This window comes from Streptomyces sp. NPDC021080 (genome assembly GCF_044333225.1).
GTDB lineage: Bacteria > Actinomycetota > Actinomycetes > Streptomycetales > Streptomycetaceae > Streptomyces.
The window spans coordinates 425,041-482,582 of the sequence record NZ_JBIRQM010000004.1; the positions used below are offsets into that span (position 1 = coordinate 425,041).

At 72.3% G+C, this 57,542-nt stretch carries 45 protein-coding genes and 2 pseudogenes (1 of these 47 running past the window's edge); 17 read left to right on the top strand and 30 right to left on the bottom strand.

The window, feature by feature from the left end; genetic code table 11:
* Positions 1-214 precede the first annotated feature (214 nt).
* Both ACH4S8_RS12580 and ACH4S8_RS12585 read right to left on the bottom strand, forming a co-directional pair.
* Entirely contained in the window at positions 215-973 is a 759-nt protein-coding gene (locus ACH4S8_RS12580; protein WP_398392854.1) for a YcnI family protein, read from the bottom strand.
* 31 nt (positions 974-1,004) lie between these two features.
* A complete protein-coding gene (locus ACH4S8_RS12585) occupies positions 1,005-1,592 on the bottom strand; it encodes a hypothetical protein (RefSeq protein WP_398392856.1) in 588 nt (195 codons plus the stop codon).
* Between the two features lie 407 nt (positions 1,593-1,999).
* Here ACH4S8_RS12585 and ACH4S8_RS12590 point away from each other — a divergent pair, with 407 nt between their 5' ends.
* Positions 2,000-2,329 (top strand): chaplin, encoded by a 330-nt coding sequence (locus ACH4S8_RS12590; protein WP_398392858.1) that lies wholly within the window; start codon positions 2,000-2,002, stop codon positions 2,327-2,329.
* Between the two features lie 68 nt (positions 2,330-2,397).
* On the opposite strand, the gene ACH4S8_RS12595 is transcribed toward ACH4S8_RS12590, so the two are convergent.
* From ACH4S8_RS12595 to chpG, 8 genes are all read right to left on the bottom strand, one after another.
* Positions 2,398-3,264: a tyrosinase family protein gene (locus tag ACH4S8_RS12595; protein ID WP_398392860.1), complete on the bottom strand. Its 867-nt coding sequence runs from the start codon at positions 3,262-3,264 to the stop codon at positions 2,398-2,400.
* Positions 3,248-3,784 (bottom strand): tyrosinase family oxidase copper chaperone, encoded by a 537-nt coding sequence (locus tag ACH4S8_RS12600; RefSeq protein ID WP_398393174.1) that lies wholly within the window; start codon positions 3,782-3,784, stop codon positions 3,248-3,250. The genes ACH4S8_RS12595 and ACH4S8_RS12600 overlap by 17 nt, the downstream gene beginning before the upstream one ends.
* 409 nt (positions 3,785-4,193) lie before the next feature.
* Positions 4,194-4,412 carry a hypothetical protein gene (locus tag ACH4S8_RS12605; protein ID WP_398392862.1) on the bottom strand — a complete coding sequence of 73 codons (219 nt, stop codon included), beginning with the start codon at positions 4,410-4,412 and terminating at the stop codon, positions 4,194-4,196.
* Between the two features lie 118 nt (positions 4,413-4,530).
* Positions 4,531-5,172 carry a vitamin K epoxide reductase family protein gene (locus tag ACH4S8_RS12610; protein ID WP_398392864.1) on the bottom strand — a complete coding sequence of 214 codons (642 nt, stop codon included), beginning with the start codon at positions 5,170-5,172 and terminating at the stop codon, positions 4,531-4,533.
* Positions 5,172-5,669 carry a DUF5949 family protein gene (locus ACH4S8_RS12615; protein ID WP_398392866.1) on the bottom strand — a complete coding sequence of 166 codons (498 nt, stop codon included), beginning with the start codon at positions 5,667-5,669 and terminating at the stop codon, positions 5,172-5,174. The genes ACH4S8_RS12610 and ACH4S8_RS12615 overlap by 1 nt, the downstream gene beginning before the upstream one ends.
* 165 nt (positions 5,670-5,834) lie before the next feature.
* Positions 5,835-6,074: a chaplin gene (locus ACH4S8_RS12620; RefSeq protein WP_398392868.1), complete on the bottom strand. Its 240-nt coding sequence runs from the start codon at positions 6,072-6,074 to the stop codon at positions 5,835-5,837.
* Between the two features lie 85 nt (positions 6,075-6,159).
* Complete coding sequence (locus ACH4S8_RS12625; RefSeq protein ID WP_398392870.1) at positions 6,160-6,462, bottom strand: hypothetical protein; 303 nt, start codon at positions 6,460-6,462, stop codon at positions 6,160-6,162.
* Positions 6,463-6,659: 197 nt separating this feature from the next.
* Positions 6,660-6,899 carry a chaplin ChpG gene (gene chpG, locus ACH4S8_RS12630; RefSeq protein ID WP_398392872.1) on the bottom strand — a complete coding sequence of 80 codons (240 nt, stop codon included), beginning with the start codon at positions 6,897-6,899 and terminating at the stop codon, positions 6,660-6,662.
* A gap of 324 nt (positions 6,900-7,223) precedes the next feature.
* On the opposite strand from chpG, the gene ACH4S8_RS12635 reads away from it, so the two are divergent.
* The 9 genes and pseudogenes from ACH4S8_RS12635 to ACH4S8_RS12675 form a co-directional block, all read left to right on the top strand.
* Entirely contained in the window at positions 7,224-8,390 is a 1,167-nt protein-coding gene (locus tag ACH4S8_RS12635) for a DUF3344 domain-containing protein (RefSeq protein WP_398392874.1), read from the top strand.
* 40 nt (positions 8,391-8,430) lie between these two features.
* Positions 8,431-9,630, top strand: coding sequence for a glycosyltransferase family 4 protein (locus ACH4S8_RS12640; protein ID WP_398392876.1), 1,200 nt, complete (start codon positions 8,431-8,433; stop codon positions 9,628-9,630).
* Positions 9,627-11,063 carry an exopolysaccharide biosynthesis polyprenyl glycosylphosphotransferase gene (locus ACH4S8_RS12645; RefSeq protein WP_398392878.1) on the top strand — a complete coding sequence of 479 codons (1,437 nt, stop codon included), beginning with the start codon at positions 9,627-9,629 and terminating at the stop codon, positions 11,061-11,063. Before ACH4S8_RS12640 ends, ACH4S8_RS12645 begins: the two co-directional genes overlap by 4 nt.
* A gap of 4 nt (positions 11,064-11,067) precedes the next feature.
* The gene (locus tag ACH4S8_RS12650) at positions 11,068-12,516 is read left to right on the top strand and encodes an O-antigen ligase family protein (protein WP_398392881.1); all 1,449 of its coding nucleotides are present in this window, start codon (positions 11,068-11,070) and stop codon (positions 12,514-12,516) included.
* Positions 12,513-14,249: a murein biosynthesis integral membrane protein MurJ gene (gene murJ / locus ACH4S8_RS12655; protein WP_398392883.1), complete on the top strand. Its 1,737-nt coding sequence runs from the start codon at positions 12,513-12,515 to the stop codon at positions 14,247-14,249. Before ACH4S8_RS12650 ends, murJ begins: the two co-directional genes overlap by 4 nt.
* Entirely contained in the window at positions 14,233-14,997 is a 765-nt protein-coding gene (locus ACH4S8_RS12660) for a polysaccharide deacetylase family protein (RefSeq protein ID WP_398392885.1), read from the top strand. Before murJ ends, ACH4S8_RS12660 begins: the two co-directional genes overlap by 17 nt.
* On the top strand, positions 14,994-16,106 hold the full coding sequence (locus tag ACH4S8_RS12665) for a glycosyltransferase (protein ID WP_398392887.1): 1,113 nt from the start codon (positions 14,994-14,996) through the stop codon (positions 16,104-16,106). The genes ACH4S8_RS12660 and ACH4S8_RS12665 overlap by 4 nt, the downstream gene beginning before the upstream one ends.
* A 16-nt stretch (positions 16,107-16,122) precedes the next feature.
* On the top strand, positions 16,123-16,779 hold the full coding sequence (locus ACH4S8_RS12670) for a lipopolysaccharide biosynthesis protein (protein ID WP_398392889.1): 657 nt from the start codon (positions 16,123-16,125) through the stop codon (positions 16,777-16,779).
* Positions 16,776-17,900, top strand: a pseudogene (locus ACH4S8_RS12675) (GNAT family N-acetyltransferase); the annotation flags it as partial. The gene ACH4S8_RS12670 and the pseudogene ACH4S8_RS12675, both read left to right, overlap by 4 nt.
* Before the next feature lie 780 nt (positions 17,901-18,680).
* On the opposite strand, the pseudogene ACH4S8_RS12680 reads toward ACH4S8_RS12675, so the two are convergent.
* The 7 genes and pseudogenes from ACH4S8_RS12680 to ACH4S8_RS12710 all read right to left on the bottom strand — a co-directional run.
* Positions 18,681-20,099 (bottom strand): annotated as a pseudogene (locus tag ACH4S8_RS12680) (glycosyl hydrolase); the annotation flags it as partial.
* 1,421 nt (positions 20,100-21,520) lie between these two features.
* Positions 21,521-22,381 carry a chaplin gene (locus tag ACH4S8_RS12685; RefSeq protein WP_398392891.1) on the bottom strand — a complete coding sequence of 287 codons (861 nt, stop codon included), beginning with the start codon at positions 22,379-22,381 and terminating at the stop codon, positions 21,521-21,523.
* A 228-nt stretch (positions 22,382-22,609) separates the two neighbouring features.
* Entirely contained in the window at positions 22,610-22,867 is a 258-nt protein-coding gene (locus ACH4S8_RS12690) for a chaplin (RefSeq protein ID WP_398392893.1), read from the bottom strand.
* A gap of 400 nt (positions 22,868-23,267) precedes the next feature.
* Positions 23,268-25,187, bottom strand: coding sequence for an AMP-dependent synthetase/ligase (locus tag ACH4S8_RS12695; protein ID WP_398392895.1), 1,920 nt, complete (start codon positions 25,185-25,187; stop codon positions 23,268-23,270).
* A 60-nt stretch (positions 25,188-25,247) separates the two neighbouring features.
* Positions 25,248-26,855 carry a von Willebrand factor type A domain-containing protein gene (locus ACH4S8_RS12700; RefSeq protein ID WP_398393176.1) on the bottom strand — a complete coding sequence of 536 codons (1,608 nt, stop codon included), beginning with the start codon at positions 26,853-26,855 and terminating at the stop codon, positions 25,248-25,250.
* Between the two features lie 240 nt (positions 26,856-27,095).
* Positions 27,096-27,959, bottom strand: coding sequence for an ABC transporter permease (locus tag ACH4S8_RS12705; RefSeq protein ID WP_398392897.1), 864 nt, complete (start codon positions 27,957-27,959; stop codon positions 27,096-27,098).
* Positions 27,956-30,643 carry an alpha/beta fold hydrolase gene (locus tag ACH4S8_RS12710; protein WP_398392899.1) on the bottom strand — a complete coding sequence of 896 codons (2,688 nt, stop codon included), beginning with the start codon at positions 30,641-30,643 and terminating at the stop codon, positions 27,956-27,958. The genes ACH4S8_RS12705 and ACH4S8_RS12710 overlap by 4 nt, the downstream gene beginning before the upstream one ends.
* 116 nt (positions 30,644-30,759) lie before the next feature.
* Between ACH4S8_RS12710 and ACH4S8_RS12715 the strand changes: the two genes are divergently transcribed.
* Positions 30,760-31,170, top strand: a complete 411-nt coding sequence (locus ACH4S8_RS12715) for a GNAT family N-acetyltransferase (protein ID WP_398392901.1) — start codon at positions 30,760-30,762, stop codon at positions 31,168-31,170.
* 56 nt (positions 31,171-31,226) lie between these two features.
* Here ACH4S8_RS12715 and ACH4S8_RS12720 read toward each other — a convergent pair whose 3' ends face one another.
* The 6 genes from ACH4S8_RS12720 to iolC all read right to left on the bottom strand — a co-directional run bounded on the left by ACH4S8_RS12720 (position 31,227) and on the right by iolC (position 39,252).
* Positions 31,227-32,636, bottom strand: coding sequence for an APC family permease (locus ACH4S8_RS12720; protein WP_398392903.1), 1,410 nt, complete (start codon positions 32,634-32,636; stop codon positions 31,227-31,229).
* A 387-nt stretch (positions 32,637-33,023) separates the two neighbouring features.
* The gene (mmsA, locus tag ACH4S8_RS12725; RefSeq protein WP_398392905.1) at positions 33,024-34,526 is read right to left on the bottom strand and encodes a CoA-acylating methylmalonate-semialdehyde dehydrogenase; all 1,503 of its coding nucleotides are present in this window, start codon (positions 34,524-34,526) and stop codon (positions 33,024-33,026) included.
* Positions 34,527-34,540: 14 nt separating this feature from the next.
* A complete protein-coding gene (iolD, locus tag ACH4S8_RS12730; RefSeq protein WP_398392907.1) occupies positions 34,541-36,457 on the bottom strand; it encodes a 3D-(3,5/4)-trihydroxycyclohexane-1,2-dione acylhydrolase (decyclizing) in 1,917 nt (638 codons plus the stop codon).
* On the bottom strand, positions 36,454-37,296 hold the full coding sequence (gene iolB / locus ACH4S8_RS12735) for a 5-deoxy-glucuronate isomerase (RefSeq protein ID WP_398392909.1): 843 nt from the start codon (positions 37,294-37,296) through the stop codon (positions 36,454-36,456). The genes iolD and iolB overlap by 4 nt, the downstream gene beginning before the upstream one ends.
* A 7-nt stretch (positions 37,297-37,303) precedes the next feature.
* Complete coding sequence (locus ACH4S8_RS12740; protein WP_398393178.1) at positions 37,304-38,188, bottom strand: deoxyribose-phosphate aldolase; 885 nt, start codon at positions 38,186-38,188, stop codon at positions 37,304-37,306.
* Positions 38,189-38,241: 53 nt separating this feature from the next.
* Positions 38,242-39,252: a 5-dehydro-2-deoxygluconokinase gene (iolC, locus tag ACH4S8_RS12745; protein WP_398392911.1), complete on the bottom strand. Its 1,011-nt coding sequence runs from the start codon at positions 39,250-39,252 to the stop codon at positions 38,242-38,244.
* 129 nt (positions 39,253-39,381) lie between these two features.
* Here iolC and ACH4S8_RS12750 point away from each other — a divergent pair, with 129 nt between their 5' ends.
* Both ACH4S8_RS12750 and ACH4S8_RS12755 read left to right on the top strand, forming a co-directional pair.
* Positions 39,382-40,383 carry a sugar phosphate isomerase/epimerase family protein gene (locus ACH4S8_RS12750; protein WP_398392913.1) on the top strand — a complete coding sequence of 334 codons (1,002 nt, stop codon included), beginning with the start codon at positions 39,382-39,384 and terminating at the stop codon, positions 40,381-40,383.
* Positions 40,384-40,612: 229 nt separating this feature from the next.
* Complete coding sequence (locus tag ACH4S8_RS12755; protein ID WP_398392915.1) at positions 40,613-40,813, top strand: helix-turn-helix transcriptional regulator; 201 nt, start codon at positions 40,613-40,615, stop codon at positions 40,811-40,813.
* 76 nt (positions 40,814-40,889) lie between these two features.
* Here ACH4S8_RS12755 and ACH4S8_RS12760 read toward each other — a convergent pair whose 3' ends face one another.
* Entirely contained in the window at positions 40,890-41,933 is a 1,044-nt protein-coding gene (locus ACH4S8_RS12760) for a zinc-dependent alcohol dehydrogenase family protein (RefSeq protein WP_398392917.1), read from the bottom strand.
* Positions 41,934-42,211: 278 nt separating this feature from the next.
* On the bottom strand, positions 42,212-44,557 hold the full coding sequence (locus ACH4S8_RS12765; RefSeq protein ID WP_398392919.1) for an MMPL family transporter: 2,346 nt from the start codon (positions 44,555-44,557) through the stop codon (positions 42,212-42,214).
* A gap of 164 nt (positions 44,558-44,721) precedes the next feature.
* On the opposite strand from ACH4S8_RS12765, the gene ACH4S8_RS12770 reads away from it, so the two are divergent.
* The 3 genes from ACH4S8_RS12770 to ACH4S8_RS12780 all read left to right on the top strand — a co-directional run bounded on the left by ACH4S8_RS12770 (position 44,722) and on the right by ACH4S8_RS12780 (position 48,824).
* Positions 44,722-45,396 carry a TetR family transcriptional regulator gene (locus tag ACH4S8_RS12770; protein WP_398392921.1) on the top strand — a complete coding sequence of 225 codons (675 nt, stop codon included), beginning with the start codon at positions 44,722-44,724 and terminating at the stop codon, positions 45,394-45,396.
* 852 nt (positions 45,397-46,248) lie between these two features.
* Positions 46,249-46,488 (top strand): heavy-metal-associated domain-containing protein, encoded by a 240-nt coding sequence (locus ACH4S8_RS12775; protein ID WP_398392923.1) that lies wholly within the window; start codon positions 46,249-46,251, stop codon positions 46,486-46,488.
* Positions 46,489-46,580: 92 nt separating this feature from the next.
* Entirely contained in the window at positions 46,581-48,824 is a 2,244-nt protein-coding gene (locus ACH4S8_RS12780) for a heavy metal translocating P-type ATPase (RefSeq protein ID WP_398392925.1), read from the top strand.
* A gap of 581 nt (positions 48,825-49,405) precedes the next feature.
* Here the strand turns inward: ACH4S8_RS12780 and ACH4S8_RS12785 are convergent.
* The 5 genes from ACH4S8_RS12785 to ACH4S8_RS12805 form a co-directional block, all read right to left on the bottom strand.
* Entirely contained in the window at positions 49,406-50,695 is a 1,290-nt protein-coding gene (locus ACH4S8_RS12785; RefSeq protein ID WP_398392927.1) for a citrate synthase, read from the bottom strand.
* 286 nt (positions 50,696-50,981) lie between these two features.
* A complete protein-coding gene (locus ACH4S8_RS12790) occupies positions 50,982-53,237 on the bottom strand; it encodes an ATP-dependent RecD-like DNA helicase (protein ID WP_398392929.1) in 2,256 nt (751 codons plus the stop codon).
* Between the two features lie 302 nt (positions 53,238-53,539).
* Positions 53,540-54,370, bottom strand: a complete 831-nt coding sequence (locus ACH4S8_RS12795; RefSeq protein ID WP_398392931.1) for a sugar phosphate isomerase/epimerase family protein — start codon at positions 54,368-54,370, stop codon at positions 53,540-53,542.
* The gene (locus tag ACH4S8_RS12800; protein ID WP_398392933.1) at positions 54,367-55,524 is read right to left on the bottom strand and encodes a dihydrodipicolinate synthase family protein; all 1,158 of its coding nucleotides are present in this window, start codon (positions 55,522-55,524) and stop codon (positions 54,367-54,369) included. The genes ACH4S8_RS12795 and ACH4S8_RS12800 overlap by 4 nt, the downstream gene beginning before the upstream one ends.
* Entirely contained in the window at positions 55,521-56,672 is a 1,152-nt protein-coding gene (locus tag ACH4S8_RS12805) for a Gfo/Idh/MocA family protein (protein ID WP_398392935.1), read from the bottom strand. The genes ACH4S8_RS12800 and ACH4S8_RS12805 overlap by 4 nt, the downstream gene beginning before the upstream one ends.
* A gap of 298 nt (positions 56,673-56,970) precedes the next feature.
* On the opposite strand from ACH4S8_RS12805, the gene ACH4S8_RS12810 reads away from it, so the two are divergent.
* Positions 56,971-57,542: the 5' portion of a LacI family DNA-binding transcriptional regulator gene (locus ACH4S8_RS12810; protein WP_398392937.1), read on the top strand. The gene runs 478 nt beyond the window's last position; the window shows 572 of its 1,050 coding nt (coding positions 1-572); it begins with the start codon at positions 56,971-56,973; its stop codon lies beyond the right edge, outside the window.

The following is a 57,542-nucleotide window of genomic DNA, read 5'->3' on the forward strand; positions in this document are numbered from 1 at the left end:
ACACCGGGTCACCGGGTCACCGGGTCACCGGGTCACCGGGTCACCGGGTCACCGGGTCACCGGGTCACCGGGTCACCGGGTCACCGGGTCACCGGGTCACCGGGGAGGGTCCGGCCGCGGCATCTCGTGTGGTGATCCGCGGAGTGCCGGGGAAAATCGTGGGGGCCGGCCGCCCCGCCGACGGGAGTTGACGGGGCGGCGGCCGTGACGGGGGCTAGGAGCGGGCGCTCCGGACGCGGACGACGGCGAAGGCGGCCGCGAGCAGGCCGAGAGCGCCGACGATCAGGCCCGCGGTGCCCAGGGCGCGTGCGGTGGAGTCGCTGCTCTTGGCGCTCGCGGTCGATTTCTCGGCGGACGAGTCCGAGGACGACGAGGACGCGTCGGAGCCGGCCGCCCCGGTGGCGGTCGAGGCGGGCTCCTCTCCCGAGCCCTTGGCCGTGAGAGCGAGCACCGGGGCCGGGCTCTCCGGCTCCTCCTCGCCCTTCTGCGACTGCTCGATCCAGCGGACCACCTTGCCGTCCGAGTAGGTCTGGAGCGTCTTGAAGGTCAACTGGTCGACGTCGTCCGGGAGCTGGCCGAAGGCGACCTGGAAGTCCTGGAACTCGCCGTGGCGGATCCGGCCCCCGGTCCAGGTGATCTCGGAGACGGTGTCGGTGATCGTGCCGTCGTCCGTCTTGACGGGCTTCTTCAGCTTGACGGTCGTCGCCTTCGCGGTCCAGCCCGCCTGCGGAGTGACCAGGACACCCAGGAGGGGGTGATCGGTGGGAAGGAAGACCTGCACCTTGGTGGTGCTGGCGGTGTCCTCCTCATTGGGGACACGGAAGCTCAGGAGACCGTCCGTGGCTCCCTTGGCGTAGCTCTCGGGGTGGACCGTCACATGCGCGGAGGCGGCGCCCGCGGCGGCCAGGACGCCCGCGGTGGCGAGGGCGACGACGGTGCCGGTGCGGCGCAGGGTGGTGCTGATCGGGGACATCTGGGGAACTCCGTACTGAGGTGAAAGATGGTCAGGGCGTGTGAGCGAGCCCTGCCGGAGGTCCCCGGCGCGAGACGGCGTGACGCAGCAGCGCCCGGCGAAGCGGCCACGGCTCGGCGGGTGCCCGGCCCTCGGCATCCCCGTACTGCCGTGCGGGGAGCAGTCCCGTCCGTGTCCTCCACCACGCGGCGAGCCCCGGTACGAACGTCACGGCCCGGCGCAGCAGGGACCACAGGGCGGCCTCGCCGCGCCGCAGCCACCAGGTCGCCAGCAGAGCGGCGGCGGCGTGCGCGACCGTGGCGTGGGGGGTCAGGGCGTGTGCGGAGGGGTGCGCCATGTGCATGCCGTGCATGGTCATCGCCATGCGCGGCCGGGCGGCCTCGAAGCCGAGGTGGAGTCCGGCCTGGGCGACCAGCATGGCCCCGCCGATCCCGGGCAGGGACCGTTCACGGCCGCCCAGCGCACAGGACGCGGCGAAGACGACGAGGAGTCCGGCGCCTTCCGCCCGGAGCGGCGGCGCCTGTCCGGTGGCGAGCAGATGCCCCCCGACGGCCAGCAGCACGCACAGTACGGCGAACACCGCCGCGCGCAGACTCCGTACCGCCGGCGACGCATTCATAGTGCCCAGATACTGCCATGGGCGGCGCGTGACCGTCGCGGCTTCCCCCCGCGGTCCGCGTCACGCCCGCCCGGCCCGGCCCGCGGCCGCTCGGGCAGGGGGTCCGGATGAGCCTGGAGAGGGACCCTGCATGCGCCTGCACGGCACGGCACTGCGCTGTGCCGTGCCGTGCCGTGCCGGACGACGAGCGGCGCCCTGCGGGCGGGCGGCCCCTGGCAGAGCCGTGTCGGCTGACCCCGCCCGGTCACCGGGCCGTCCGGTCATCGGCCGAACAGTCGCTCGCCCGGCCCCTGTTCGAACAGTGATCCCCTGGCGGAACGCCCGTGACCAGGTGTGGACGGAGACGTTGAAGGGGAAGTGCGGTCGCGTCCGAGCCATCGCACTTTCCGAGTCTTAAGGAGAACGTGATGTCTCGCATCGCGAAGGCCGCCGCAGTCGTCGTGGGCACGGGTGCCGTGGCCCTCAGCGGGGCCGGCATGGCCATGGCTGACGCCGGCGCCCAGGGCGGGGCCGTCGGCTCGCCCGGTGTCCTGTCGGGCAACGTCATCCAGGCCCCGATCAACGTGCCGGTCAATGTGTGCGGCAACACGATCGACGTCGTCGGTCTGCTGAACCCGACCTTCGGCAACACCTGCGTGAACGGCGACGGGCACCACAAGAAGCACCACGGCGACAAGAAGCACCACGACACCAAGAAGCACCACAGCACCAAGGAGCGCCGCGGCTACGGCAACTGAGCCCGGCACGCGCACGGCCCCCGGCGGGAAGTCACCGCCGGGGGCCTCGCCGTTCCCGGTACGCGCGGCTACGCGTACCGGTAGATGTGACTGTGGTCCTCCATCGATTCCGGGGTCATGCCCCACGGGGGCATCTTCTCCCGCCGGGCGACGATGCGCCGGTACTGGGAATCGTGTGGCCCGGGGGGCCGTTCGGGCTGATAGCGGGCGCCCGGGTGCCGCTTCTGCCAGCGGGACCACTGGAGGTCGACGAAGGCATGGTGCAGCCAGAAGACGGGATCGTTGACGGAGGCACCGCCCAGCATGTGGCCGCCGACCCAGCGGTGGACGCGGTTGTGGTTCTCCCAGGTGGCGTTCCCCGTCCCGTGCCCCCAGCCCTCCAGGCGGTTCCGGAAACCCCGGGTGACCGTCGAGTCGTAGGGGGCCGTGTCGTAGACGGGATCGTCCAGGGCCGCGTTCAGCGCGGCCCGCGTGGGCAGTTGGATCGGCTTGCGCGGGCGGCCGAACTCGCGCATGAGGAAGGCGCCGTCGGTCACCCCCTCCTTGATCGTCCACTTGCCCTGCGCGTAGGCGAAGGGCCCGGTCATGACCTGCCGGTCCGAACTGCGCCCGTTGCCGCCGAGCAGGTCCTTGGTCCACGGCGCGGAGGTCGGCGTGCGGTCCCGCGTCCAGTCCCAGTACGGCACGCTCACCCCGGAGTCCACGCGCTGCAGCGCCTGTTCCAGGTCCAGCAGGAAGCACCGGTGCCAGGGGAGGAACGAGGGCGCCATGTGGGCCGCGCGCAGTCCGCCGTCGCCGTCGGCGACGTAGTAGTCGATGTGCCTGCGGACGAACTCGTCGTATTCTCCGCGGCGTTTGACCTCCAGCATCGCGGTGACGAAGCGACGCCGCTCCGCGCTCGTGAGGGTGCTGACGTCCTTACGCGTGTACACCATGGTGGTGGCCGCTCCCCTTCGTGCCGCTCCTGCGTGTGCCGCTCCGCTGCCCGCCGCCCGCACCGGCGGTGCCGCCTCCCATGCCTCTGAGATGCTCGGCGGGGCCCAGTTGGTCGACGGCCGCGCGTACCGCCGCCAGCGGGGTCGGATACGACTCGTAGTGGTCCACCATGCTGAGATAGCTGCCGTCCGCGCGGCGCATCAGATGCAGGGGCCGGCCGTCCACGGTGACCTGCCACTCGCTTCCGGCGAACGCGGCCCGGCCGTCCGAGCCGCCCTCCGTACCGAGGATGTGCCGGCCGCGGTACACCTCGTCGAAGGAGAGGTCCCGGGGGCGGCGCGGCGGCCGTGAGGCCGCGACGACGGGGGCCAGCGCCGCGCCGACGGCCGACACGAGCAGCCCCCGCATCGCACCGCGCCGGGTCAGCGCCAGCCCACCCACCACGCGTTGCGCCCCCCGGCCGCGAGCGGGGGCGGCCGGCGTCCGGCCCCGCCCGCGTCTCGGCCCTCTGCCCGACATCCAGCTGGCGAACATACTTCTCTCCTCGACGAATTCAGGCTGTCCCGGTCTGCTTCGGGAAGATCGACGGCGACGGGCCCCATCCGGGCTCCCGGGCCCGCGCCTTTGGACGGGACCGTCCAGGAACCGGCGCCCGTCTCCAGGTTCGCCACCGGCACGGTCTCCAACAGCGTTGTGGGTACGGCGGCCTGAGGCGGCTTCGGTCCGGGCAGGCCGAGGCGGTCCGGATTCGGCGCACCGAGCGGGCCGTCCAGGGACGCTCCGGGGGTCTGCGTCCGCAGGCCGGCCGCGGGCGCGGAGAGTGTGGGGTGGTCGACTCCGTCGCCGAGGACGTGCGGCAGGGGCGTACGGACGTCCGCGCCGGGAAGCCCGCCGCTGGGCGGCACCTGCGGAACCGCCTGTTCGGGGATCATCCGCCCCCGGCATACCGCGGTCCCTCCCGTCGGCCCGGCAACGGCAGTTCACCCGCGATGCCGGGCGACTTCAGGCCGAGCGACCGCTCGACTCCGTTCGGCGGCACCGGGGCGGGGGCCGTGCCGGCCGCGAAGGCGGGGGCCGCGGCGGCGGCACCCACCGCCGCCGCACGGGTCATGACGGCGGCGAGCGTTCCTCGTATGGTCGGCGTCATCTCGGGTACGGTCCCTTTCGGCATTCGACGGCTCGGCGTCCGTACCACGTAACGACTCCGGGAACGCCATCAGTTCAAGATTCCCCCGACGGACCCATAAGTCGTCCGATAAGGAGAATCAGCTCGTCCAGAAATCCCACCAGCGGGTGAGGATCAGCATTCCGATGACGCCGATGTGCAGTACCGGAAGAACCCAGGTGAACTCCGTGAGGAATGCCTTCAGCCATTCCGGGGCGGGCAGGAATTCATTCCGCACGTTGAAAGACGTGACGTACCAGAACATGATGATCGTGGCGGCCCAGGCCAGGCAGCACCACAGGCACAGCGCATTGATCCGGTACAGCGACTGGAACTGGAGCCAGCTGACGAATCCGACGCCGAACAACGTGCCCGCGTCGAAGACCAGCCAATACCAGCGCGGGAAGGTGGCCCGCGCGAGCAGGCTCACGCCGACGCAGATCACCACGCTGTACGTCACCAGGCCCAGCATCGGGTTGGGGAATCCGAAGGCCGACGCCTGCTCGCTCTTCATCACGCTGCCGCAGGAGACCACCGGGTTCAGGCTGCACCCCGGGACGAAGTTCGGGTTCTCCAGCAGCTTGAACTTGTCGATCGTGATGACCCACGCGGCGAGCAGACCGGCCGCCCCCGTGATCACCAGCAGCAGGGCGAAGGCACGGCCGCTGCCGGCAGTGTTCCCGCGCGCGCCGCCCGTCCCCCGTCCCGCGGTGCCTGTCTCCCGTCCCGCGGCGGGCGTCATCAGCCGTGCAGGTTGCGCGCGGGCAGCAGCACGTGGGACGCGCTGAGCAGGGTCTCCTCGTCGCCCGCGAAGGCCGTCAGGTCCTCGGGCGCGACGGGCTTGCCGGGCTGGGCCACGGGCCAGGCGCGGGTGGCGAACAGGAAGTAGGCGTAGCCGCGTTCCCCCACCGCCGCGAGCCACTCCGGCGGGACGACGCACTGGGCGTTGAGGTGCGGCATGCTGACGACGGCCTGGCCCGCCTCGATGAGCAGGGTGAGCGGAAGGCCCGGCTGCCGGGACCCGTCGATGAGCGTGTCGCCCACGGGCAGTCCGTTGTCGATCAGCAGCTGCCGGATGGCGGCCGCGGACCCTTCGGGACCCCCGTCACCGTCTCCCAGCGAGTAGGCGAGGAGATAGGGCATGTCACCGTCGGGGGTTTCTCCGCTGAATGCCATGACGGCGAGCGTGCCGAGATCGGCGACCCGAAGAGGGCGCATTTCGCTTGAGGTTGAGGTCACCGCGGAACCTTATCGATGCGTCCGTTCGGGTTCTGACCGGAAATCACCCGACCGGGCGATGTCCGGGAGCGTGACCACACGAACGAGGTACGCGACTCGAACAGCGAGAGGGGCCGATTCCGTACCTTCGGAATCGACCCTTCCCATCGCATCGGCCGTACGGTGTCAGTGGTTGATGCAGGTGTTGCCGAAAGTCGGGTTCAGCAGACCGACGATGTCGACCGTGTTGCCGCAGACATTGACCGGAACGTGTACGGGAACCTGCACGACGTTGCCCGACACGACACCCGGGGAATTGGCCGCGGCACCCTTGGCACCGGAGTCGGCGACGGCACTTCCCGCGGCGGCACCCGCGGCCATTCCGGCGGTGGCGAAAATAAGAGCGGCCTTCTTGGCAGTGTTCATTGTGAGCCTTTCATCGAAGATTCTCTCCAGAGCCTAGGGAAATACCCGAGGACATTGTGGAGGGACACGCACGGAATGGATACGACTAACCCTGGAGGGGAACTCCGCCGAGAAGCCGGGCGGGGGTGGCCGTCGTGTTGAGCTTCTTCGCCGCACCGTTCACACCGTTCAGCACGGAGCCCTTGTTCTCGGTGTCGAGCGCGTTCGACTGGTGCTGCAGGGGAAAGACGTCCTGCGCGTTGAGCGAACGCTGGCTGGTGACGGTCTCCAGGGCGCCGTTGAGACTGGAAGGCGTGAGGCCGGAGGCTCCGGCGGCGAACGCGGGCGCGGCGGCACCGGCGACGGCCAGAGCCCCGGCGACTACGGCGGCGGCCTTGAGAGACTTCATCGTGTTCCTTTCTTCGGCGACCGATGTCACCGGAGGGAATTCCTCTTTTCGCTGCCTAACGAGCTCCGAACGCGACGGAAACTCCACGTGCAGAAAATTCCTGCGTCCCGTTCGCTCTCCGCCCGTGTCGCGTCGGCAACGCGGGCCGGCCGCCCTCCGTTGCGGGAGGACGGCCGGCCGGAAGGTCCGCGATGACGTCAGCCGTTGACGCAGGCGTTCCCGAAGGTGGGGTTCAGCAGCGCGATGACGTTGACGGTGTTGCCGCAGACGTTGACCGGGACGTGAACGGGAACCTGCACGACGTTGCCCGACAGAACACCCGGGGAGTGGGCGGCCGCGCCGTGCGCGCCGCTGTCGGCGGCGGCGATACCGGCGGCGCCGGCCACAGCGGCGGCGGCAACGGAGGTCAGGGCCAGGCCCTTCGCGATACGCGACATGGAGAAGTGCTCCTTGAAATTCGACACACCATCCGGGCGGGATGCCCGGCTCCGGGTTCAACGCGCGGCGCGCACGCGGGTTGTGCCTCCAAAGGAGTGATCTCCGAAGCGACCCGACCGCACGATTCCGACACACATCACAGCTTTCGCTGACAAAGTGGGACAACAGCTAGAGTCGAGCTCTCCGAGGGCGCCTTGAAGCGGGCGTCGAGGGGCGCCGGGGGCTCGCGGGGAGCCGACGCGTACGTGTCTGATTCGTCTGATTCCCGGATGTTCATCCGTCCGCTGGTCCACAACCTTTTCCCCGAAAGGGCACCGCCGGTCATGCGTACTTCCCCGACTCTGCTGCTGCGCCGTGCGATCGTGGGCCGCTCCGCCCTCGCCACCTTCTGGGCGGGCGGCCCCGCGTCCGCGCAGGCTCCCGCCGACACGGCGCACGGCGGCACGGCGCCCGCGGCACAGGCGGAGTCGCTCCCGTTCACACAGCGGTACCACGCGCTCCAGCACGGTGGCATCGTGCGGGCCGCCAACTCCTCGGTCAGCTGCCGCGGTTCCGCCGGGCCGGCGCTGCCCCACGGCTCGGTGAGAACGGCCGGGATCACCCGCGCCGCGGCGCCCACCTGTTCCGCGGTACGCCGGGGCGCCCGGGCCGCGAACGGGGACTTCGACATGTCCTACATCGATGTCGACCACGCCCCGGACACCTACGACTCCAGCCGCGCGGAGGTCCGCCTGCCCAAGGGCGCGCACGTCACGTACGCGCGGTTGTACTGGGGCGGCAACCTCCGGGCCGGCGTCCGGAAGCCGCCGGGGGACAACGGACGCGTGCTGATCGCCGCGCCCGGCGGCGCGTACAAGGGTCTGCGCGCGGACCGTGCGGTCGGGCGCCGGGTGGTCCACGGGGCCGACGCGTTCCAGGCCTCGGCGGACGTCACCCGCCTGGTGCGGGCGAGCGGTTCGGGTCTCTGCACGGTGGCCCGGGTCGCCGTGGCGAAGGGCCGGTCCGTCGCCGGGGCGTGGGGCGGCTGGACGCTGATGGTGGCGTACGAGAAGAAGTCGGAGCCGCTGTGGCATCTGACGATGTGGAACGGTTTCGGGACGCTCGGCCCCGGCGAGGGGCGGGTGATCCCGCTGGGCGGGCTGGACCTCCCGGGGAACGTGCGGGGCCGGGTGGGCCTGGTCGCGTACGACGGCGACCGCGGCCGTGGGGGCGACTCGCTGTCCGTCTCGACGGGCCGCGGCTCGCCGACGGAGCTGGGCGACGCGGCCAACCCCCGTGACGACGTACTGAATTCGACCATCAGCGAACCCGGACCTGTCGCAGTGAGGCGGGTACCCGCATACGCGAACACGCTCGGCTACGACTCGGACATCCTCGAACTCGGCAAGGGGATCCGCGGCGGGGGTGACCAGTTGGCCTTCCGGATCGTTTCGCAGCGGGACGCGGCCTGGGTCGGAGCACTGTTCGCCGCCGTCGACGCGAAGCAGTGACGCGCGCACCGGCGCGCCGCCCGTCAGCGAGGAACCGCGCATGCATCAGCCAACAGACCCTCCGCCGCGGGTCCTTCATGTCACGCAGCCGGTCGACGGCGGCGTCGCCCGTGTGGTCGCCGACCTCGTCGGGGCCCAGCTCGCCGCCGGAACGCGGGTGACGGTCGCCTGCCCGGACGGCAACGGCTTCACCCGGGAGGTACGGGCGCTCGGCGCGGACGTACGGCCCTGGCACGCGACGCGGGCGCCCGGGCCGCAGCTGGCCCAGGAGGTCCGGCGGCTCGGCCGGGTCCTGGCGCGGGTGCGGCCCGACGTGGTGCACGCGCACAGCGCGAAGGCGGGGCTCGCGGCCCGGCTCGCGCTGCGGGGACGGGTGCCGACGGTGTTCCAGCCGCACGCCTGGTCGTTCGAGGCCGTCGACGGTGCCGCCGCGGCGCTCGCGCTGCGCTGGGAGCGGTGGGGGGCGCGCTGGGCGTCCCGGGTGGTGTGCGTCAGCGAGGCGGAGCGCGCGACCGGCGTACGAGCCGGAGTGCGCGCCCCCTGGAAGGTGATCCCGAACGGCGTCGATCCCGAGCGCTTCCACCCCGCCTCCGTGGACACCGTACGCGCGGGACTGCCGCTGCTCGCCGGGGTCGCTCCGGCAGCTCCGCTGGTGGTGTGCGTGGGGCGGCTGTGCCGGCAGAAGGGGCAGGACATCCTGCTGGAGGCATGGCCCTCGGTGCTGCGGCGGGTGCCCACGGCGCGGCTCGTGCTCGTCGGGGACGGGCCGGACGCCGCGCGGCTGCGCGCCGGGGCGCCGCGCGGCGTGCTGTTCGCCGGCGCCGCCGCCGACGCGGTGCCCTGGTACCAGGCCGCCGATCTGGTGGTGCTGCCGTCCCGCTGGGAAGGCATGGCGCTGGCTCCGCTGGAGGCCATGGCCTGCGGGCGCCCGGTCGTCATGACGGACGTGGACGGCGCCCGCGAGAGTCTGCCGCCGGGACACGACACCCGCTGTCTGGTGGCCTCACCGGAACCGGCGCCGCTGGCCGAGTCGATCGGCGCGCTGCTGTCCGATCCGCTGCTGCGCGAATCGCTCGGCCACCAGGGGCGCCGCCACGTACTGACCACGCACGACGTACGCCTCACGGCCGACGCGGTCGCGCGGGTGTACCGCGAACTGCTGACCGGGCGACAGCCGCAGCACACCGAGTGCTTCATGTGCGCGGACCAAACCGAGTGCAGGGAGTCCATCCACTCGTGACTGCGGAAAGCACCGTCCCCTCCCCCGGCGGCCAGCCCCGGGAGTACGGATTCTCATCCGTCTCTGTCATGCCTTCGCGCGAGACCGACGGCGGTTTCAGGTTCCCGGCCGGGCAGCGGCCCGCGGCCCGGCGCGCCTCCTGGCTGCCACTGGCCGCCGTGGACGCCGCCGCGGCGCTGGTGGCCGGACAGACACTCACGGAGATCCAACGGCACCCACTGCTGGTCGTCACCCTGCTGCTCGGCGTGCTCGGTCTGAACGCGCGGGCGTCCCTGTACCGGCCGGTGCCGCTGCCCGCGCTGCTCGACGAACTCCCCGCCGTCTGCGGGCGGATCGCGGTCACCTGGTGCGCGCTGGCCGCCGCCTGCGCCGCGTTCGCCCCGGACGGAGCACTGTCGGCCCGGACGCTGGCCCTGGGGTGCGCCGTGCAGTCGCTGATCAGCTGCGCGGGCCGCGGCACGGTGCACCGGCGGCGTCGGCGTGCCCTCGCACGGCACCCCGGTGCCGCCCTGGTGGTCGGTCCCGCCGGGACGGCGCAGCGGGTGGCCGCGGCCTTCCTGCGCCACCCGAACTGCGGGGTGCGGCCGGTCGGTGTCATCTCCGACCGGCCGACCGGCCTCGGGGGACTGCCGGTGCTCAGCACCGGCGAGGAGGTGCAGCGGGCGCTCATCCAGAACGGTGTGCGGGCCGTGCTGGTGGTGGAGCCGCCGAGCCGGCGCGGGCCGATACTGCGGGCGCTGGCCCTCGCGGGCTGCGAGCTGTGGAAGGTCGACCCGGACTCCCCGTCGTACGACCCTGAGGGCGGGCACACGCTGGCCGGTTTCGCCTGCCGCCCCCTGTCGATCGGCCTGCGGCGCGCCGGTTTCGGGAAGCGGCTCCTCGATGTCGCCGTCTCCGGCACGCTGCTGCTGCTGGTCAGTCCGTTGCTGCTGGTGTTCGCGGTCGTCCTGCGGCTGACCGACGGGCCCGGTGTGGTGTTCCGGCAGGAGCGCATCGGCAAGGACGGACGGCCGTTCACGCTGCTGAAGTTCCGCACCCACCGTCCGGCCGACGCGCACGAGGCCGCGACCCGCTGGAGCGTGGCGGGCGAGCAGGAGATGAGCCGCTTCTGCCACTTCCTCAGGCGCACCTCGCTCGACGAGCTGCTCCAGCTGCTGAACGTCCTGTGGGGCGACATGAGCCTGGTCGGACCGCGCCCCGAACGGCCTTACTTCGTGGCCAAGTTCAGCCAGACCTACCCGGGATACGCGGCCCGTCACCGGATGCAGACCGGCATCACCGGACTCGCCCAGGTGCACGGGCTGCGCGGCGACACCTCGATCGAGGACCGCTGCCGGTTCGACAACGCGTACATCGACAACTGGTCGATGTGGCAGGACATCTGCATCCTGCTGCGCACGGCCGCGGCGCTGATGCGCCCGACGGGGAGCTGAGCCGGTGAACCAGGCCCTGCCCGTCACTCCGTCGGCCGGTCCGACCGCCGCTCTGCGGCGCGCGCTGCCGGTGCTGCCCGTCGTCGCGGTGATCGCGCTGCTCGGACTGCCGATCGCGCCGAGCGACGAGGGCGGCCCGAACGTCGCGGACGCCATGTCGGGTCTCGTGGTGCTCTGCTGCGTGATCCATCTCCTGCGGACCCGCCGGCGCCCGCTGTCCCGGACCGCCGCCGTGGTCCTCGGGCTCCCGGTGGTCGGTATCTCGGTCGCGGCGGCCGGGGCGGCGGACGTGGGGGCGGGGCTCACCGGCCTCACCCGCTATCTGCAGATCTTCGTACTGGTGCCGGCCGCGGTCCTGCTGCTCGTACGCGACCGGCGCGACCTGCGTCTGCTGGCCTGGTCGTTCGTCGCGCTGGCGCTGTGGCAGGGGGCGGTCGGGGTGCGGCAGTACGCCACCGGGACCGGAGCCTCGTACCAGGGCGAGAACGTCCGGGCGGTGGGGACCTTCGGGCCGGCCGACGTGATGGGCATGGCGACGGTGGTCGCGTTCGGGGTGGTGTGCGCGGTGGCGCTGGCCCTGGGAGCGGTCGAGGCACGGCAGCGCTCGGCCGCCGTGCTGTGCGCGCTGGCCCTGCTGCTGCCGCTGGCGCTCTCGTTCAGCCGGGGCGCGTGGATCGCCACGGCCCTGGCCTGCGGAGCGCAGCTGGTGCTGGCGGGGCTGCGGCGCGCGGTGAAGGTGGTCGCGGCGCTGGCCGCGGCCGGAATGATCCTGGTGGGCGGTCTCGGCGTCGGCAGCTCGATGCTCCAGGAGCGTGTCGCCAGCATCACGCAGGTCACCGACGCGCCGGACCAGTCGGTGACCGACCGGTACACGATGTGGGCGGCGGCCACCGGCATGTGGCGCGAGCATCCGCTGACGGGCGTCGGGCTGAAGGGCTTCCCCGACCACCGGGACTCCCACGCCTCGCTCGCGCTCTCCTCGGGCAGCGACATCGGGGGCGCGGGCGCCGCGTATCACAAGCAGGCGCTGCTCTCCCCGCACAACATGTATCTCCTGGTCCTCAGCGAGCAGGGCCTCGTCGGACTGCTCGCCCTGACGGGCAGCTGGCTCGCACTGCTGTTGCTCGCGCTGCGCGGACTGCTCCGCGCACGCCGTACGGCCCGCGACACCGGCGGACCCGGCCTCACCACGGAACCCGGCCTCGGCACAGGACCCGGCCTGGCCACGGGCCGTTCCCCGCACGGCACGGACTGCGCGCTCGTCGCGTGCGGGCTGCTCGTCTGGCAGCTGGTCGACTTCGTGTACGCGGACATCGGCGGCCCCTCCACGGTCCTGACGGCCGTCGTCTTCGGCGTCATCGGCTGGGGAGCGCTGATGGATCCGTCGACGGCGCCCGGCACCGGCGCGACGACACCGGCCGCCGCGGTACGCGAAGAGGCCGCGGCACGATGACGGTGACGCCGCCCAGGGTGGGGGAAGGCCGGGACGCGGACCCGGGCTCCGGGACGGGTGCCGGGAGCGGTGGCGGGGCGTCCCTTCCGTCGCCCCCCACGCGTGCCTCCGCCTCCACCGCCTCCCCGTCTCCCGCCGTCGTGCCGCCCCCCGGTACCCGGAAGGGCGCCGACCGGCACGCGACCTCCAACCGGTTCCTCGCCAAGGCCGCTCTCGTCACCGTCACCCTCTCCATCGCCGGGGCCCTGCTGGGCCTCGTCCGGGACCAGGCGCTCGCGCACCTGTTCGGGGCCGGGTCGGACACGGACGCGTTCCTCGTCGCCTGGACGGTGCCGGAGTTCGCGGCGACCCTGCTGATCGAGGACGGACTGGCCTTCGTCCTGATCCCGGCGTTCAGCGTGGCCGTGACCCGGCGCGCCCGGGGAGCCGCCGGTGATCCCGTGCGCGCGCTGGTCGCCGCCACCCTGCCCCGGCTGGCGTTCGCCTTCGCGGCCTTCGGCGCGCTGCTGATCGCGGGGGCGCCGTACCTGGTCGAGGCGCTCGCGCCCGGCCTGCCCGATCCCCGGCTCGCGGTGGACTGCACCCGGCTCACCGCGACCTGCGTGTTCTCCTTCGGACTGGCCGGCTACTGCAGCGCGGCCCTGCGGGCGCACCGGCGCTTCGTGGCACCGGCGGCGATCTACATGGCGTACAACGCCGGGATCATCACGGTGATGTTCGTCCTCGGCGCGCGCTGGGGCGTGCGGTCGGCGGCCCTCGGCGTCGCGGCCGGCGGGGCGCTCATGGTGGTGGTGCAGGCACCGTCGCTGTGGCGGCAGCTGCGGCGCGGGGGGTCGGCGGCCGGGACCGTGGACGGTGAACCCGCCCGCCCGATGGATCTGACCCTCGTCGGTACGGTCCTGCTCTTCGCGCTCTGCCGGCAGTCCCAGGTCCTCGTCGAACGCTTCCTGGCCTCCTCGCTGCCGGCCGGGGCCATCTCGCATCTGAACTACGCCCAGAAAGTGGCCCAGATGCCGATGGTGCTCTCGCTGATGCTCTGCACGGTCACCTTCCCCGTGGTCGCGCAGGCCATCGCCGAGGGAGACACCGAGCGGGCCCGCGCCCGGGTGGAGCGCGATCTGACGCTCGTCGCCTGCACGGTCCTGCTCGGCACGGCCGTGGTCGTGACCTGCGCCCCGCAGATCGTCCAGCTGCTGTTCCAGCGCGGCGCGTTCACCGCCCGGGACACGGCGGCGACGGCGGCGGTCATGCGGGTGTACGCCCTCGGACTGCTCGGCCACACCCTGGTCGGCGCGCTGGTGCGCTCGTACTTCTCCTCGACGCGTCCGACCTGGTACCCGTTGTTCGCGATGACCGCCGGGATCGTCGCGACCTGCTGTACCGGGGCTCTGGCCGTCGGCCCCTGGGGGGTCCGCGGGATCGCCGCCGCCAACGCGGCCGGCATCACCCTCACCGCGGTACTCCTGCTGTACGGCATGGGCCCGCGCAGCGTGCCGATCCGCACCCGCAAGGTGGTGACCGAGATCGGCAAACCGCTGCGGGCCGCCCTGACCGCGACGGCGATCGGCGGTCTGTGCACGAGCGGCATGGACTCCCCGCTGCTCGGACTCGTCGTCGGCGGCACGGTCGTGACCGTCGTCTTCGCCCTGCTGGCCTGGGCCTTCCGGGTCGAGGGTTTCGCCTCCGCACTCCGTTCCGTCACACGAAGGGTTTCGCATGCCCGTTTCCGCTGACATCAGCAGACGTACCGGTACGAGTTCCCTCGACGCACCGCCCTGGGTGGCGATGTACCACTCGGTCGGGGACTGTTCCGACGATCCGTACCGTGTCACGGTCTCCCCGGAGCGGCTCGGCCTGCAGCTGGCCTGGCTGCGCCGGCGCGGTCTGCGCGGGGTGTGCGTGCGGGACCTGCTCGCGGCCCGCGCCCGCGGCCAGGGACCGGATCTGGTGGGCCTGACCTTCGACGACGGGTACGCCGACTTCGTCGAGACCGCCCTTCCGCTCCTGCGGCGTCACGGATTCGGGGCCACCCTCTTCGTCCTGCCCGGCCGGTTCGGCGGTGACAACGCCTGGGATCCGCTGGGCCCCCGCAAGCCGTTGCTGAGCAAGCAGGGCGTCCGGCTCGCCGCCGCCTGCGAGGGCATGGAGGTCGGCTCGCACGGACTCACCCATGTCGACCTGACGAAGGCCGACGACACCGTGCTCCGCTCCGAGATCGCGGGGAGCAGAGCGGTGCTCTCGGAGGTGATCGGCGCTCACGTCGACGGCTTCTGCTATCCGTACGGGACCGTCGACCGCCGGGTCGTCGACGCCGTCCGCGACGCCGGGTACAGCTACGGCTGCGCGATCGACCCCGGCCCGCTGACCGGCCCGTACGCCCTCCCCCGCGTGCACATCGGCGAGAACGACACCCCCGTGCGCCTGTTCCTGAAGCACCGGCTGCACCGGCTGCGCCGGCGCCCGGTCGAGGCGGCCCGGTGAAGGCGCTGCACATCATCACCGGCCTCGGTGTCGGCGGCGCCGAGCAGCAACTGCGGCTGCTGCTGCGGCACCTGCCCGTCCGCTGCGACGTCGTGACGCTCACCGATCCGGGGCCGGTCGCCGCGGGGCTCGCCGCCGACGGTGTGCGCGTGATCCATCTCGGCATGTCCGGCAACCGCGACCTCACCGCGCTCCCCCGCCTGGTGAAGATCATCCGCGCGGGCCGCTACGACCTCGTGCACACCCACCTCTACCGGGCCTGCCTGTACGGCAGGCTCGCCGCGCGGCTGGCCGGGGTGCGAGCGGTCGTGGCCACCGAGCACTCGCTCGGCGACTCGCAGATGGAGGGGCGCCGGCTCGGTCCGGGCGTACGGGCCCTGTATCTGGCCGGTGAGCGGCTCGGCCGCGCCACGGTCGCCGTCTCGCCCACGGTCGCCGACCGGCTGCGCCGCTGGGGTGTGCCCGGACCGCGCATCGCGGTCGTGCCGAACGGCGTCGACATCGACCGGTTCCGCTTCGACCCGGGCCTGCGCGAACGCACCCGCCGCCTGCTCGGACTCCCCGAGGACGCCTACGTCGTCGGCGGCGTCGGCCGGCTCGCGCCGGGCAAGCGGTTCGACGTCCTGATCCGCGCGCTGGCCGAACTGCCCGGTGACTGCCGGCTGCTGCTGGTCGGCGGTGGCATGGAGGAGACGGGACTGCGGCGCGCGGCACACGACGCCGGGGTCGCGAACCGGGTCCTGTTCGCCGGCGAACGCCCCGCCGGCGGCTCTCCCGGCACCGATCTGCCGTCACTGATGGGGGCCATGGACGTCCTCGCCTCGCCCAGCCCCGAGGAGTCGTTCGGACTGGCCATCGTGGAGGCGCTGGCGGCCGGACTGCCGGTGCTGTACGTCTCCTGCCCGGCCGTCGAGGACCTGCCGCCCGGGACGGCCCGCGGCGCCACCCGGGTCGAGGGCGGCGCGGACTCCTTCGCCCGCGCGCTGACCGGCGTCCGGGCCCGGGGTCCCGCCCCCCGCTCGGCCCCGGAGGCGGCCCACCACTACTGCATCACCCGCAGCGCCGCACAGCTCATGGACGTGTACGCGGCCACTGTCGCGCACACCTGACTGGAGTGAGTCCCACATGTCCGAAAACCTCACCAGGGGGCACCGCCCCCCGGGTTCGTCCCTTCCCCGGGCGAGGACCATGCCCCGGTGGTCGCTGCTCGCCGCCACGGCCGTCCTCGGCGGCGTCCTCGGCGGCGCGTACGGCGTGGTGAAGCCCCCGGCCTACACGGCCACGAGCTATGTCATCGCCGTACCGACGGACAAGGGCGATCCGGCGGCCGCGCTCGGCTTCGCCCAGGCCTACGGCCGGGTCGCCACGCAGCTCGCGGTGCTCGGGGACGCCCAGGTGTGGGCCGGTGTGCCGGTGAAGACGCTGGAGTCGAGCGTGCGGGCGGTGACCTCCCCGGACGCCCCGATGGTCGCCGTCTCCGCCACGTCCACCCGGCCGGACCGGGCCGCCGACATGGCCAACGCGGTCACCCGCTCCCTGACCCAGCACGCCAACGAGAGCAAGCAGAGCACCAAGGTCGAACTCCTGTCGTTCGCGCGCGCGACGAAGCCGGTCTCGGCGTCCTCGCCGTCCCCGACGGTGACGGGCCTGGTAGGCGCGAGCGCGGGCGGACTGCTCGGCGGCCTCGTGCTGCTGGTCCGTCCCCGGCGGTCCGCCGACCCGGCCCTGCAGGCCTCGGTGCCGAGCCCGGCCACTGCCGCCGATGTGCACGGCCAGCTGTGAGCGGGACGCTTCAGGCGTGGGTACGGAGCAGCACCGCGCGGACCGAACTCGTCACCGAAGAGCGGGAGTTCGCCGAACTGGCAGAGCCCTGGGGGCGCCTGTACCGGCGGTGCGGCGCCGCCACCGCCTTCCAGAGCCACGCCTGGCTGCACTCCTGGTGGCTGTCGTACGGGACACCGGGACGACTGCGTCTGGTGGTCGTGCGCGAGGGCGGTGAACTGCTCGCGGTCGCGCCTTTGATGCGGGCCCGCCGCCGACTGTCGGCGCTCGTACCGCTCGGCGGGCCGATCTCCGACTACGCGGACGTGCTCCTCGACGACGAGCACGCCGACCGCGCGGCGGCGGCGCTCGCCGAGGGACTGTCGGCCGCGGCCCGCACCGCGCTGATCGACTTCCGCGAGGTCCGCCCCGGCGGCGCGGTGGAGCGGGTCTACGAGCACTGGCACGGGCCGCGCCGCCGGCTCGGGGACTCCCTGTGTCTGGAGCTGCCGGCCGTCTCGATGGACGAGCTGGTCGGCCGTCTCCCCTCGGCCAAGGCCCAGCGCGTGCGGGCCAAGCTGCGCAAGCTCACCGCGCTCGGGGTCGAACGGCGGGTGGTGGACCACGACGAGGTGGACACGGCGCTCGGCCGGCTGCTCGAACTGCACCGGCTGCAGTGGGAGGGCCGGAAGGTGACGTCCGAGCACCTCCACGAACGGTTCTCGAGGCATCTGGTCCGCTCGGTGGGCCCGATGGTGCGGTCCGGGGACGCGGTGGTCACCGAGTTCCGGCTCGACGGCACCGTGATGGCCGTGGACCTCACCCTGCTGTCGCGGCGCCTGGTGGGGGGCTATCTGTACGGCGTCCACCCGCAGCTGCGCGAACGCAAGGCGGACGTGGCGGTGATACTCCTCGACGCCTGCTCCCGGCACACCGAGGACGGTGACCGCGGAACGCTGAGCCTGCTGCGCGGCGACGAACCGTACAAGCACCACTGGCGCCCGGATCCGGTCGTCAACCAGCGGCTGCTCCTCGCCCGCCGGCGTACGGCACTGCTGATGTCGGCGGTCTTCTGCGACGTCGCCGCGCGCCGACGGGTCAAGGAACTGCTGCGGAGCTGGAAGGAGCGTGGTGGGGGGGGGGGCCGGGCGCCCCCCCCCCCCCCCCCGGCCCCCACCCCCCCCCCCCCCCAAACCCCCCCCCCCCCCGGGGGGCCCGCACCCGCGGCGGGGGGGGGGGGGGGGGGCCGCGCGGGCCGGGCCGGGGGGGGCGGGGGGGGGGGGGGGGTGTGTGGGGGGGGGGGGGGGGGGGGCCCCCCCCCGCCCCCCCGCCACCAGGGGTCACCAGTCGCCCGACAACCAGTCGCCCGAGAGCCAGTCGTGCGACAGCCAGTCGTGCGGCTGGTGGTCGTGCGACGGCCAGTCGAGTCTCACGCACAGCTTCCCGCCGAGCCAGTACTCCACCCAGTCGCCCAGCTCGAGGGGCGAACAGGTGGCCGGATCCGGCGTCGTCTGCGGAACGGGCTCGCGTGCCGGAGGAGGCTTCGGGGCCGGCGTGGAAACGGGCGCGGGCGTCTCGGTCTTGGCCGGCTTCGGAACGGGCGCGGGCTTCGGCGTCTCGACCGGGGTCGGGACCGGCTTGGGGACAGGCTTCGGGACCGGCTTGGGCTTCGGCGTCGGAGTGGAGACCGGCTCGGACACCGGCGTCTTGGCCGGGGTCGGAACGGGCTCGGGCTTCGGCGTCTCGACCGGCTTCTGGACCGGCTCGGGCTTCGGCGCCGGAGTGGAGACCGGCTCGGGCGTCTCGGTCTTCACCGGAACGGGAACCGGCTCGGACACCGGTGTCCTGACCGGAGTCGGCACCGGCTCGGGTGTCGAGGCCGGTTCCGACGTCGGTGCCGGCTCGGGCATAGGCGTGGAGACCGGCTCGGGCATAGGCGTGGAGACCGGCTCGGGTGCCGGGGGCGAGGCCTGCTCGGGCGTGGAGGTCGCCGCGGGTACCGGTGTCGCAGCCGACTCGGAGTCCGGCGTCGGCTCCGGTGCCGCAGCGGTGGACATCGGACCGGCGAGGTGGGACAGCGCGGCCCGGTAGGCCTCGGACGCCAGCGGGTTGTCCCGGCACTGCCACACGCCGTGCGGGCAGTAGTCGGTGAGCGTGTTGTACAGCGGCTTGTGCTCGTCGATCCAGGCGAGCATGTCCTTCACGTACGAGGCGTTGTCACCGTTGCGGTACAGGCCCCACTCGGGATAGGAGACGGACTTGCCGTGGGCCTTCGCGAAGTCCACCTGTTCCTGGAGCCCGTACGGCTCTTTCACCTGCTGGTCGAACGACAGTCCCGACGGCTGGTCGTACGCGTCCATTCCGATGATGTCGACCGTGCCGTCCCCCGGATAGCACTCGGTCCAGGGAATCGCGTCCCGGCCGCGGTTCGGGGCGAAATCGAACCGGAACCGCTGCCCCGGCACCGACCGCATGGTGGTGACGATCCTGTTCCAGTACCTCTTCCAGGCCTCCGGGTCGGGACCGCAGCGATGGGTGTACGTGATGCCGTTCATCTCCCAGCCGAGCACGATGACGGTGTCGGGCACCTTCAGCTCGACGAGCCGCTCGGCCAGCGTGCGGAAATGGTGGTCGAAGGCCCCGGTCCCGGCCTCGCGCAGCAGCCGCCGGACCTCCCTGTCGGAGAACCCTTCCTCGTTGCGCTCCATCATCGGGACGTTGAGGACGAGCATCCGGTCGTCCCGGCGGCGGCGCCAGTCCGCCCAGGCGTCCAGGAATCCGGGCGCGCCCTCGATGTTGCTCCAGCGGTCACCGGGCAGATACGTGTGTCCGACCCGCAGTTCGGTGCCGCCCAGCCACCGGCTGAGCTGTTCGATACGGGCGATGCCCTCGGGGCCGTAGTCGAGGTAGGCGCCGAAGGCCGGCGGCGCGGCGGCGGCCCGACCGGCGGGCCACGCGGGATCCGCCCCGTCCGCCCCGTCCGCCCCGTCCGCGCCGGTCTCCGCCGGTACGGCCGCGGACGCGGTCGCCGGCCCGGTGGGCACCGGTGCCGGGCTCGCGGCCGGGCTCGCGGCCGGGCTCGCTCCCGCGGCCGGGACGTCGGCCGCGGCCCGGAGTCCGCCCGCGGCCCGGACACCTGCCGTGGCCCGGACGCCTCCCGTGGCCGAGGAGTTCGCGGGCCGCTTCGCCGCCGTGGGTGTCGGAGCCGGCAGGCCGGCTGCCCGCACCGCCCCCGCACCCACGGCGTACACCGGACCGGACGCGAGGGCGACCGACGTGACGATGCCGGCCGCGATGAACGCCAGCCTTCCGCTCCGGGGCCGCTGCTGCTGTGGGGCCATACCTGCTCCTCTCCCTCTCGATCATCGGATTTCCCTTCCGATTACTGACACTCAGTCATACGAATTCCGATTCGGCCAACCAGGGTTCCGGCCTCCCGTTCTGACGATCACTCGCACGGGTGACTCGCCGGTCGCCGTGCCCGCCCCGATGCCGAAGGGGAAACCCGCGCCGCGTCTCGACGGCCGGGTCCCCGCCGTACTGCCGCGCATCGACCGGAATCCCTTCACCGCGGAACGCCGGGAGCCGTGCGCGCGCCCGGCCGGGCCGGTGCGGAGGTGCACCTGGTCGCCGATTCCACGGGAAGTCCCGTCCGCAGATCGCGCTTTGTGAGCGAGACGCACCCCCTCCCCCGCCCGGCACGTCCCTCGCGGACATCGCCGCGGCATTGCGCCAAGTGGCCGACCGGGTTTCCCGGCCCGCCGCACTGGTCCCGTCGGATGAGGTGAGCGCCCTCGCGGTGAGTGCTCCGGGCGAGGAGCCGACCCCTTCGCCACCCGGGTGTCCGTCCCCGTGTCCGGCCGCCCCGCCGCCCCTCTCGCGGGCTCCCCCGCCCTTGCCCCTGCCGACGACGAGAAGGCGAGCAGCCGCTGACGTACGACTCCTGGTGGTGGCAGCGGGCCCCTGCGGCCTGTCCGTCGCGTCCCACGCGGCGGCGGCCGGACTGAACCTGCGTGTCCTCGGCCGCCCGACGGCGTCCCGGCGTGACCACATGCCCCGGGGCATGTTCCTGAAGCCGGAGCCGGAGCCGGAGCCGTGGGCGTCCGGCCTCTTCCGCGGGCTCCCGGAAGCCACCCGGGTACGGATCACGGCCGGTGCGCCGGGCCCGGCAGGTGCCTGGTGGGTACGCGACCGTGGGGAAGGGACGGTCGAGGTGTTGCCGGGGCGTGAGGTCGCGTCGGCCCACGGCTCGGGCACCGGTGCACGGCCCGGGACGGCACACCGGCCTGTCCGGAGATCGGGCATGTCATCGCGGCCACGGGGTTCAGGACCCGGCGCGAACGCCTCGGGCTGCTGGACGACGAGCTGTGCGCGGGGCCGGCGGCGCTGCCGGGCGGTTCCCTGCGGACCGGACGGGACTTCGAGCCGTCGGTGCCGGGGCTCTTCCTGGCGGGCTGGTCACCGCCTCCGCCTTCGGCCCTGCCCTGCCCTGCGCTGCGTGCACGGTGCCGGCTTCACGGCGGACACGCCGGTGCGCGGTGTGTGGCGGCGGCTGCGCGCGGGGCCGGGCGGCGGCCGGATCCCTGCAGCCGCGGACGGCCGCCGGCGGGGATCGGGCCCGGGACTCGGCGCCGGGCGCCGAAACGGGCCGCGCGCCGGTTCGGCAGGCGGCCCGGGTCCGGTCGCACGCCGCGTCGAACGGGCGCGCGGACCGGCTCCGGGTGCCGGACGCGAGGACGCGAGCGGCACCCGGAGCGGGGCGTCACGGACGGGACGCGGCCCGGCTGCGCCGGTAGAGCAGGGTGCCGCCCGCCAGCAGGACGGCGCTGATCGCGGCGTTGGCGATCATTCCCTCGCTGCCGGTCTCCGCCAGCGAGGGCGGGGCCGGGGGCTGCTCGTGGACCTTCACGGGCGGGGTGTACACGACGGGCGTGTGCGGGGTGTGCTTCTTCGGCGGCTGCGGAACCGCCCGCGGGGGCGTGTGCGGAGGAGTGCAGTGGTGCGGGGTGCTCCTGTGGACCTCCGGCGCGTGGTGGTGGCCGCACTCGTTGCCGAGCGCGGAGTTCAGCAGACCGACCACGTCCAGGGAGTTGCCGCAGAGCTCGACCGGGACGTCCACCGGAACCCCGGCCTGGTCGCCCGACAGGACACCGGGCGAACCCTGCGCCTGGCCGTACGACGAGGAGCCGCTCCAACCGCCTTGGTGGACACCCGAGTCGCCGTGCCCCGCACGCATGTGACCGGGGTGGGCCTGCCGGGAGTCGCCGTACCCCGAGTCGCCGTAGCCACGGTGTTCACCGCCGTAGCCGCCCTGGCCAGCGCCCGGGTGACCGCCGTACTCACCGCTGTGACCACCGGCGAGGTCACCGAGGCCACCGGCGAGATCGCCGAGGCCGCGCGTCTGGTCGGTGCCGCCGTGGCCGGCGTCCGGTCCCCGGTGGCGCGCGGGGCCGGCGTCGTGCTGGACGGAGTGGTGCGGCGCCGCGTGCCGGCCCTGCGAAACCGGGCCGTTGGCACAGGAGTTGCCGAACGCCGGGTTGAGGGCGGCGATGACGTCGACCGTGTTGCCGCAGACGTTCAGCGGCACGTTCACCGGAACCTGGACGTTGTTTCCCGACGCCACGCCGGGTGAGTCCGAAGTGGTCGCGGTCGCATGGGAGTCCGCGAAGGCCGGACTGGCGTACAGGGACATGATGCCTGTCGCAGCCGCGGCCAGGACCACTCCCCTACTCAGGTTCTGTCGCACTCTTTTTTGTCTTCCTGCTGGGAGAAGTGAGGAGCCGGCCTGGGGTCCGTGAGGCGGTCCGAGGCCGGCCTTGGCACAGCCGGAGGCGGCTGAAGTGCCGGATCGTCAGTGGTTGGCGCAGCGGTTGCCGATCGCCGGGTTCAGCAGAGCGATCACGTCGATCGAGTTGCCGCACACGTTGACGGGAATGTGGATCGGCACCTGGATCACATTGCCCGAGAGGACACCGGGAGAGTGGGTGGCGACGCCCTTGGCGCCCGAGTCCGCGAAAGCCGGGGCGGCCATGCCCAGAGCCATGATCGCGCCGACGGCGACGGAAGTGCTCTTCCTGAGCTTCACGTGCTTTCCCTTCTCTGCGGTCATGCCGCTTTGTCGGCCGAGACCGAGCGAGCACGACTTGGGCGGCTCGCATCATGACCTGCAGTCTGTGAACGAGGGACGGACCGCCGAAGAAACTGCGGAACGTACGCCCACGGGGAATTCACTCGAATCGCCCTGCCCGGAATCGGCACGGAAGCTTCACGGCAGGTGAAACGCCCCTCCCGAAGAAGAGGCATTTCACCTGGAACGGGAATGTCAACACGACAGAAATGGAATTCATATATACGCCGAGAAAGCGCGGCAGGGCCCGGACCGCCTGCCCGGACCGCCCGCCTCGAAACGGCGTGCGGCCCGGGTCCCGGGCGGCACGCCGCTCTTCGGAGCGGCCCGCCGTTCCCGTGTCCGGAGCGGGAGTTCCGCGGCGGCCGGCAGGAGGGACGGTTCAGCTCCCGTACAGCGCCTCGATCTCGGCCGCGTACGCCGTCGTCACCGCGTGCCTGCGCACCTTCAGGGACGGGGTGAGCAGGCCGTTGTCCTCGGTGAACTCGCCTTCCACCAGGGCGAACGCGCGAATGGACTCGGCCCGGGAGACCGCGGCGTTGGCGTGGTCCACGGCCTTCTGGACATCCGCGCGCATCCGGGGATCGCGGACGACCTCCGCGAGCAGGGTGTCCGCGGAAAGTCCGCGGACGGCGAGCCAGTGGGCGACCGCCTCGGCGTCGAGGGTGATCAGGGCCGCGACGAACGGGCGGTTGTCGCCGACGACGAGACACTGTCCGACGGGCGTGCGGCTGCGCAGCCGGTCCTCCAGGACGGCGGGCGAGACGTTCTTGCCGCCCGCCGTGACGAGGATGTCCTTCTTGCGGCCGGTGATGGTGAGATAGCCGTCCCGGTCGAGCGCGCCGAGGTCGCCGGTGGCGAACCAGCCGCCGGTCAGGACGGCGTCGGTGGCCGCCGGGTCGTTCCAGTAGGCGCCGAAGACGACACCGCCCTTGATCAGCACCTCTCCGTCGTCGGCGATACGGACGGAGGTTCCCGGGACCGGCAGGCCGACCGTTCCCGGGCGGGGCCCGAGCGGCGGGACCACGGTGGCGGCGGCGGTCGTCTCGGTCAGGCCGTAGCCCTCGTAGACGATGATTCCGGCGGCGTGGAAGAACAGGCCGAGGTCGCGGTCGAGCGGGGCGCCGCCGCTGATGGCGTAGTGCGCGCGGCCGCCGAGTTCCTTGCGGATACGGCGGTAGACCAGCAGGTCGTACAGCGCCCAGGCCGCGTACAGGCCGGGTCCGGGACCCTTGCCCGTCCCGAGGAACCGGTTCAGGTACGCCTCCCCGAAGCGCACGCCGACGCGGTGGGCGCGGTCGAAGGAGGCGGCCCGGCCTGTCTTCTCGGCGGTCGCGCGTCCGGTGGCGTGGATCTTCTCGAAGAGGTACGGGACACCGACCAGGAACGTGGGCCGGAACTCCCGCAGCGCGGGCCGGAGTTCGTCCGGCTTGATGCTCGGGCAGTGGCCCAGCTCGATCCGGGCCATGAGGCAGGCGATCTGCAGGGTGCGGCCCATGATGTGGGCGAGCGGGAGGAAGAGGATCGTCGACGCGGTCCGGCCGGTGACCTGCCGGAAGACCGGGTGCAGCAGCTCGACCGTGTTGGCGGCCTCGGCGTGGAGGTTGGCGTGGGTGAGGACGCAGCCCTTGGGCCGGCCGGTGGTTCCGGAGGTGTAGCAGATCGTCGCGACCGTCCCGGGGGTGAGCGCGGCGCGGCGCTCGGCGACCTCCTTGTCGGTGATGTCCCGGCCCAGGGAGGCGAGTTCGGCGAGGGCCCCCGCGTCGAGCTGCCAGACGCGCGGGGGTTCGGGGTGGCGGGCGACGCCGGTGGAGACGGTCTCCGCGTTCGCCGGGTTCTCGACGATCACGAAGCGGGCGCCCGAGTCGCGGACGATCCACTCCACCTGTTCGGCGGAGGAGGTCGCGTAGACCGGGACGGTCTGGCCGCCGGCCGCCCAGACGGCGAAGTCGAGGACCGTCCACTCGTAACGCGTACGGGACATCACCGCGACCCGGCCGCCCGGTTCGAGGCCCGCCGCGATCAGCCCCTTGGCCGTGTCGGTGACCTCGCGGGCGAAGGCGGCCGCTGTCACCGGCGTCCAGCCGCCGGCACCCGGCCGCCGCAGCACGACGGCGCCGGGGGCCTCGGCCGCGTTGGTGAAGGGCAGGTCGGCCGTGCTGCCGGCGGCGGGTACCGGCACCAGGGCGGCGGCCCGCGCCTCGCGGACCGTACCGTTCCCGTCCCTGACCAGTTCCACCCGGCTGCGGCCCGCCAGGTCCGCGTGCCGCTTCGCCCGTCGCAGATCCTTGCGTACGCCCATCACAGCTCCCGGTCGCGGGGTTCGTGCCGCCGGGTCAACTTACCCGCGCGTAAGGAGAATTCAACGGGTCGCGCAGTCGTCGGCGCAGATGTCCAGTTCGCGGGCCCGGCCGATGGCGGTGGCGAGCGCCGAGACGTCCTTGTCCTCGGTCTCGTTCGCCAGGGTGCGGGCCTTCGTGGCGAGTTCCGCCAGGGGCGGGACACCGGGCAGGGAGTTCCAGCGGGCGTCGCCGGCGCGCAGGTCGTCGGCGAAGTAGGCGGCCACGGCGGTGACCTGGAAGGAGTACGGCGAGGTCCAGACGCCGTCGCGCAGGTCGCCGGTCTCCAGGCTGCCGGACTCCTCGTGCGGGGCGCGGGTGCCGGGGTCGAGCCAGCGGACGGTCGCGGTGGCCAGATGGCCGGAGGCCCCGGGGCGGGTGCGGACGGCGTAGAGGGCGGTGACCGTGTGTCCGGGGCCCACCTCGCCGCCGTCCACCTTGTCGTCGCGGAAGTCCTGGTCGGCGACCTTCCGGTCGTCGTAGCCGATCAGCCGGAACTGTTCGACCGTCTCGGGGTCGAAGGCGACCTGCGCCTTGGCGTCGCGTGCGGTGAGGTCGATGTTCTGCGGGAGCTGGTCGCAGAACACGGTGAGGGCGTCGTCGCGGCCGGAGACGTACGTCGTGTGGCCGTCGCCCTTGTCGGCGAGGCGCTCCATGAGGGCGTCTCCGTAGTCGCTGCCGACGCCGACGCCGAAGAGGGTGATGCCGTGCTCGCGGCGGGCGGAGGAGATCCGTTCGAGGATGGTGTCCGCGTCCGTGTCACCGGTGTTGGCGAGGCCGTCGGAGATGAGGACGACCCGGTTGGTGGCCCCCTCGCGCAGCCCGTGGACGGCGGTCGCGTACCCGGTCCGCACGCCCGCGCCGAGGTTGGTCGAGTCGGTCGGCTCCAGGCCGTCGATCGCCCGGTGGACGCGGGCCCGGTGGTCGCCGAGCCGGGTCATGGGCAGCACGGTCTCGGCCTCGTCGCTGAAGGTGACCAGGGCGATCGAGTCGTCGTCGCGCAGCCGGTCGGTCATCACGTCGAGGGATTCCCGGGCCAGGTCGAGGCGGCCGGGTTCGGACATGGAGCCCGAGATGTCGATGACGAAGGTGAGGGCGGCGGGCGGGCGTTCGCGCTCGCTGTCGGCGGGCCGGGTGGCGAGCCCGACCCGGACGAGGGACCAGCGTCCGTCGTCCGTACGGGCTCCGTCGACGGAGACCGAGAAACCGTTGCCGTCGGGGCGCCGGTAGTCCTGGCGGAAGCTGTTGACGAACTCCTCGGGGCGGATCGTCGCGGGGTCGGGGACACGGCCGTCGGCGAGGGTGCGGCGGGCGTAGCCGTACGACGCGGTGTCGACGTCGAGGGCGAAGGTGGAGAGGTAGTCGGGCGACGGCGTGGCTTCGGGGGCGTCCGACTGCTCGCCCTGCTTGTCGCCCTCGGCCGCGCCGCCGGTCGGCCGTGCGGGGGCAGGCAGCGGGAGGCTGCGGCGGCCGGACTTGTCCGCCCCGTCGGAGGAGTTGCTGCCGCTGCCCGCGCTGCATCCGGTGAGCAGCAGCGCGCCCGCGATCAGCGGGGCGAGCAGCGCGCCGGCCTGCCTCCGGCGGATCGCCGTCCGCGCGCCGCCGCGTGGACGGCCCGCTCCGGCCGCCATCCGTATGTGGTTCTTCCCCATCAGTACCCCCTCGGCGTACGGCCCTTGTGTGGGCCGACCTGTGTGACTGTGACGGCCGAGGGGGCCGTGATGTGCGCTCGGATGCGTTGCGGAAGGATTGCGAAGCGGCCACGGCGAGGAGCCGCCGAGACCGGTGGGTGACCTTCCGGAGACCGGGGTGTGCCGTGCGGACCGGTCCGGTTCCGCGCCGGTCCGGACGGCAGCTCCCGGAGCACCTTCTTACGACACGATGTCCTTGCGCCGGAAGCCGCGGAAGGCCAGGGCGAACAGGACGAGCGCGTACGTCACCGAGATCGCGGCTCCCTGGACCATCCCGCTCCATTCCGGTGTCGGCTGGATGGCGTCGGCCCAGGCGAACTGCCAGTGCGCGGGCAGGAAGTCGCGCCAGTGGCCGAGGGCGGTGACCGCGTCCAGGACGTTGCCCACGATGGTCAGGCCGACCGCGCCGCCGACCGCGCCGAGCGGCGCGTCCGTCTTCGTGGACAGCCAGAACGCCAGCCCCGCGGTGACCAGTTGGGACACGAAGATGTACGCGATCACCGCGAGCAGCCGCTGGGTGGCGGTGCCGGCGGAGAGCGCGCCGCCGGTGGGGATCTCCAGGGGGCCCCAGCCGTAGGCGGCGGTGCCCACGGCCAGCGCGACGACCGGCAGCAGGACCATCGCCGCGAGGCTGAGACCGAGCGCGACGGTGAGCTTGGACCACAGCAGCCGGGCCCTGGGCACGGGGGCCGCCAGCAGATAGCGCAGCGAGGACCAGCTCGCCTCGGAGGCGACGGTGTCGCCGCAGAACAGCGCGACCGGGATCACCAGGAGGAAGCCCGCCGACACGAACAGGTTCACCGCGGCGAAGTTGGCTCCGGACGCGGTGGCCGTGTCCATCAGGGTGATCCGGCCGTTGCGCCCGCCGGGCTGCCCGCCGATCGCGAAGGCGACGAGCAGGACGAAGGGCAGGGCCGCGAGGACCGCGCCCATCACCAGGGTGCGGCGGCGTTTGAGCTGGCGGACGAGCTCGACGCGCAGCGGCAGGGTGCGGCGCGCCCGGTACCCGTCCGCCGTCCCGGTCCGCTCGAGGAGCGTGCTCATGCGGAGCCTCCGATCAGGGTGAGGAACGCGTCTTCCAGACGGCGGTGGGGTCCCACGGACGCCACCGGTACTTCGAGGCGTACGAGTTCCACGACCAGGCGTTGCGCGCTGCCGCCGGGGTCGAGGCGGACGAGGAGTCCGTCCTCGGTCGCGACGGCCGAGAGCACGCCCGGCAGCGCGCCCACCTTCTCCACAACCGGCGCGTCGACGGGTGCCCCGGTGCCGACGAGCAGGGTGTCGCCGGAGCCGATGATCTCGGACACCGGTCCTGCCTGGACGAGCCGGCCGCGGTCCATGACCACGAGGTGGGTGCAGGACTGCTCGACCTCGGCGAGGAGATGGCTGGAGACGATGACCGTGCGGCCCGCGGCGGCGTAGCGGATCATCACCTGGCGCATCTCGCGGATCTGCGGCGGGTCGAGGCCGTTGGTCGGTTCGTCCAGGATCAGCAGGTCCGGGAGGCCGAGCATGGCCTGGGCGATGGCGAGGCGCTGGCGCATGCCCTGGGAGTAGGTGCGCACCGCGCGGGCGAGGGCGTCGCCGAGTCCGGCGATCTCCAGGGCCTCCTCCATGTGGGCGTCCTCGGAGGGACGGCCGGTGGCCCGCCAGTACAGCTCCAGGTTCTCGCGGCCGGTCAGGTGCGGGAGGAAACCCGCGCCCTCGACGAACGCTCCGACGCGGGAGAGGACCGGCGCGCCGGGGCGGATCGCGTGTCCGAAGACGTGGATCTCGCCGTCGTCGGGGGTGATGAGGCCCATGAGCATGCGCAGGGTGGTGGTCTTGCCCGCGCCGTTGGGCCCGAGCAGGCCGAGGACCTGGCCCTTCTCCACGCGGAACGACAGGTCCCGTACCGCGTACCGGTCGGCGGACTTGGCGTAGCGCTTGCTCAGGCCGGTGATCTGGAGCGGGACGTCGGCCCGTTCGGGGTCGGGCGCGGGGGCGCTCGTGCGGCGGCGGCCGGTCAGCAGCAGGGCCAGGGCGGCGAGCGCTCCGGCGAGCGGCAGCCACCACACCCAGGAGGGCAGCGGCGCGGCGGCGGTCTTCACCGCGGGGGCGGTGGGCACCTGGAGGGCGCTCTTCAGCGACACGGTGTACGTGGCCGGGGCCGCCGGGGAGGCGTAGCCGAGGTCGGTCGAGGAGAGGACCAGGCGCAGCCGGTGGCCCTTCTGGACCGCGTGGTCGATGGCGGGAAGGGTCAGGGACACGTCCTTGCCGCTCTTGGCGCCCTCGACGCGGAGGGGGGTGACCAGCTGGGAGGGCAGTACCTGTTGGGTGCCGCCGGGGCCGACGTCGTACACCTTCGCGAAGAGGACGGCGTCGTCGGTGCTGGAGCGGACGTGCGCGGTGACGGTCGGCGAGCCGGTGATCCGCAGGTCGTCCCGGAAGGGTGCGGACTCGAAGCGGGCGTACTGGCCGGGGAAGTCCAGGGAGATGCCGACGCCGAGACCGGAGAGCTGGGCGAGGCCGCCGGAGCCGCCGAGTCCCGGCAGGGCCGAGACGGAGGGGGGACTGGCGCCCGCCGGGTTCTGGAAGCGCTGCTCGGGTCCGGTCAGCGCGACGGTGTGGCGGCCGCTGTCCAGTCCGGGGTAGGTGTCCGAACTCGCGCCGCGCAGCAGGGCGGCGCCGTCGGTGGAGTCGACGCCTCCGGTGCGGGTGACACGGAAGGCGGGGCCGGTGGCGGCGCCCTTGTCGTCCTTCAGGTAGCGGTCGAACCAGGAGACGACGCGGGAGGTGACGCGGTCGCTCTCCATGTCGCCGCCGTCGTGTCCGCCCGCGATCCAGTCGACGTCGACGGGCGCTCCGTTGGCCTTGATCGCCTTGGCCATCGCGTCGGCCTGGCCGAGCGGGAAGAGGGAGTCGGACTGGCCCTGGGTGATGAGGGTGGGGACCTTGATGCGGTCGCCGACGGCGGAGGGGCTGCGCTCCTGGAGCAGCTTCACCGCTGCCGCGTCCGGCTTCCCGGACTCCGCGACCCGGTCGTACATGGCGCACAGCTCGGGTTCGAAGCGGGCGCAGCCGCCGCCGGAGTTGATGAAGATGCCGGCCCAGAGCTTCTTGAACACGCCGTTCGGGAACAGGGCGTCCGCGAGGTTCCAGTACGTGATCGAGGGGGCGATGGCGTCGACGCGCGGGTCGTTCGCGGCGGCCAGCAGGGAAATGGCCCCGCCGTACGAGGCGCCCGCCACGCCGACGCGGGGGTCGCCGCTCTTGTCGAGCCGGACCTCGGGGCGCCGGGCGAGCCAGTCGACGAGCCGGGAGACGTCGGCGACCTCGGCCTTGGGGTCGTTCAGCCCGATGCGGCCGGTGGACCTGCCGAAGCCGCGGGCCGACCAGGTCAGCACCGCGTAGCCGTCGCGGGCGAGTCTCTCCGCCTCGCCGCGTACGTCGGCCTTGCTGCCGCCGAAGCCGTGCGCGAGCAGGACGGCGGGGCGGCGCCGCGAGGTGGGGCCCGCGGTGAAGTACGAGGTGTCGAGCCGCACCCCGCCGCCCATGGCCATGACACGGTCGGCGCGGTGCACGGCGGGCGCGGCGTCGTCGGAGGCGACGGCCGTCCAGGTGCCCGCGCCGGCGAGCACCACGAGGGCCGCCGCGGCGGCCGCCCATCTCCCGCGGGCTCGCGCCGTCGTGCCGGCGGCGGGTTGCCCCCGGCGCGGCCCGCGCGGCCGGGGCAGTCGAAGATCCATGGCTCAACGGTACGGGCGCCCGCCGGCGACCGGGACAGCCGCCGGGTTGAACCGGCGGCCCTCCCGGGGAAGTACGGCCGGGGCCGCGTGTACCGCGTCCGTGGTACGAACGGGCCATGGAGCTGCGCCGCGCCGCCACGGCCCTGGAACTGACCGCCGCCGAGTACCTCTTCGACGCTCCCGTGCGTCCCGAGTGGGCGCGGCGGTTCCTTCGGGCGCAGGGGCATCATCTGTTCCTGGCCTACGAGGGCGAGGTGCCGGTCGGCTTCGTCAGCGGTGTCGAGACGGTCCACCCCGACAAGGGCACCGAGATGTTCCTGTACGAGCTGGCCGTGGCGGAGCCGTTCCGGCGGCGTGGCGTCGGGCGGGCGCTGGTCCGTGAGCTCGCCGCCCTGGCCCGGGAACGCGGCTGCTACGGGATGTGGGTCGGTGTGGACACCGGAAACGACGTCGCCCTCGCCACGTACCGCAGTGCGGGTGGCAAGGACGACGGGTCGTGCACGGTGATGACGTGGGACTTCGGCTGAGGCCCTCGTGAGGGGGCGGGCCCTGCGGGAGGGAGCCGGGCGGCGTGCCGCTCCGGTTACGCCTGCGCGTCCTCCGGGATCGACACCAGCCAGCGGGTGTCGCGGCGGGGGCGCAGGTAGAAGGCCCAGTACAGGGTGGCGACGGCGGTGATGCCGCCGGTCCACAGCAGGTACTGCGTCTCCTGCTGGGTGAGGACGTAGGCGAGGACGACGATCAGCAGGATCGGCATCGCGGGCCACAGCGGCATCCGCCAGGCCGGGGTGTGCTTGTGGTGGCCGCGGCGGGCGAGCAGGGCGGCGACGGCGACGAGCAGGTACATGGCGGTCACCGACACGCCCGTGACGCCGTACAGGGTGTCGAGGTTGACGAAGCAGAGGGCGGCGCCGGGGACGCCCACCAGCAGGGTGGCGACCCAGGGGGAGCCGAACCGGCCGAGCTTGGACAGGCCGTTGTTGACCGGCTCGGGCCACGCCTTGTCACGGGCCGAGGCGAACAGGACGCGCGAGTTCTGGATGACCATGACGATGCCCGCGTTGATGATCGCGAGGGCGACGCAGAGGCTGACGAACGTGCCGACGGCCGAGTTGGACCAGGCGGTGACCATGCTGCTGATGTCGCCGCCGGTGAGCTCCGTGACGTCGGAGGCGCCCATGGTGATGGCGACGACCGGGACCAGGATGACGACGGTGGAGATGGCGAGGGTGGCCAGCACCGTGCGGGCGACGTTGCGCCGCGGGTTCTCCAGCTCCTCGGAGAGGTAGACGGCGGTCGAGAAGCCCTGGGTGGCGAAGAGGGCGATGGCGAGCCCGGAGATGACGAGCATGGCCGTCACGGGGTCGGTGTGCGCGCCGGTGCCTGCGACCTGCATCGAGGTGAGGCTGCCGAGGCCGCGGTGGGCGTGGGTGAAGCCCAGCAGGGCCACGACACCGGCCGCGATGACCTCCAGGACCAGGAAGATGCCGGTGATCCAGGCGTTGGCGCGCAGGTCGAGCAGGCCGGCGACGGTGGCGAGGAGCATCACGCCCGCGCCGGTCATCGCCGGGTCGAGGTGCACCACGGGGGCGAGGTAGTCGGCGGTGCCGATGGCGATCACCGGCGGGACGATCATGACCACCAGCAGCGACATCACGAAGACGAGCCAGCCCGCGAGGCGTCCGGCCATGGTCGAGACCATGGCGTACTCGCCGCCCGCGCTGGGGATGAGGGTGCCCAGCTCCGAGTAGCAGAACGCCACGGCGATACAGAGCAGCGAGCCGATCGCGATCGTGAGGGCGGTCGCGGTGCCGAGCGAGCCGAAGAGATCGGGTATGACCACGAAGAGCGTCGAGGCCGGGGTCACGCAGGACAGCGTCAGCAGGGTGCCGCCGACGACGCCGATGGAACGCTTGAGCGTCTTCGGGTTCCCGGTCGCCGTTGGGGCGGCGTCCAGGACGGCGGTCTCGACGGGGCGGAGCGTGTCGGTCATGAAACGGTTCCGATCAACTCGTGCATCAGAGGTTCGGGCGGGAGCGATATCGCCTCCGGCGGCTCGCGTCGTACTTCTTTCTCGTCCGCTCCCGCGCCGATGGAACCTTGACGGAAACCGTTGCGTCAATAGCCGTTTACCTACGGAATCCGCAAGAGCAGAGCGACGCACATCACATTGTTTTCCCAGGCGGTGAAGCCATCATGTTGCAATCATCAGGAGCTACTGAAGATTGACCTTGCTTTCGAAGGTCATATCAATCAGTGACCTACATCACCCGGTTGATCCCGATGAACGGGAATCGTTGCGGGGGCGTCAAAAAAACGTTAAGCCGTCCGCATAACGGACGGCTTAACGGGGTGGGTCAGGAGGTGGTGCGGGCGGGCCTCAGTGGTTGCGCGGGAAGCCCAGGTCGACGCCCGCGGGGGCCTCGGACGGGTCCGGCCAGCGGGTGGTGACGACCTTGCCGCGGGTGTAGAAGTGCGTGCCGTCGTTGCCGTAGATGTGGTGGTCCCCGAAGAGGGAGTCCTTCCAGCCGCCGAAGGAGTGGTAGCCCACCGGCACCGGGATCGGCACGTTCACGCCGACCATGCCCGCCTCGATCTCCAGCTGGAAGCGGCGGGCGGCGCCGCCGTCCCGGGTGAAGATCGCGGTGCCGTTGCCGAAGGGGGACGCGTTGATCAGCGCCACGCCCTCCTCGTAGGTGTCCACGCGCAGCACGCACAGCACCGGGCCGAAGATCTCGTCCTTGTACGCGTCCGCCGTCACCGGCACGCGGTCCAGGAGCGAGAGGCCGATCCAGTGGCCGTCCTCGTAGCCCTCGACCGTGTAGCCCGTGCCGTCGAGGACGACCTCGCAGCCCTGGTCGGCGGCGCCCTTCACGTAGGAGGCCACCTTGTCGCGGTGGACGGCCGTGATGAGCGGGCCCATCTCGGAGGCCGGGTCGTCGCCCGGACCGATCTTGATCTTCTCGGCGCGCTCGCGGATCTTGGCCACCAGCTCGTCGCCGACGGAGCCGACCGCCACGACCGCGGAGATCGCCATGCAGCGCTCGCCGGCCGAGCCGTACGCGGCCGAGACGGCGGCGTCGGCCGCGGCGTCCAGGTCGGCGTCCGGCAGGACCAGCATGTGGTTCTTGGCGCCGCCCAGGGCCTGGACGCGCTTGTGGTTCGCGGCGGCGGTGGTGTGGATGTAGCGGGCGATCGGGGTCGAGCCGACGAAGGACACCGCCTTGACGTCCGGGTGCTCCAGGAGGCGGTCGACGGCCACCTTGTCGCCGTGCACGACGTTGAAGACACCGTCGGGCAGACCGGCCTCGGCCAGCAGCTCGGCGAGCTTCATGGCGGCCGACGGGTCCTTCTCCGACGGCTTGAGGACGAAGGTGTTGCCGCAGGCGATGGCGATGGGGAACATCCACATCGGGACCATCGCCGGGAAGTTGAACGGTGTGATGCCCGCGACGACACCCAGCGACTGACGGATCGAGGACACGTCGACCCGGGAGGCCACCTCGGTCGACAGCTCGCCCTTGAGCTGCGTCGTGATCCCGCAGGCCAGCTCGACGATCTCCAGACCGCGGGCGACCTCACCGAGCGCGTCCGAGTGCACCTTGCCGTGCTCGGCGGTGACCAGGGCGGCGATCTCGTCGCGGTGGGCGTCGAGCAGCGCGCGGAACTTGAACAGGATCGTGGTGCGCTTGGCCAGCGACGACGTCCCCCAGGTGGCGTACGCGTCCTTCGCGGCGGCGACCGCGGCGTCGACCTCCTCGACACTCGCGAACGCGACCCTCGTGGTCACGGCTCCGGTCGCCGGGTCGGTGACCGGCCCGTACGCACCCGACGCCCCCTCGACGGACTTGCCACCGATCCAGTGGTCGACGGTCTTCGTCATGGCCATGCACTCCTTCACAGATGGCGTCGTCGGGCGGCGACGTGCCGGTCGTACTCCTCGCGTGCCTTGACCGCCGACTCTCGGGTCGCGGTCTCGGCCACGGGTACATCCCACCAGGCCTGGGCCGGGGGCGCGCCCGACACTGTGTCTGCCGTTTCGGTCTCCACGTAGACACATGTGGGAGTGTCCGCCTCGCGTGCCTCGGCCAGGGCCGCCCGCAGGTCGCGCACGGTCCTCGCGCGCAGGACCCGCATACCCAGACTGGCCGCGTTGGCCGCGAGATCCACCGGCAGCGGCACCCCCGTGTAGGTACGGTCCGCGGCCAGACGGCGGTACGCCGTGCCGTAGCGCTCACCGCCCACGGACTCCGAGAGCCCGCCGATCGACGCGTACCCGTGGTTCTGGAGGATGACCACCTTGATCGCGACGCCCTCCTGGACGGCCGTGACGATCTCGGTCGGCATCATCAGATAGGTGCCGTCGCCCACCAGCGCCCACACGGGCCGGTCCGGGGCCGCCATCCGCACGCCGATCGCGGCCGGGATCTCGTAGCCCATGCACGAATAGCCGTACTCGACGTGGTACTGGTCCCGCGACCGCGCCCGCCACAGCTTGTGCAGGTCGCCGGGGAGCGAGCCGGCCGCGTTGATCAGGATGTCGTCCTCGGTGACCAGCTCGTCGAGGACACCGAGGACCTGCGGCTGGGTGGGCCGGACGTCGATGTCCTGCGCCTCGTAGGCCGTGTCGACGCGGTACTCCCAGCGCTCCTTGTCGTTCGTGTACTCGCTGACGTACGCGGGCTCCGCGCGGTGGCGGTCGGCCGGCAGCGCCTCGGCGAGCGCTTCGAGACCGGCGCGCGCGTCGGCGATCAGCGGGATGCCGGCCAGTTTGTGGCCGTCGTACGGAGCGATGTTGAGGTTGAGGAAACGGACGCCAGGAGCCGCGAACAGCGTGCCCGAGGCGGTGGTGAAGTCGGTGTAGCGGGTGCCGACGCCGATCACCAGGTCGGCGGTGCGGGCCAGCTCGTCGGCGGTCGCCGTGCCGGTGTGGCCGATCCCGCCGACGTCCTGCGGATGGTCCCAGCGCAGCGAACCCTTGCCCGCCTGGGTGGAGGCGACGGGGATACCGGTGGCCGAGGCCAGGCGGGCGAGCGCCTCCTCGGCGCGGCTGTGGTGCACACCGCCGCCCGCGACGATCAGCGGACGCCGGGCCCCGCGGACCGCCTCGACGGCGCGGGCCAGCTCGCCGGGGTCGGGCGCCTGGCGGCGCACGGTCCAGGTCCGCTCGGCGAAGAACTCCTCGGGCCAGTCGTACGCCTCCGCCTGCACGTCCTGGGGCAGCGCGAGCGTGACGGCGCCGGTGTCGACGGGGTCGGTGAGCACCCGCATCGCCTGGAGGGCCGCCGGGATCAGGGCCTCGGGGCGGGTGATCCGGTCGAAGTACCGCGACACCGGGCGCAGACAGTCGTTGACCGACACGTCCCCGGCGAAGGGGACCTCCAGCTGCTGGAGCACCGGGTCGGCGGGGCGCGCCGCGAAGACGTCGCCGGGCAGGAGCAGCACCGGCAGACGGTTGACGGTGGCGAGCGCGGCACCGGTGACGAGGTTGGTGGCGCCGGGCCCGATGGAGGTGGTCACGGCGTGCGCGGAGAGCCGACCGCACTGGCGGGCGTAGCCGACGGCCGCGTGCACCATGGCCTGTTCGTTGCGCCCCTGGTGGAACGGCATCACGGGGGGTGCCGGGGGTGTCCCCCTGCCGGGCGCGGTGGCGTGCTCGAGAAGCGCCTGGCCGATCCCGGCGACGTTCCCGTGGCCGAAGATGCCCCACATGGCGCCGATCAGCCGGCGCCGGGCGCCGTCCCGTTCGGTGTACTGCGCGGCCAGGAACCGCACCAGCGCCTGCGCGACCGTCAGCCTCGTCGTCGCGGTCATCGGTATCCCCCTGCGTTCCTCGCGTGCTCCGGGTGGAAGCGGATCCGCCATTCCCTTTCCCCGCCCGGCCCCGCCATGACGTTCAGGTAGTACATGGCATGACCGGGCTGGGCGATGGACGGACCGTGCCATCCGTCGGGGACGAGGACGGCATCGCCGGTGCGGACCTCGGCGAGGACGTCCGATCCGCCCTCACGGGAGGGGAAGACGCGCTGATAGCCGAAACCGTCCGGTCCGTCGATCTCGAAGTAGTAGATCTCCTCCAGCAGGGACTCGACGCCGGGCAGGTGTTCGTCGTGCTTGTGCGGCGGGTACGAGGACCAGTTGCCGCCGGGGGTGATCACCTCCACGGCGATGAGCCGGTCGCACGCGAAGACGTCCGCGGCGGCGAAATTGCGCACCTGGCGGGCGCAGTTGCCGCTGCCGCGGTCTTCGACGGGAACCTCCGGCGCGGGGCCGTAGCGGGCGGGGAGTCGGCGCTCGCACTTCGCTCCTGCCAGGGCGAAGCGGCCTCCCGCGCCGGAGGCGATCTGGGCTCGGGCCTCACGGGGAACGTACGCGAAGTCGGAGACTCCGTCGAACACGCTCCGCCTGCCCAGGAGTTGGAACTCCTCCTCTTCCATGCCGTCCTTGGTGCGCACCGTGCAGCCGCCGGTGAGCGGGAGCACGATCCACTCGCTGTCCCCGGTGGTGAACGTGTGGGTGCCGCCGGGTGACAGCTCCACGATCCGCAGGCTGCTGTGGGTCCAGCCCGCGCGTTCGGGGTCGATGTCGAGGGCGTAGTGGGCGTCGGCGGCGGTGCCCCTGGGCACGTACAGCCCCTGGTCCGGACGTCTCATGCGGCCCTCACAGAAGTCCTACGGCGGTGTCCACGGCCGCGGCGACATCGCCGTCCGCGGGGTACAGCAGCGAACGGCCCACCACCAGGCCCTGCACGGTGGGGAGTTGGAGCGCCCCGCGCCATTTCTCGTACGCGCCCTCCTGGTCCTCGCCGACATCGCCGCCGAGCAGGACGGCGGGCAGCGTGGAGGTCTCCATGACGCGGGCCATGTCGTCGGGGTTCTCGGTGACGGGGACCTTCAGCCAGGTGTACGCCGAACTGCCGCCCAGGCCGCCGGCGATGGCGATGGACTTGGTGACGGCCTCGGCACTCAGATCGTTGCGCAGGGTGCCGTCGCTCCGGCGACGGCAGAGGAACGGTTCGACGAAGACCGGGAGCCGGCGTTCGGCCATGTCGTCGATCACGCGGGCGGTGGACTCCAGGGTGCGCAGCGATCCGGGGTCGTCGTAGTCGATGCGGAGCAGCAGTTTTCCGGCGTCGAACCCGAGCCGTTCGATGTCCCTCGGGCGGTGGCCGGTGAAGCGGTCGTCCAGTTCGAAGGCGGAGCCCGCGAGTCCGCCCCGGTTCATGGACCCGATGACCACCTTGCCGTCGAGCACGCCGAGCAGCAGCAGGTCGTCGAGTATGTCGGCGGTGGCGAGCACGCCGTCGACACCCGGGCGGGAGAGCGCGACGCACAGGCGCTCCAGCAGACCGGCGCGGTCCGCCATGGCCAGCTTCCGGTCGCCCACGGCCAGCATGCCGCGGGCCGGGTGGTCCGCGGCGACGATCATCAGCTGCCCGGGGCCGTCGAGCAGCGGCCGCCGCACCCGCCGGGCGGCGGCCTCAGCGATCGCCTCGGGGTGACGGGCGCGGACGCGGACGAGGGCGGGGACGTCGACGCGGGGCAACGCGCGCGCGTCGCCGCCCTGTTCGGGGCGGGCTCCCCCGACGTGGCCCGCCCTCACCGCACGGCTCCGGCCGTGAGGGCCTCTTCGATCTCGCGCGGGGTCGGCATCGCGGAGGAGCACTCCAGCCGGGAGGCGACGATGGCACCGGCCGCGTTCGCGTGGCGCATGATCTTCTCCAGGTCCCAGCCGGCGAGCAGTCCGTGGCAGAGGGAGCCGCCGAACGCGTCGCCCGCGCCGAGACCGTTGAGGACCTCGACCGGGAGGGGAGGGACCTCGGCGATGGTGCCGTCGCGGTGGACGGCGAGGACGCCCTTGGGCCCCTGTTTCACCACGGCGAGCTCGACACCGGCTTCGAGGAGAGCGGCGGCAGCGGCGTGCGGCTCGCGCTCTCCCGTGGCGATCTCGACCTCGTCGATGTTGCCGACGGCGACGGTGGCGTGGCGCAGGGCCTCGGCGTAGAAGGGGCGTGCGAAGGCCGGGTCCTCCCAGGCCGGGTCCTCCCGGACTGCGTCTTTCCGGGAGGTGTTCGTCCAGGCTGCGTTCGTCCAAAACATGGGGCGCCAGTCGAGGTCGAAGACCGTCGTACCGGAGCGGGCGCGGTGGGCCAGCGCGGTCAAGGTGGCCGTCCGGCTGGGTTCCGTGCACAGTCCCGTGCCGGTCATCCAGAAGACGCGGGCCTCGCGCACGGCGTCGAGGTCGAGTTCGTCGGCGCCGATCTCCAGGTCGGGGGCCTTGGGCTGCCGGTAGAAGTACAGCGGGAAGTCGTCCGGCGGGAAGACCTCGCAGAAGGTGACCGGGGTCGGCAGTCCCGGGACCGCGGTGACCCAGCGGTCGTCGACGCCGAAGCCGCGCAGCGCCTCGTGCAGATAGGTTCCGAAGGGGTCCGCACCCGTTCGGGTGATGACCGCCGTACGCCGTCCGAGCCGCGCGGCCGCCACCGCGACATTGGTCGCCGAGCCGCCGAGGAACTTGCCGAAGGAGGTCACCCGGGACAGCGGGACCCCCGTCTGCAACGGGTAGAGGTCCACGCCGATCCGCCCCATGGTGATCAGCTCGTACGCCATCGAGTTCCCTTCCCCGCGGTCCCTGCGGCTGCCCCCAGGTCTAGCCCCGCACGGGGAGCCTGTCAACGTTTTGTCCAGACATTCGGACCAGGCTTGACACCTCCGGGGAGCCGCCGGAAGCTGACGTCCATGACGTCGTTGCCGCCGCAGTCATCGCCGCAGTCATCGCCGCAGTCATCGCCGCAGTCGTCACCCGGGCCCTCGCCGACATCCTCACCGCGATCGTCACCTCCGTCCCCACTCTCGCGCATCCGGATCGGTTCGGCTCCCGACTCCTGGGGGGTCTGGTTCCCCGACGACCCCCTGCAGGTCCCCTGGCAGCGCTTCCTCGACGAGGTCTCCGGATCCGGCTACGAGTGGATCGAGCTCGGCCCGTACGGCTATCTGCCCACCGATCCGGACGTCCTGCGGGAGGAGACCGCCCGGCGCGGGCTCGGCGTCTCGGCGGGCACGGTCTTCACCGGGCTGCACCGGGGTCCCGACGTGTGGGAGTCCACCTGGGCGCACGTCTCCGACATCGCGGCGCTCGCCCAGGCGACGGGCGCCGGGCATCTCGTGGTCATCCCGGCCTTCTGGCGGGACGACAAGACCGGCGCGGTCCTGGAGGACAGCGTGCTGACGCCTGCCCAGTGGCGCGATCTGACCTCCCAGACCGAGCGGCTCGCCCATGAGGTGCGCGAGCGCTACGGGCTGAGAGTCGTCGTCCATCCGCACGCCGACACGCACATCGACAGCGAGGAGAACGTCACCCGCTTCCTCGACGCGACCGACTCCTCCCTGGTGTCGCTCTGCCTGGACACGGGCCACTACGCCTACTGCGGCGGCGACAGCGTCAAGCTGATCGAGACGTACGGCGAACGCATCGGCTACCTCCACCTCAAGCAGGTGGACCCGCAGGTGCTGGCCGGCGTGCGGGCCGAGGAGCTGCCGTTCGGGCCCGCCGTCGCGCGCGGCGTGATGTGCGAACCGCCCTCCGGCGTACCGGCGCTGGAACCCGTCCTCGCCGCCGCGCAGGACCTCGGCGTCGAGCTGTTCGCGATCGTCGAGCAGGACATGTACCCGTGCCCGCCGGACCAGCCACTGCCGATCGCCCGGCGCACCCGGGCCTTCCTGAGGTCCTGCGGGGCCTGACGCCCTCGCCCCACTGCCGCTCATGCGTCACTCGTGTCACAAAAAACACCGCCGTGTCACACATGTCGCGTATACGCGGGTCTTGCGTCACGTCCGGTCAACAGCCACGGCCCAGCGCTCACACCGCGTCGTCCACCGGGCACAGGCTGTGTGATCACCAGCGCAGCGCCCGGCTCCCCCGACGGCCGTCCCAGGCCGCCGCCGCGGCGCGCGCGGGGAGGTGCCACTCATGACCGACCGCAGGCTCTGGTCGTACAAGGAGATCGCCGCGCACATCAAGGTGCAGCCGGACACCGTCCGGTCCTACCGCAAGCACGGGCTGCTGCCGCCGCCCGACCACGTCGAGGCCGGCAAGCCCTACTGGTACGCCGACACCGTCCGCGCCTGGGTGGCCTCCCGCCCGGGAAACCGGGGCCGCGACAACAGATGACCGCATCGGCCGGGGTGCGACCCGCGGGATGACACACCCCCGGGACGCACCCCCGGCCCGATCCGGCGTGATCCCCTCACGCCCACGGCTCGACGACCGTCACCCCCGGACCCCGGGCCGAGCCCATGGCGGCGAGGGCGGACGGCGCGGCGTCCAGCGTGATCGCGGAGGTGACGAGGAGGTCGGGGCGAAGTGCCCCGGAGCGGACCAGTTCCAGCAGCGGCGGGTAGGCGTGGGCCGCCATTCCGTGGCTGCCGAGGAGTTCCAGTTCGAGGGCGATCACCCGGGCCATCGGGACCGGGGTGTCGCCGGTCGGTGAGGGCAGCAGGCCGACCTGGACGTGCCGGCCGCGCCGGCGCAGCCCGTTCACCGAGGCCGCGCAGGTGCCCGGCGATCCGAGGGCGTCCAGCGACACATGTGCGCCACCGCCGGTCAGTTCACGGACCGCCTTCGCCGGGTCCGCCACGGCGGAGGCGTCCACGCACTCCGCCGCCCCGAACTTCCGGGCCAGGCCGAGCGCCGCGGGCGACACGTCCACGGCCACGACCCGTGCGCCGGAAGCCGCCGCGATCATCACCGCCGAGAGACCGACGCCCCCGCAGCCGTGCACCGCGACCCACTCCCCCGGAGCAACCCTCCCCTGCGCGACCACCGCCCGGAAGGCGGTGGCGAACCGGCAGCCCAGGGAGGCCGCCGTCGCGAAGGACAGCTCCGACGGCACCGGGATCAGGTTCACCTCGGCGTGGTCGAGCGCCACGTACTGGGCGAAGGAGCCCCAGTGCGTGAAGCCCGGCTGGGTCTGCCGTTCGCACACCTGCTGGTCGCCCGCGGCACAGGCGGGACAGGTTCCGCAGGCGCAGACGAACGGGACGGTGACCCGGTCGCCGGGGCGGTGGCCGCTCACCCGGGCGCCCACCGCCTCGATCACTCCGGCGAGTTCATGGCCCGGCACATGCGGCAGCGTGATGTCCGGGTCGTGGCCCATCCAGCCGTGCCAGTCGCTCCGGCACAGCCCCGTGGCCTCGACCCGCACCACCACCCCGTGCTCCGGCGGCACCGGGTCCGGCACCTCCCGTACCTCGGCCGGCTCCCCGTACCGCTCGAACACCACTGCCCGCATCGGCTCCCGCCCTCCGCTCGGAGATCAGCTCCTGCGCAACGCTAGGCGATGCGGTCCGGTGCGGTGCGGGTCCAGTGGTGGGTCGGGGCCGTGCCGGTGCATCAGCCCGTCGCCGTCGGACGAGAGGTGACCGTCGGTGACGACGGGCATCGATGTACCGGCACGGCCCCTCCCGCGCGTACCCGGCTGCGGGCGCGTCGTGGCGTGCGTGAGAATTCAGCCCGTCCGGCGTTTGAGTAGCGGGGGGCTGGGGCGGGTCGGGGTTCAACCGAGGTCCGCTAACCGCGTGCCTCGGCCTTGTCCCGGCCGGGCTCCGGTTCCGACCCCTGTTCCGGCTCCGGTGCCGGTGCCGTGTCGGGGGCCGTGCCCGCGACCGGTGCCTCGCCCTCGCTCAGTCCGAACCGGTCGTGGAAGCGCCGCAGCGGTCCGGGCGCCCACCACGTGGCCGTGCCCGTCAGCCGCATGACCGCCGGGACCAGCAGGCTGCGGACGACCATCGCGTCCATCAGGACCGCGAGCGCGACGCCCAGTCCGAGCATCTTCGTGTTGGCCACCCGGGAGGTGCCGATGGCGACCATCACCACCGCGAGGATGACCGCGGCCGCGGTGATCAGTCCCCCGGTGCGCTGGAGTCCGAAGCGGACCGCCTCCCGGTGGTCGCCGGTGTGGTCGTACTCCTCCTTGATGCGGGAGAGGAGGAAGACGCCGTAGTCCATGGAGAGACCGAAGGCGACGCAGAACATCAGGACCGGCAGGGTCGTCTCGATCGAGCCGGAGCTGGTGAAGTCGAGGAGGCCGGAGAGATGGCCGTCCTGGAAGACCCAGACCACCGCGCCGAACATCGCGGTCAGACTGAGCGCGTTGAGCAGGACCGCCTGGAGCGGGATCAGCACGCTGCCCGTCAGCAGGAACACCAGGAACAGGGTGACGATCGCGATGAAGGCGGCCGCCCACGGGAGCCGGTCGGCTATCGCGTGCTTGGAGTCCACCAGGACGGCCGCCGTGCCGGTCACGGAGGTGTCGAACGGGGCGTCCGTCGCGCGGAGTTCACCCACCAGCCGCTGGGCCCCCTCGTCCACGGCCTCCCCCTTGGGCAGCACCGAGAAGTACGCGGTGTCCCCCTTCACCAGGGGGCCGTCCACGCGCAGCACCTCGGGCAGGGCCGCGATCCGCTCCTTGTACCGGGCGTATTCGGTCCCGGTGGCGGACCCCTCGGCCAGGATCTCCAGAGCACCGCCGGGACTGCCCGGGAAGCCGTCGCGAATGTGCTGCTGGACGATGTGCGACTCCGCGCCCGAGGGCAGCTGCCGGTCGTCGGCCGTGCCGAACTTCACGCCGAGGAAGGGCAGTCCGAGAACGACGAGGCCGGCCGTGGTGGCCACCGCGAAGAGCGGCGCCCTGCGCATGACGAGGGAGGCCATGCGGCCCCAGACGGCCCCGCCGGCGGCGGGATCCGGCCGTCCGCGCCGGAACAGGCGCCGCAGGTCGAGGGAGTTGACCCGGTCGCCGAGGAGCACGAGCGCGGCAGGGAGCAGGATCAGGGCCGCGGCCGCGGCGAGCAGCACGACGGCGATGCCCGCGTAGGCGAAGGAGCGCAGGAAGTACTGGGGGAAGACCAGCATCGCGGCCAGCGACACGGCGACCGTGAGGGAGGAGAAGAGAACGGTCCGGCCCGCGGTACGCAGGGTGACACCGATCGCGGCGCGCGGCGGGACGCCGCCGGCCAGTTCCTCGCGGAACCTGCGGACGATGAACAGGGCGTAGTCGATGGCGAGACCGAGACCGAGGGCCGTCGTCAGGTTCATCGCGAAAACCGAGACGTCCGTGACCTCGGTGAGTGCGCGCAGCACGGCGTTGGTGCCGAGGATCGCGATGATCCCGACCCCGAGCGGGAGCAGGGCCGCGACGGCGCTCCCGAAGACCATGACCAGCAGCAGGAGGGTCACCGGGAGGGCGATCATCTCGGCCCGGGTGAGGTCCTCCTTGATGGTCGTCTGCATCTCGTGCCGCACGGCGATCGGTCCGCCGACCTCGACCTCGACGGGACCGCTCTTCCCCCGGTAGGAGGGGGCGAGACGGTCCAGGGTGCGGGCCGCGGCCGTCTCGTCGCCGGTGATGCGGGCGGCGATCAGGGCTTCGTGGCCGTCGCCCGCCTTCAGCGCGGGTGAGCCGGACTGCCAGTACGAACCGACGCCGGTGACGCCGTGCTCGGCGGCCAGCCGTGCGGCGATCCGCTTGGCCTCGGCGGCGACCGAGGGGTCGTCGACCGAGGCGTCGCCCGCGTCGAGGAGGAGCAGCAGGTTGGGCTGCGAGGCGGGGAACTCCCGTTCCAGCGCCTTCGTCGCGTACGTGGACTGCGCGGTCGGGTCCTCCCAGCCGCCGCTGCCCAGCCGGTCCGCGACCCCGCTGCCCGCGACCACGGCGAGCGCGGTCAGCAGGAGGGCGACGAGCAGGGAGAGCCGTGGCCGCGCGGTCACGAACCGGGTCCATCCCCCGAGACGCGCGCCTTCGCCCGTACCCCTGCCCGAGCCCGAGCCCGAGCCCGTACGAACGCCCCCGCCCTCGCTCTCGCCCCCGCCGGGCCTCGCCCCGGGCCCGTCGTCCGCGCCGTCGACTTCGGACATGATGCGGTGTCCCCTCACCGTGACCCGATGACCCGCGTCCGTGCAGGCATCATGGATCGCCCATTGCCATAGAATGGCAAACACGAGACGTCGCTCGCGTTTTTCAAGAATGCGAGTGATCACTCGCATTTGTCAATCGCGTCCCGAGAAGCTGGGGATCACCCGTGCCCGAGAAGCAGCAGACGGAGGAGCCGTCGGAGCGACAGCAGCAGGCCGAGGACAGACCGCGCCGCCGCCAGGCCCGCGGTGAGCGCCGCGTCGCCCAGCTCCTGGAAGCGGCGGCCTCGGTGTTCTGCCGGGCCGGCTACACCGCGGCGAGCACCAACGCCATCGCCCGCGAGGCCGGCGTCTCACCGGGCACGCTCTACCAGTTCTTCCCGAACAAGGAAGCCATCGCGGTCGGCCTCAGCGACCAGCTGCTCGACCACTGGGCCCGCTCGCACGGGCAGGCGCTCGCCCAGGAGAACGCCGGCCTCCCGCTGGACCGGATGCTCGACGCGGTCCTCGACCCGCTCATCGCGTTCAACGTCGAACACCCGGCCTTCGCCGTCCTGATGCACGGCGCCGACACCCCGGGCGTGATCGTCGAGGAGATCGGCACCCTGCACGGCACCCTCCTCGCCCGCGTCGAGGAGATGATCGCGGCCCGCCTGCCGGAGCTGCCGTCCGAGGAGCGCACCCGCACCGCGAACATGGCGGTCCACCTGTTCAAGGCCGGCCTCACCCTGGTCATGTCCCACGAGGGCACCGAACGGGACGCCTACATCGCCGAGCTGAAGACGGTCATGCACCGCTATCTGGAGCCGCTGCTCGACAGCGGATCACCCGCCGACCGCTGAGCCGCGCCGGGACGCCGAACCGCACCGGACACCGAGGCGCGGCGGACACCGAACCGCGCCCGACAGGACGAGACCGACAGGACGGGACCGGCCGGGCGGCATCAGCGCTCCGGTCCGCGACATCGGGGACATCTGTCATAAGGTTCGGACAAACCGATCAGCGATCCTCGGCGTCGGTCCGTCCGCGCGCGCCGGTGCACCACATCCCGGGGCCGCCCCGGCGAGCCGGAACGCGGGTCTCCCGTCCGAGCCCGCGGGCCGTCCCGAGGGGCAGAGGGACGGCCGTGACGCAGAACCAGCCACCGGGCCCACTCCAGGCCCGCATTCCCGGACCGCAGCAGCCCCCGCCGCCCTGCCCCCGGATCCCCGCCGCCCTCTGGAGGCGCCGCCCGGTCACCGGCCCCGCCCTCCGGACGACGAGCACGGCCGCCACGTACGCAACCGGTGACGCCACACCACCACCGGCCCTGATCCCGCTCGACAGCTCCCTCACGCCGGCCGTCTTCGCGCTCCGGGCCCACGAGCGGCACGGCCGCACCCCGGGCACGGGATCGCGCCGCGACCGGCGGCCCGACTCACCCGCGCCGCACTCGCGGGAACTCCGTTCGCCCAGGGCCGGCCGCCGCGGCCCACCGGCGGACAGAGCCACCTCTTCGCCCCGCTCTCGGCGAGCGACCCGCCCCTCGACATGCTCGCCGGAACCGCCCCGGCGCGCTCTCCGGCACACCGCGACCCTGCTTGGAGAAATACCCCCTAGGGGTATAGTGTGGTGAACATCGAGGGGAACCCTGGGCTCCCAGGGATCCCTCCCGTGCACGCACACCCCAGAACGCCTCGACGAGGAGTAACGCCATGACCGCCCAGACCGGCACCCCGGGTTCCGTGACCACCGTCTACCAGGTGAGCGGCATGAGCTGCGGACACTGCGAAGGCTCCGTCAGCGGCGAGATCTCCGCGATCCCCGGCGTCAGCTCGGTGAAGGCCGTCGCCTCCACCGGCGAGGTCACCGTCGTCTCCGCGTCCGCGCTCGACGAGAGCGCCGTGCGCGCGGCGGTGGACGAGGCCGGCTTCGAGCTCGTCGGCCAGGTCTGAGCGACACCCGGCAGCTCTCCTTCTCCGCCCCGGGCCGTGCCGACCGGCTGATACCGGCTCCGCGCGCCCCGGCCCCCTCCTGGAGCCGCAGCATGACCACCGCAGCACCCGAGACACCGATAGGCACCACCTCGGAGATCGAGCTCTCCATCGGCGGGATGACCTGCGCCTCGTGCGCGGCCCGCGTCGAGAAGAAGCTCAACCGGATGGACGGCGTCACCGCCACCGTGAACTTCGCGACGGAGAAGGCGAGGGTCTCCTACCCCACGGGGGTACAGGTCGCCGACCTGATCGCCACCGTGGTGAAGACGGGCTACACCGCCGAGGAACCCCCGCCGCCCGCGCCGCCCACGGAGGAGACCCCCGCCGCCGTCGACGATCCCGAGACGGCCTCCCTGCGCGAGCGGCTGACCGTCTCCGCGGCGCTCGCCCTGCCCGTGATCCTCATGTCGATGATCCCGGCCCTCCAGTTCGACAACTGGCAGTGGCTCTCGCTGACGCTCGCCGCGCCCGTCGTGGTCTGGGGCGGACTGCCCTTCCACCGGGCCGCCGTGACGAACGCGCGGCACGGCGCGGCCACCATGGACACCCTGGTCTCGGTCGGCACCCTCGCCGCGTTCGGCTGGTCGCTGTGGGCCCTGTTCTTCGGTGACGCGGGGATGCCGGGCATGCGGCACGGCTTCGAGTTCACCGTCTCCCGTACGGACGGGGCCTCCACGCTCTACCTGGAGGTCGCCGCGGGGGTCGTCGCGTTCATCCTGCTCGGCCGCTTCCTGGAGGCGCGCTCCAAGCGGCGCGCGGGCGCCGCCCTGCGGGCGCTGCTGGAGCTCGGCGCCAAGGACGTCGGCGTCCTGCGGGACGGCCGTGAGGTCCGCCTGCCCGTGGCGCAACTGGCCGTCGGCGACCGCTTCGTCGTACGGCCCGGCGAGAAGATCGCCACGGACGGGACCGTCGTCGAGGGCACGTCGGCCGTGGACGCGTCCATGCTGACCGGCGAATCGGTGCCGGTGGACGTGGGCGCCGGGGACGCCGTGACCGGTGCGACCGTGAACGCCGGGGGCCGGCTCGTCGTCGAGGCCACCCGGATCGGTGCGGACACCCAGCTCGCGCGGATGGCCCGGCTCGTCGAGGACGCGCAGAACGGCAAGGCCGAGGCGCAGCGGCTCGCCGACCGGATCTCCGGGGTCTTCGTGCCCGTCGTCCTGCTCCTCGCGCTCGCCACCTTCGCGGTGTGGATCGCGGTCACCGGGGACACGGTCGCAGCCTTCACCGCCGCCGTCGCGGTGCTGATCATCGCCTGCCCGTGCGCGCTCGGCCTGGCCACCCCGACCGCCCTGATGGTCGGCACCGGCCGCGGCGCCCAGCTCGGCATCCTGATCAAGGGACCCGAGGTCCTGGAGTCCACGCGCCGCGTCGACACCGTCGTCCTGGACAAGACCGGCACGGTGACGACGGGCCGCATGAGTCTGCACGAGGTGTACGTCGCCGAGGGCAGGGCCCGCGAAGACGTCCTACGGCTCGCAGGAGCCCTGGAACACGCCTCCGAGCATCCCGTTGCCCGAGCGATCGCGGCAGGCGCTCAGGAGCGCGTCGGCGGCCTTCCCGCGGTGGAGCACTTCGAGAACGTGCCGGGGCGGGGCGTGCGCGGGCGGGTGGAGGGCCGCGACGTCACGGTCGGCCGGTTCCCGGGCACGCTCCCCACAACGCTTGCGGACGCGAAGAACGCGGCCGAGGCGGCGGGCCGCACGGCCGTCGTGGTCACCCTGGACGGCACGGCGGCGGGCGTCCTGGCCGTCGCCGACACGGTCAAGGAGACCAGCGCCGAGGCCGTGCGCGAACTGCGGGCCCTCGGGCTCACCCCGATGCTGCTGACCGGGGACAACCGGGCGGTCGCCGTGGCCGTGGCGCGGGAGGTCGGCATCGGCGCGGACGACGTGATCGCCGAGGTGCTGCCCGAGGACAAGGTCGCCGTGGTCGAGCGGCTGCGGCGCGAGGGGCGGACCGTCGCGATGGTCGGCGACGGGGTGAACGACGCGGCGGCGCTCGCCACCGCCGACCTGGGTCTCGCGATGGGCACCGGGACGGACGCGGCGATCGAGGCGAGCGACCTGACGCTCGTGCGCGGGGATCTGCGGGCGGCCGCGGACGCGATCCGGCTGGCGCGCGCCACCCTGTCGACGATCAAGGGAAACCTGGTCTGGGCCTTCGGCTACAACGTGGCGGCGCTTCCGCTGGCCGCCGCCGGCCTCCTGAATCCCATGATCGCGGGAGCGGCGATGGCCTTCTCGTCGGTCTTCGTGGTTACGAACAGCCTTCGACTGAGAGCATTCGCGTGACGACAGACCATGAGTCCCCCTAGAGTCCAACGAGAGCCTCACATAAGCTCTTCACAAGGCTCGCGCATCTTCCTTACGCTTGGTCCTCGATTCCCGTATCGGGGCTCTTGCCTATCTTCAGGACATATGCAAGAGATCCAGATCACAGTGATGTGAACGTAACCACCGAAGGGGTTCGTCAGTCTAAGTTGGCGATGTCAGAAGCGTCTTGGGGGGCGCGACTGGCATCTGGGGATGTCTTGGGGGACGTTCCCGGAAATTGCGTCGCCGGGGCACGTACTGCGGGGAGCTTTGAGCGGCCCTCCCGATCCGTACGCGTCCCGGCAGATCGCACCGCACCACCGCAGTACGGCGAGTTCCGCTCGCCCGGCCCACCGTCGGCCCCGTGCCGGCGCACAGCGATTCAGGCGCTGTCCACAGACGCCCGGCCGGATCCCGTGGGGGGAATCCGTACCGGGACAAGGAAAGCGCCCTGACTACCGGCCCGTGGGGGGACCAGTAGCAGGGCGCTTTCCGTTTTTTCGCGTTCTACGGGTTCACCGGGCCCCGCGTGCGGAGCCCGGTGGTCGCCTGCGCGTGCCTCAGCGGGCCTCGACCGGCACGAAGTCGCGCTCGACGACACCCGTGTAGATCTGGCGCGGGCGGCCGATGCGGGAGCCGGGCTCCTTGATCATCTCGTGCCACTGGGCGATCCAGCCCGGCAGCCGGCCGAGAGCGAACAGGACCGTGAACATCTCGGTCGGGAAGCCCATGGCGCGGTAGATCAGGCCGGTGTAGAAGTCGACGTTGGGGTAGAGGTTGCGCGAGACGAAGTAGTCGTCGGAGAGCGCGTGCTCCTCCAGCTTCAGGGCGATGTCCAGCAGCTCGTCGGACTTGCCGAGAGCGGACAGGACGTCGTGCGCGGCAGCCTTGATGATCTTGGCGCGCGGGTCGAAGGACTTGTACACCCGGTGGCCGAAGCCCATCAGGCGGACGCCGTCCTCCTTGTTCTTCACCTTGCGGATGAAGGAGTCGACGTCGCCGCCGTTGGCCTGGATGCCCTCGAGCATCTCCAGGACGGACTGGTTGGCGCCGCCGTGCAGCGGGCCCCACAGTGCGGAGATGCCCGCGGAGATCGAGGCGAACATGTTCGCCTGCGAGGAGCCGACCAGGCGCACGGTGGAGGTCGAACAGTTCTGCTCGTGGTCGGCGTGCAGGATCAGCAGCTTGTCGAGCGCGGAGACGACCACCGGGTCGAGCTCGTAGTCCTGGGCGGGGACCGAGAAGGTCATGCGCAGGAAGTTCTCGACGTACCCGAGGTTGTTGCGCGGGTAGACGAAGGGGTGACCGACCGACTTCTTGTACGCGTAGGCCGCGATCGTCGGAAGCTTGGCGAGCAGCCGGATGGTGGAGAGGTTGCGCTGCTTCTCGTCGAACGGGTTGTGGCTGTCCTGGTAGAAGGTCGACAGCGCCGAGACGACCGACGAGAGCATCGCCATCGGGTGGGCGTCGCGCGGGAAGCCGCGGTAGAAGTTCTTGACGTCCTCGTGCAGCAGGGTGTGCTGCGTGATTTCGTTCTTGAAGGTGGAGAGCTCGTCGACGTTCGGGAGCTCACCGTTGATCAGCAGATAGGCCACCTCCAGGAAGGTGGACCGCTCGGCCAGCTGCTCGATCGGGTAGCCGCGGTAGCGGAGGATGCCCTGCTCACCGTCGAGATAGGTGATCGCGGATTTATACGCGGCGGTGTTGCCGTACCCGCTGTCCAGCGTCACCAGACCGGTCTGGGCGCGGAGCTTGCCGATGTCGAAGCCCTTGTCGCCGACGGTGCTGTCGATCACCGGGTAGGTGTACTCGCCATCGCCGAACCGCAGTACTACAGAGTTGTCGCTCACGTCATCCCTCACCGACGTTGTGCCTCTTCTTCGAGGTGCCCTGACTGTCTCTACCATCCCCCATTTGGCCCTGGAGAGTGCACTCGGGGTCGACCATTGGGCCTATTGGCGGCACTGAGTGCCGCCAACCTGCTCATCCTGCCGCGTTCGCCGCGCAACCGGAAGTGCTCTGTGACCTTCGTGACTCGTTTGATCGATCATTTTTTGTGACGGACCTCGCCCCGCGCCCGAAAGGCCCCGTTCGGCACCCGAACGGCCCTGTCCCACCCCGCGGGGAGGCGGTCGTTCAGGAGCCGGAGAGCCGGAAGTCCAGGGCCGTGCACCGGCGTCCCGCGGACACCGTACGCACCGCCTGGCCTATCGCCTTGCGCGAACCGACGAGAACGACCAGCTTCTTGGCCCGGGTGACCGCCGTGTAGAGCAGATTGCGCTGGAGCATCATCCAGGCGCCCGTGGTCACGGGAATCACCACCGCCGGGTACTCGCTGCCCTGGGAACGGTGGATGGTCACCGCGTAGGCGTGGGCCAGCTCGTCGAGCTCGTCGAATTCGTACGGCACCTCCTCGTCCTCGTCGGTGCGCACCGTCAGCCGCTGCTCGACCGCGTCGAGGGAGGTCACGACACCCACGGTGCCGTTGAACACGCCGTTCTCCCCCTTGTCGTAGTTGTTGCGGATCTGGGTGACCTTGTCGCCGACCCGGAAGACCCGGCCGCCGAACCGCTTCTCGGCGAGGTCCGGGCGGCCGGGGGTGATGGCCTGCTGGAGCAGTCCGTTCAGATGGCCCGCGCCGGCCGGGCCCCGGTGCATGGGGGCGAGGACCTGGATGTCCCGGCGGGGGTCCAGACCGAATCTGGCCGGAATCCGCCGTGCCGCCACGTCCACGGTGAGCCGGCCGGCCTCCTCGGTGTCGTCCTCGACGAAGAGGAAGAAGTCCTTCATGCCGTCGGTGAGCGGGTGCTGCCCGGAGTTGATCCGGTGCGCGTTGGTCACCACCCCGGACTGCTGGGCCTGGCGGAAGACCTTGGTGAGGCGCACCGCCGGGACCGGGCCCCGGTCGGCGAGCAGGTCGCGCAGCACCTCGCCGGCGCCGACGCTCGGCAGCTGGTCGACGTCGCCGACGAAGAGCAGATGGGCGCCCGGGGGCACCGCCTTGACCAGTTTGTTGGCGAGCAGCAGGTCGAGCATGGAGGCCTCGTCCACGACGACCAGGTCGGCGTCCAGCGGGCGGTCCTTGTCGTAGGCCGCGTCCCCGCCGGGCTTGAGCTCCAGCAGCCGGTGCACGGTGGAGGCCTCGGCCCCGGTCAGCTCCGCCAGACGCTTGGCGGCGCGTCCGGTGGGCGCCGCGAGGACCACCTTGGCCTTCTTGGCGCGGGCCAGCTCCACGATCGAGCGGACCGTGAACGACTTGCCGCAGCCCGGGCCTCCGGTCAGCACGGCGACCTTCTCGGTGAGCGCGAGTTTGACCGCCGCCTCCTGCTCGGGGGCCAGCTCCGCGCCCGTCCGCACCTTCAGCCAGGCCAGCGCCTTGTCCCAGGCCACGTCACCGAAGCCGGGCATCCGGTCGCGGTCGCTGCGCAGCAGGCGCAGCAACTGCGCGGAGAGCGAGAGTTCGGCGCGGTGGAAGGGGACGAGGTAGACCGCCGTCACCGGGTCGCCGCCGTCCGCGGCGGGCACCTTCTCCCGTACGACTCCGGGGTCCTCCCCCTCTTCCGGAGGGGCCGCCAGTTCGGCCAGGCACTCGATGACCAGGCCGGTGTCGACCTGGAGCAGCTTCACCGCGTCCGCGATCAGCCGCTCCTCGGGGAGATAGCAGTGGCCCTGGTCGGTGGACTGCGACAGGGCGTACTGAAGGCCGGCCTTGACGCGCTCCGGGCTGTCGTGCGGGATGCCGACGGACCGGGCGATCTTGTCGGCGGTGAGGAAGCCGATGCCCCAGACGTCGGACGCCAGGCGGTAGGGCTGGTTCTTCACGACGGAGATCGACGCGTCGCCGTACTTCTTGTAGATACGGACCGCGATGGAGGTGGACACCTCCACGGTCTGGAGGAAGAGCATGACCTCCTTGATCGCCTTCTGCTCCTCCCAGGCTTCGGCGATCCTCCCCGTGCGCTTGGGGCCGAGGCCCGGGACCTCGATGAGCCGCTTCGGCTCCTCCTCGATGATCCGCAGGGTGTCCAGGCCGAAGTGCCCGGTGATGCGGTCGGCGAAGACCGGTCCGATGCCCTTGACCAGGCCGGATCCGAGATAGCGGCGGATGCCCTGGACGGTGGCCGGGAGCACCGTCGTGTAGTTCTCCACGGTGAACTGCTTGCCGTACTGCGGGTGGGAACCCCAGCGGCCCTCCATGCGCAGGGACTCGCCGACCTGGGCGCCGAGCAGGGAGCCGACGACAGTGAGCAGATCGCCCGCGCCGCGTCCGGTGTCGACCCGGGCGACCGTGTACCCGTTCTCCTCGTTGGCGTACGTGATGCGTTCGAGCACGCCTTCCAGCGTGGCCAGTCGCCGCTCGCCCGTCTGGGCGGCCCCCGCCTGATCGCTCATGCCCCCGACGGTACCGCCCGCCACCGACAGCGCTCCGGCGCCGTGGAGGACTCACCCGGCCGAGGCTCGCGGAAGGCTTCGAGAGGTACGGGAGACCTCGAGGGACCCGTGCGGGAGACCCCGAGGGCCCGGAACATTTCGAGGGGCCCGGTCCGTCGACCGGGCCCCTCGGTTTCCCCTCCCGTATCAGAACCCCCGCGATCCCCCCGGATCCCCCCTACAAAGGTCCTGATGCCACGTACGACCGACGAGGCCCCGGAAGGGTTGCACGGACTTCTGAAGATTTTTTCGGGGAGTACGGATCACCCGGCGTGCTCCACGAACCGCGCCGCCGTCTCCGCCAGCACCTCGCGCCCGTCCCTGGCCCACAGCCCCTCGTTGAAGAGTTCGACCTCGATGGGCCCGGTGTACCCCGCCGCCTCGACCAGGCCGCGCCACAGACGGAAGTCGACCGAGCCGTCGCCGAGCTGGCCGCGGCCGTCGAGCACGCCCTCGGGAAGCGGGGTGGTCCAGTCGGCGAGCTGGAAGCCGTGGATGCGGCCCCCGGTCCCCGCGCGCGCGATCTGCGCGGGTGCCGTGTCGTCCCACCACAGGTGGTACGTGTCGACGGTGACGCCCACCTGGTCGGCGGGGAAGCGTTCCGCGAGGTCCAGGGCCTGGGCGAGGGTGGAGACCACACAGCGGTCGGCCGCGTACATGGGGTGGAGCGGTTCGACGGCGAGCCGCACCCCGCGGGAGGCGGCGTACGGGCCCAGTTCGCCGAGCGCGTCGGCGATGCGCTCGCGGGCGCCGGGCAGGTCCTTCGAGCCCGACGGCAGACCGCCGGAGACCAGGACCAGCGTGTCGGTGCCGAGGGCCGCGGCCTCGTCGACGGCGGCCCGGTTGTCGTCGAGCGCCCGCCCGCGCTCCCCCGGGTCGATCGCAGTGAGGAACCCGCCCCGGCACAGGGTCGTGACGGCCAGACCCGCGTCGCGGACGAGTTTCGCGGTGGCGTCGAGGCCGTACGCCCGCACGGGCTCGCGCCACAGACCGACCCCCGGGATGCCCAGCTCCACGCAGCCCGCGACCAGTTCGGGCATCGACAGCTGCTTGACCGTCATCTGGTTGACGGAGAGACGGGCGAGGCTGCTCATGAGGACACTCCGTACAGGGCGAGCAGGGTCTTCATCCGGGTCTCGGCGCGCCGGGGGTCCGGGAACAGGCCGAGTCCGTCGGCCAGTTCGTAGGCGCGGGCGAGATGCGGCAGGGAGCGCGCCGACTGCAGGCCGCCCACCATCGCGAAGTGCTCCTGGTGGCCGGCGAGCCAGGCCAGCAGGACGACACCCGTCTTGTAGAAGCGGGTCGGGGGCTGGAAGAGATGGCGGGCCAACTCCACGGTGGGGTCGAGGAGTTCACGGAACTCCTTGGCGTCCCCGGTGTCCAGGACGCGCACGGCCCGGGCGGCGAGGGGGGCGAGCGGGTCGAAGACGCCGAGCAGCGCGTGGCTGAAGCCGTGCTCGTCGCCCGCGATCAGCTCGGGGTAGTTGAAGTCGTCGCCGGTGTAGCAGCGGACGCCGTCCGGGAGGCGGCGGCGCAGGGCGACCTCCCTGCGGGCGTCCAGCAGGGAGACCTTGACGCCGTCCACCTTGTCCGGACGGTCGGCGATCACCTCCAGGAACACCTCCGTCGCCGCGTCGAGGTCGTCCGATCCCCAGTAGCCCTCCAGGGCCGGGTCGAACATCGGGCCCAGCCAGTGCAGGATCACCGGGCCGGCCGCCTGGCGCAGCAGGTGCCCGTAGACGTCGAGGTAGTCCTCGGGTCCGGTGGCGGCCCGGGCGAGCGCGCGGGAGGCCATGAGGACCGGCTGCGCGCCCGCGTCCTCGACGAGGGCGAGCTGTTCCTCGTACGCGGCCCGCACGTCCCCGAGCGAGGCCGGGCCGGTGAGCTGGTCCGTTCCCGCTCCGCAGGCGATCCGGCCGCCGGCGGCCCCGGCCTCGGCCGAGGACCTGCGGATCAGTTCGGCCGCCCCGGCCCAGTCCAGGCCCATCCCCCGCTGCGAGGTGTCCATCGCCTCCGCGACGCCGAGGCCGTGCGACCACAGATGACGCCGGAAGGCGAGCGTGGCGTCCCAGTCGACGGCGGCGGGCGAGTCGGGCGAGACGTCCGCGTACGGGTCGGCGACGACATGCGCGGCGGCGAAGACCGTACGGGAGGCGAGGGGGCCGCCGGCGGGGAGGGCGGCGAGGGGCTCGGTGCGGGGCTCGTGGGTCCGCAACCGGCCGTCGGGTCCCGGGAGTCGGATGGTCACAGGGCGATCTCCGGGACCTCGAGGCGGCGGCCCTCGGCCGAGGATCTCAGGCCCAGCTCGGCGAGTTGGACGCCGCGCGCTCCGGCGAGAAGGTCCCAGCGGTAGGGGGCGTCCGCGTAGACGTGCCGCAGGAACAGCTCCCACTGGGCCTTGAATCCGTTGTCGAACTCGGCGTTGTCGGGGACCTCCTGCCATTGCCCGCGGAAGGAGCAGTCGGCTGGGACGTCCGGGTTCCAGACCGGTCTGGGGGTCGAACCACGGTGCTGGACACGGCAGTTGCGCAGACCGGCGACAGCCGACCCTTCCGTGCCGTCGACCTGGAACTCCACGAGTTCGTCGCGGTCGACGCGCACGGTCCAGGAGGAGTTGATCTGGGCGACCGCGCCGCCCTCCAGCTCGAAGATGCCGTAGGCGGCGTCGTCGGCCGTGGCGTCGTAGGGCTTGCCGCGCTCGTCCCAGCGCTGCGGGATGTGGGTGGCGGTGAGCGCCTGCACGGAGGTGACCCGGCCGAAGAGTTCGTGCAGGACGTACTCCCAGTGCGGGAACATGTCGACGACGATGCCGCCGCCGTCCTCGGCGCGGTAGTTCCAGGAGGGCCGCTGGGCGCTCTGCCAGTCGCCCTCGAAGACCCAGTAGCCGAACTCCCCGCGGACGGACAGGATCCGGCCGAAGAAGCCGCCGTCGATCAGGCGCTTCAGTTTGAGCAGACCGGGGAGGAAGAGCTTGTCCTGGACGACGCCGTGCCTGACGCCCGCGGCGTGTGCGAGACGGGCCAGTCCGAGCGCCGCGTCGAACCCGGTGGCGGTCGGCTTCTCGGTGTAGACGTGCTTGCCCGCGGCGACGGCCTTCCTGAGCGCGTCCTCGCGGGCGCTCGTCACCTGGGCGTCGAAGTAGAGGTCGACGGACGGATCGGCGAGTACCGCGTCCAGGTCCGTGGACCAGTGGGCGAGGCCGTGCCGCTCGGCGAGCGCCTTCAGGGCGTCCTCGCGACGGCCGACGAGGACGGGCTCGGGCCACAGCACGGTGCCGTCGCCGAGGTCGAGGCCGCCCTGGTCGCGCAGGGCGAGTATCGAGCGGACGAGGTGCTGGCGGTGGCCCATGCGTCCCGTCACGCCGTTCATGGCGATCCGCACCGTCTTGCGTGTCACGTCTTTCCCTCCGTACGCCTCGGGCGCCGCGCACGCGTCCAGGTGAGCGCGACAGCAAGCGCTTTCTATGCAAGAAGAAGCTAGCCTCTGTGCGGTGGCGCGGACAAGACCGCCGCGAAGACGAGTTGTTCGAGGGGGCGAACAACGAGAGCCGATGGCCGTATGGTCTGCACGGACCCTGCCCACAGAAAGCGGCGCGCCCGGCCTTCGACTCCGTGTTCGACGCCGTACGACGAGACATGACCAGGCACGACGACGTACGAAGTGGTACGACAAGGCGCGACCGGAGGACGACGAGATGACGGTGACCCTGGCGGACGTGGCGGCCCGCGCGCAGGTCTCTCCCGCGACGGTGTCGCGCGTGCTGAACGGGAACTACCCCGTGGCCTCCTCCACGCGCGATCGGGTGCTGCGCGCGGTGGACGAACTGGACTACGTACTGAACGGGCCGGCGAGTTCGCTGGCCGCGGCGACCTCCGACCTCGTCGGCATCCTGGTCAACGACATCGCCGACCCCTTCTTCGGGATCATGGCGGCGGCGATCCAGTCGGAGATCGGCGGGCCCGGGGGGCGCGCGGGCGGGGAACGGCTCGGGGTCGTCTGCAACACCGGCGGCTCCCCGGAGCGCGAACTCACCTACCTCACGCTCCTCCAGCGCCAGCGCGCCGCGGCGGTCGTGCTCACCGGCGGTGCCATAGAGGACACGGCGCACGCGGGCGCCGTCGCCGCCAAGCTGCGCAAGCTCACGGAGGCGGGCACCCGGGTCGTGCTGTGCGGACGGCCGCCCGCGCCCGAGGCGCCCGAGGCGATCGCGCTCACCTTCGACAACCGCGGCGGCGGCAGGCAGCTGACCGAGCATCTGATCGGCCT

Excerpts from the sequence above, each read along its gene's own strand:
- ACH4S8_RS12580 (WP_398392854.1), bottom strand. The coding sequence starts at position 973 with ATGTCCCCGATCAGCACCACCCTGCGCCGCACCGGCACCGTCGTCGCC.
- ACH4S8_RS12585 (WP_398392856.1), bottom strand. The coding sequence starts at position 1,592 with ATGAATGCGTCGCCGGCGGTACGGAGTCTGCGCGCGGCGGTGTTCGCC.
- ACH4S8_RS12590 (WP_398392858.1), top strand. The coding sequence starts at position 2,000 with ATGTCTCGCATCGCGAAGGCCGCCGCAGTCGTCGTGGGCACGGGTGCC.
- ACH4S8_RS12595 (WP_398392860.1), bottom strand. The coding sequence starts at position 3,264 with ATGGTGTACACGCGTAAGGACGTCAGCACCCTCACGAGCGCGGAGCGG.
- ACH4S8_RS12600 (WP_398393174.1), bottom strand. The coding sequence starts at position 3,784 with ATGTCGGGCAGAGGGCCGAGACGCGGGCGGGGCCGGACGCCGGCCGCC.
- ACH4S8_RS12605 (WP_398392862.1), bottom strand. The coding sequence starts at position 4,412 with ATGACGCCGACCATACGAGGAACGCTCGCCGCCGTCATGACCCGTGCG.
- ACH4S8_RS12610 (WP_398392864.1), bottom strand. The coding sequence starts at position 5,172 with ATGACGCCCGCCGCGGGACGGGAGACAGGCACCGCGGGACGGGGGACG.
- ACH4S8_RS12620 (WP_398392868.1), bottom strand. The coding sequence starts at position 6,074 with ATGAACACTGCCAAGAAGGCCGCTCTTATTTTCGCCACCGCCGGAATG.
- ACH4S8_RS12625 (WP_398392870.1), bottom strand. The coding sequence starts at position 6,462 with ATGAAGTCTCTCAAGGCCGCCGCCGTAGTCGCCGGGGCTCTGGCCGTC.
- chpG (WP_398392872.1), bottom strand. The coding sequence starts at position 6,899 with ATGTCGCGTATCGCGAAGGGCCTGGCCCTGACCTCCGTTGCCGCCGCC.
- ACH4S8_RS12635 (WP_398392874.1), top strand. The coding sequence starts at position 7,224 with ATGCGTACTTCCCCGACTCTGCTGCTGCGCCGTGCGATCGTGGGCCGC.
- ACH4S8_RS12640 (WP_398392876.1), top strand. The coding sequence starts at position 8,431 with ATGCATCAGCCAACAGACCCTCCGCCGCGGGTCCTTCATGTCACGCAG.
- murJ (WP_398392883.1), top strand. The coding sequence starts at position 12,513 with ATGACGGTGACGCCGCCCAGGGTGGGGGAAGGCCGGGACGCGGACCCG.
- ACH4S8_RS12660 (WP_398392885.1), top strand. The coding sequence starts at position 14,233 with ATGCCCGTTTCCGCTGACATCAGCAGACGTACCGGTACGAGTTCCCTC.
- ACH4S8_RS12670 (WP_398392889.1), top strand. The coding sequence starts at position 16,123 with ATGTCCGAAAACCTCACCAGGGGGCACCGCCCCCCGGGTTCGTCCCTT.
- ACH4S8_RS12690 (WP_398392893.1), bottom strand. The coding sequence starts at position 22,867 with ATGACCGCAGAGAAGGGAAAGCACGTGAAGCTCAGGAAGAGCACTTCC.
- ACH4S8_RS12695 (WP_398392895.1), bottom strand. The coding sequence starts at position 25,187 with ATGGGCGTACGCAAGGATCTGCGACGGGCGAAGCGGCACGCGGACCTG.
- ACH4S8_RS12700 (WP_398393176.1), bottom strand. The coding sequence starts at position 26,855 with ATGGCGGCCGGAGCGGGCCGTCCACGCGGCGGCGCGCGGACGGCGATC.
- ACH4S8_RS12705 (WP_398392897.1), bottom strand. The coding sequence starts at position 27,959 with ATGAGCACGCTCCTCGAGCGGACCGGGACGGCGGACGGGTACCGGGCG.
- ACH4S8_RS12710 (WP_398392899.1), bottom strand. The coding sequence starts at position 30,643 with ATGGATCTTCGACTGCCCCGGCCGCGCGGGCCGCGCCGGGGGCAACCC.
- ACH4S8_RS12715 (WP_398392901.1), top strand. The coding sequence starts at position 30,760 with ATGGAGCTGCGCCGCGCCGCCACGGCCCTGGAACTGACCGCCGCCGAG.
- ACH4S8_RS12720 (WP_398392903.1), bottom strand. The coding sequence starts at position 32,636 with ATGACCGACACGCTCCGCCCCGTCGAGACCGCCGTCCTGGACGCCGCC.
- mmsA (WP_398392905.1), bottom strand. The coding sequence starts at position 34,526 with ATGACGAAGACCGTCGACCACTGGATCGGTGGCAAGTCCGTCGAGGGG.
- iolD (WP_398392907.1), bottom strand. The coding sequence starts at position 36,457 with ATGACCGCGACGACGAGGCTGACGGTCGCGCAGGCGCTGGTGCGGTTC.
- iolB (WP_398392909.1), bottom strand. The coding sequence starts at position 37,296 with ATGAGACGTCCGGACCAGGGGCTGTACGTGCCCAGGGGCACCGCCGCC.
- iolC (WP_398392911.1), bottom strand. The coding sequence starts at position 39,252 with ATGGCGTACGAGCTGATCACCATGGGGCGGATCGGCGTGGACCTCTAC.
- ACH4S8_RS12750 (WP_398392913.1), top strand. The coding sequence starts at position 39,382 with ATGACGTCGTTGCCGCCGCAGTCATCGCCGCAGTCATCGCCGCAGTCA.
- ACH4S8_RS12755 (WP_398392915.1), top strand. The coding sequence starts at position 40,613 with ATGACCGACCGCAGGCTCTGGTCGTACAAGGAGATCGCCGCGCACATC.
- ACH4S8_RS12760 (WP_398392917.1), bottom strand. The coding sequence starts at position 41,933 with ATGCGGGCAGTGGTGTTCGAGCGGTACGGGGAGCCGGCCGAGGTACGG.
- ACH4S8_RS12765 (WP_398392919.1), bottom strand. The coding sequence starts at position 44,557 with ATGTCCGAAGTCGACGGCGCGGACGACGGGCCCGGGGCGAGGCCCGGC.
- ACH4S8_RS12775 (WP_398392923.1), top strand. The coding sequence starts at position 46,249 with ATGACCGCCCAGACCGGCACCCCGGGTTCCGTGACCACCGTCTACCAG.
- ACH4S8_RS12780 (WP_398392925.1), top strand. The coding sequence starts at position 46,581 with ATGACCACCGCAGCACCCGAGACACCGATAGGCACCACCTCGGAGATC.
- ACH4S8_RS12790 (WP_398392929.1), bottom strand. The coding sequence starts at position 53,237 with ATGAGCGATCAGGCGGGGGCCGCCCAGACGGGCGAGCGGCGACTGGCC.
- ACH4S8_RS12795 (WP_398392931.1), bottom strand. The coding sequence starts at position 54,370 with ATGAGCAGCCTCGCCCGTCTCTCCGTCAACCAGATGACGGTCAAGCAG.